At 53.3% G+C, this 57,671-nt stretch carries 49 protein-coding genes and 2 pseudogenes (1 of these 51 running past the window's edge); 20 read left to right on the forward strand and 31 right to left on the reverse strand.

What is annotated here, in order from left to right; genetic code table 11:
* Window positions 1–92 precede the first annotated feature (92 nt).
* Together QC823_RS11605 and QC823_RS11610 are read left to right on the forward strand one after the other, a co-directional pair.
* Window positions 93–1,550, forward strand: a complete 1,458-nt coding sequence (locus tag QC823_RS11605) for a type I restriction-modification system subunit M (RefSeq protein ID WP_309656510.1) — start codon at window positions 93–95, stop codon at window positions 1,548–1,550.
* A complete protein-coding gene (locus tag QC823_RS11610; RefSeq protein WP_309656511.1) occupies window positions 1,547–3,295 on the forward strand; it encodes a restriction endonuclease subunit S in 1,749 nt (582 codons plus the stop codon). The genes QC823_RS11605 and QC823_RS11610 overlap by 4 nt, the downstream gene beginning before the upstream one ends.
* 340 nt (window positions 3,296–3,635) lie before the next feature.
* Here the strand turns inward: QC823_RS11610 and QC823_RS11615 are convergent.
* Window positions 3,636–3,875, reverse strand: a pseudogene (locus tag QC823_RS11615) (macro domain-containing protein); the annotation flags it as partial.
* A gap of 109 nt (window positions 3,876–3,984) precedes the next feature.
* On the opposite strand from QC823_RS11615, the pseudogene QC823_RS11620 reads away from it, so the two are divergent.
* Both QC823_RS11620 and QC823_RS11625 read left to right on the forward strand, forming a co-directional pair.
* Window positions 3,985–4,418: pseudogene (locus tag QC823_RS11620) on the forward strand (integrase core domain-containing protein); the annotation flags it as partial.
* Between the two features lie 221 nt (window positions 4,419–4,639).
* Window positions 4,640–5,956, forward strand: a complete 1,317-nt coding sequence (locus QC823_RS11625) for a hypothetical protein (RefSeq protein ID WP_309656513.1) — start codon at window positions 4,640–4,642, stop codon at window positions 5,954–5,956.
* 65 nt (window positions 5,957–6,021) lie between these two features.
* On the opposite strand, the gene QC823_RS11630 is transcribed toward QC823_RS11625, so the two are convergent.
* Window positions 6,022–6,525: a zinc ribbon-containing protein gene (locus QC823_RS11630; protein ID WP_309656514.1), complete on the reverse strand. Its 504-nt coding sequence runs from the start codon at window positions 6,523–6,525 to the stop codon at window positions 6,022–6,024.
* Between the two features lie 262 nt (window positions 6,526–6,787).
* Between QC823_RS11630 and leuS the strand changes: the two genes are divergently transcribed.
* From leuS to QC823_RS11665, 7 genes are all read left to right on the forward strand, one after another.
* On the forward strand, window positions 6,788–9,373 hold the full coding sequence (gene leuS, locus QC823_RS11635) for a leucine--tRNA ligase (protein ID WP_309656515.1): 2,586 nt from the start codon (window positions 6,788–6,790) through the stop codon (window positions 9,371–9,373).
* Between the two features lie 11 nt (window positions 9,374–9,384).
* Window positions 9,385–9,894 (forward strand): LPS-assembly lipoprotein LptE, encoded by a 510-nt coding sequence (locus QC823_RS11640; RefSeq protein WP_309656516.1) that lies wholly within the window; start codon window positions 9,385–9,387, stop codon window positions 9,892–9,894.
* The gene (gene holA, locus QC823_RS11645) at window positions 9,891–10,949 is read left to right on the forward strand and encodes a DNA polymerase III subunit delta (protein WP_309656517.1); all 1,059 of its coding nucleotides are present in this window, start codon (window positions 9,891–9,893) and stop codon (window positions 10,947–10,949) included. Before QC823_RS11640 ends, holA begins: the two co-directional genes overlap by 4 nt.
* Before the next feature lie 172 nt (window positions 10,950–11,121).
* Window positions 11,122–11,508, forward strand: a complete 387-nt coding sequence (locus tag QC823_RS11650) for a PA2779 family protein (RefSeq protein ID WP_309656518.1) — start codon at window positions 11,122–11,124, stop codon at window positions 11,506–11,508.
* A gap of 4 nt (window positions 11,509–11,512) precedes the next feature.
* Window positions 11,513–12,454: a PA2778 family cysteine peptidase gene (locus QC823_RS11655; RefSeq protein WP_309656575.1), complete on the forward strand. Its 942-nt coding sequence runs from the start codon at window positions 11,513–11,515 to the stop codon at window positions 12,452–12,454.
* A 166-nt stretch (window positions 12,455–12,620) separates the two neighbouring features.
* Window positions 12,621–13,211: a hypothetical protein gene (locus tag QC823_RS11660; RefSeq protein WP_309656519.1), complete on the forward strand. Its 591-nt coding sequence runs from the start codon at window positions 12,621–12,623 to the stop codon at window positions 13,209–13,211.
* Window positions 13,208–14,398 carry a GGDEF domain-containing protein gene (locus QC823_RS11665; RefSeq protein ID WP_309656520.1) on the forward strand — a complete coding sequence of 397 codons (1,191 nt, stop codon included), beginning with the start codon at window positions 13,208–13,210 and terminating at the stop codon, window positions 14,396–14,398. The genes QC823_RS11660 and QC823_RS11665 overlap by 4 nt, the downstream gene beginning before the upstream one ends.
* A 4-nt stretch (window positions 14,399–14,402) precedes the next feature.
* On the opposite strand, the gene sthA is transcribed toward QC823_RS11665, so the two are convergent.
* From sthA to QC823_RS11710, 9 genes are all read right to left on the reverse strand, one after another.
* A complete protein-coding gene (sthA, locus tag QC823_RS11670) occupies window positions 14,403–15,794 on the reverse strand; it encodes a Si-specific NAD(P)(+) transhydrogenase (RefSeq protein ID WP_309656521.1) in 1,392 nt (463 codons plus the stop codon).
* A gap of 55 nt (window positions 15,795–15,849) precedes the next feature.
* The gene (nqrM, locus tag QC823_RS11675) at window positions 15,850–16,110 is read right to left on the reverse strand and encodes a (Na+)-NQR maturation NqrM (RefSeq protein ID WP_309656522.1); all 261 of its coding nucleotides are present in this window, start codon (window positions 16,108–16,110) and stop codon (window positions 15,850–15,852) included.
* A 166-nt stretch (window positions 16,111–16,276) separates the two neighbouring features.
* On the reverse strand, window positions 16,277–17,509 hold the full coding sequence (gene nqrF, locus QC823_RS11680; RefSeq protein WP_309656523.1) for an NADH:ubiquinone reductase (Na(+)-transporting) subunit F: 1,233 nt from the start codon (window positions 17,507–17,509) through the stop codon (window positions 16,277–16,279).
* Window positions 17,510–17,581: 72 nt separating this feature from the next.
* Entirely contained in the window at window positions 17,582–18,199 is a 618-nt protein-coding gene (gene nqrE, locus QC823_RS11685; protein ID WP_309656524.1) for an NADH:ubiquinone reductase (Na(+)-transporting) subunit E, read from the reverse strand.
* Between the two features lies 1 nt (window position 18,200).
* Window positions 18,201–18,869 carry an NADH:ubiquinone reductase (Na(+)-transporting) subunit D gene (locus QC823_RS11690; RefSeq protein ID WP_309656525.1) on the reverse strand — a complete coding sequence of 223 codons (669 nt, stop codon included), beginning with the start codon at window positions 18,867–18,869 and terminating at the stop codon, window positions 18,201–18,203.
* Window positions 18,870–18,871: 2 nt separating this feature from the next.
* Entirely contained in the window at window positions 18,872–19,687 is an 816-nt protein-coding gene (locus tag QC823_RS11695) for a Na(+)-translocating NADH-quinone reductase subunit C (protein WP_309656526.1), read from the reverse strand.
* Entirely contained in the window at window positions 19,687–20,910 is a 1,224-nt protein-coding gene (locus QC823_RS11700; protein ID WP_309656527.1) for an NADH:ubiquinone reductase (Na(+)-transporting) subunit B, read from the reverse strand. Before QC823_RS11700 ends, QC823_RS11695 begins: the two co-directional genes overlap by 1 nt.
* A gap of 2 nt (window positions 20,911–20,912) precedes the next feature.
* Window positions 20,913–22,262, reverse strand: a complete 1,350-nt coding sequence (locus QC823_RS11705; protein ID WP_309656528.1) for a Na(+)-translocating NADH-quinone reductase subunit A — start codon at window positions 22,260–22,262, stop codon at window positions 20,913–20,915.
* Window positions 22,263–22,524: 262 nt separating this feature from the next.
* Window positions 22,525–23,988 (reverse strand): glyceraldehyde-3-phosphate dehydrogenase, encoded by a 1,464-nt coding sequence (locus tag QC823_RS11710; protein WP_309656529.1) that lies wholly within the window; start codon window positions 23,986–23,988, stop codon window positions 22,525–22,527.
* Window positions 23,989–24,297: 309 nt separating this feature from the next.
* Between QC823_RS11710 and mfd the strand changes: the two genes are divergently transcribed.
* The gene (mfd, locus tag QC823_RS11715; RefSeq protein ID WP_309656530.1) at window positions 24,298–27,747 is read left to right on the forward strand and encodes a transcription-repair coupling factor; all 3,450 of its coding nucleotides are present in this window, start codon (window positions 24,298–24,300) and stop codon (window positions 27,745–27,747) included.
* Window positions 27,744–28,874: a L,D-transpeptidase family protein gene (locus QC823_RS11720; RefSeq protein ID WP_309656531.1), complete on the forward strand. Its 1,131-nt coding sequence runs from the start codon at window positions 27,744–27,746 to the stop codon at window positions 28,872–28,874. The genes mfd and QC823_RS11720 overlap by 4 nt, the downstream gene beginning before the upstream one ends.
* 127 nt (window positions 28,875–29,001) lie before the next feature.
* On the opposite strand, the gene QC823_RS11725 is transcribed toward QC823_RS11720, so the two are convergent.
* From QC823_RS11725 to QC823_RS11750, 6 genes are all read right to left on the reverse strand, one after another.
* Window positions 29,002–29,265, reverse strand: a complete 264-nt coding sequence (locus QC823_RS11725) for an Lpp/OprI family alanine-zipper lipoprotein (RefSeq protein WP_075881144.1) — start codon at window positions 29,263–29,265, stop codon at window positions 29,002–29,004.
* Between the two features lie 204 nt (window positions 29,266–29,469).
* Window positions 29,470–30,108 carry a L,D-transpeptidase family protein gene (locus QC823_RS11730; protein WP_309656532.1) on the reverse strand — a complete coding sequence of 213 codons (639 nt, stop codon included), beginning with the start codon at window positions 30,106–30,108 and terminating at the stop codon, window positions 29,470–29,472.
* Window positions 30,109–30,132: 24 nt separating this feature from the next.
* The gene (locus QC823_RS11735) at window positions 30,133–30,597 is read right to left on the reverse strand and encodes a 2-hydroxyacyl-CoA dehydratase (protein ID WP_309656533.1); all 465 of its coding nucleotides are present in this window, start codon (window positions 30,595–30,597) and stop codon (window positions 30,133–30,135) included.
* A 222-nt stretch (window positions 30,598–30,819) separates the two neighbouring features.
* On the reverse strand, window positions 30,820–31,281 hold the full coding sequence (locus tag QC823_RS11740; RefSeq protein WP_309656534.1) for a DUF6586 family protein: 462 nt from the start codon (window positions 31,279–31,281) through the stop codon (window positions 30,820–30,822).
* Entirely contained in the window at window positions 31,278–33,905 is a 2,628-nt protein-coding gene (gene topA / locus QC823_RS11745) for a type I DNA topoisomerase (RefSeq protein ID WP_309656535.1), read from the reverse strand. Before topA ends, QC823_RS11740 begins: the two co-directional genes overlap by 4 nt.
* Before the next feature lie 295 nt (window positions 33,906–34,200).
* Complete coding sequence (locus QC823_RS11750) at window positions 34,201–36,705, reverse strand: DUF3141 domain-containing protein (RefSeq protein WP_309656536.1); 2,505 nt, start codon at window positions 36,703–36,705, stop codon at window positions 34,201–34,203.
* 236 nt (window positions 36,706–36,941) lie between these two features.
* Here QC823_RS11750 and lipA point away from each other — a divergent pair, with 236 nt between their 5' ends.
* Entirely contained in the window at window positions 36,942–37,997 is a 1,056-nt protein-coding gene (gene lipA / locus QC823_RS11755; protein WP_309656537.1) for a lipoyl synthase, read from the forward strand.
* 3 nt (window positions 37,998–38,000) lie between these two features.
* On the opposite strand, the gene lipB is transcribed toward lipA, so the two are convergent.
* The 11 genes from lipB to QC823_RS11810 form a co-directional block, all read right to left on the reverse strand.
* A complete protein-coding gene (gene lipB / locus QC823_RS11760) occupies window positions 38,001–38,651 on the reverse strand; it encodes a lipoyl(octanoyl) transferase LipB (protein ID WP_309656538.1) in 651 nt (216 codons plus the stop codon).
* A 3-nt stretch (window positions 38,652–38,654) separates the two neighbouring features.
* A complete protein-coding gene (locus QC823_RS11765) occupies window positions 38,655–38,972 on the reverse strand; it encodes an HP0495 family protein (protein ID WP_309656539.1) in 318 nt (105 codons plus the stop codon).
* Window positions 38,973–39,053: 81 nt separating this feature from the next.
* The gene (locus QC823_RS11770; protein ID WP_309656576.1) at window positions 39,054–40,211 is read right to left on the reverse strand and encodes a D-alanyl-D-alanine carboxypeptidase family protein; all 1,158 of its coding nucleotides are present in this window, start codon (window positions 40,209–40,211) and stop codon (window positions 39,054–39,056) included.
* A gap of 95 nt (window positions 40,212–40,306) precedes the next feature.
* On the reverse strand, window positions 40,307–41,269 hold the full coding sequence (locus QC823_RS11775; RefSeq protein WP_309656540.1) for a septal ring lytic transglycosylase RlpA family protein: 963 nt from the start codon (window positions 41,267–41,269) through the stop codon (window positions 40,307–40,309).
* A gap of 65 nt (window positions 41,270–41,334) precedes the next feature.
* Window positions 41,335–42,411, reverse strand: coding sequence for a lytic murein transglycosylase B (gene mltB / locus QC823_RS11780; protein ID WP_309656541.1), 1,077 nt, complete (start codon window positions 42,409–42,411; stop codon window positions 41,335–41,337).
* A 40-nt stretch (window positions 42,412–42,451) separates the two neighbouring features.
* On the reverse strand, window positions 42,452–43,612 hold the full coding sequence (gene rodA / locus QC823_RS11785; protein WP_309656542.1) for a rod shape-determining protein RodA: 1,161 nt from the start codon (window positions 43,610–43,612) through the stop codon (window positions 42,452–42,454).
* Window positions 43,613–43,615: 3 nt separating this feature from the next.
* Window positions 43,616–45,541, reverse strand: a complete 1,926-nt coding sequence (mrdA, locus tag QC823_RS11790; RefSeq protein ID WP_309656543.1) for a penicillin-binding protein 2 — start codon at window positions 45,539–45,541, stop codon at window positions 43,616–43,618.
* A gap of 42 nt (window positions 45,542–45,583) precedes the next feature.
* Window positions 45,584–46,051 (reverse strand): 23S rRNA (pseudouridine(1915)-N(3))-methyltransferase RlmH, encoded by a 468-nt coding sequence (rlmH, locus tag QC823_RS11795; RefSeq protein ID WP_309656544.1) that lies wholly within the window; start codon window positions 46,049–46,051, stop codon window positions 45,584–45,586.
* Window positions 46,048–46,437, reverse strand: coding sequence for a ribosome silencing factor (rsfS, locus tag QC823_RS11800; protein ID WP_309656545.1), 390 nt, complete (start codon window positions 46,435–46,437; stop codon window positions 46,048–46,050). Before rsfS ends, rlmH begins: the two co-directional genes overlap by 4 nt.
* Before the next feature lie 111 nt (window positions 46,438–46,548).
* On the reverse strand, window positions 46,549–47,211 hold the full coding sequence (gene nadD, locus QC823_RS11805) for a nicotinate-nucleotide adenylyltransferase (RefSeq protein WP_309656546.1): 663 nt from the start codon (window positions 47,209–47,211) through the stop codon (window positions 46,549–46,551).
* Window positions 47,208–48,509: a glutamate-5-semialdehyde dehydrogenase gene (locus QC823_RS11810; protein ID WP_309656547.1), complete on the reverse strand. Its 1,302-nt coding sequence runs from the start codon at window positions 48,507–48,509 to the stop codon at window positions 47,208–47,210. Before QC823_RS11810 ends, nadD begins: the two co-directional genes overlap by 4 nt.
* Window positions 48,510–48,633: 124 nt before the next feature.
* Here QC823_RS11810 and QC823_RS11815 point away from each other — a divergent pair, with 124 nt between their 5' ends.
* The 3 genes from QC823_RS11815 to QC823_RS11825 are packed head-to-tail and all read left to right on the forward strand — an operon-like array spanning window position 48,634 to window position 51,860.
* Window positions 48,634–49,491 (forward strand): hypothetical protein, encoded by an 858-nt coding sequence (locus QC823_RS11815; protein ID WP_309656548.1) that lies wholly within the window; start codon window positions 48,634–48,636, stop codon window positions 49,489–49,491.
* Window positions 49,488–50,420: a GGDEF domain-containing protein gene (locus QC823_RS11820; protein ID WP_309656549.1), complete on the forward strand. Its 933-nt coding sequence runs from the start codon at window positions 49,488–49,490 to the stop codon at window positions 50,418–50,420. Before QC823_RS11815 ends, QC823_RS11820 begins: the two co-directional genes overlap by 4 nt.
* A gap of 42 nt (window positions 50,421–50,462) precedes the next feature.
* Window positions 50,463–51,860 (forward strand): bifunctional DedA family/phosphatase PAP2 family protein, encoded by a 1,398-nt coding sequence (locus QC823_RS11825; protein ID WP_309656550.1) that lies wholly within the window; start codon window positions 50,463–50,465, stop codon window positions 51,858–51,860.
* A gap of 21 nt (window positions 51,861–51,881) precedes the next feature.
* On the opposite strand, the gene QC823_RS11830 is transcribed toward QC823_RS11825, so the two are convergent.
* From QC823_RS11830 to mpl, 3 genes are read right to left on the reverse strand one after another with little or no spacing between them, the layout of a single operon-like run.
* The gene (locus QC823_RS11830) at window positions 51,882–52,505 is read right to left on the reverse strand and encodes a LysE family translocator (RefSeq protein ID WP_309656551.1); all 624 of its coding nucleotides are present in this window, start codon (window positions 52,503–52,505) and stop codon (window positions 51,882–51,884) included.
* Window positions 52,506–52,518: 13 nt separating this feature from the next.
* Window positions 52,519–53,139, reverse strand: coding sequence for a flavin prenyltransferase UbiX (locus QC823_RS11835; RefSeq protein WP_309656552.1), 621 nt, complete (start codon window positions 53,137–53,139; stop codon window positions 52,519–52,521).
* A 3-nt stretch (window positions 53,140–53,142) separates the two neighbouring features.
* On the reverse strand, window positions 53,143–54,534 hold the full coding sequence (gene mpl, locus QC823_RS11840) for a UDP-N-acetylmuramate:L-alanyl-gamma-D-glutamyl-meso-diaminopimelate ligase (protein ID WP_309656553.1): 1,392 nt from the start codon (window positions 54,532–54,534) through the stop codon (window positions 53,143–53,145).
* Window positions 54,535–54,756: 222 nt separating this feature from the next.
* Here mpl and QC823_RS11845 point away from each other — a divergent pair, with 222 nt between their 5' ends.
* The 3 genes from QC823_RS11845 to QC823_RS11855 all read left to right on the forward strand — a co-directional run.
* Window positions 54,757–55,149 carry a glutaredoxin family protein gene (locus QC823_RS11845; RefSeq protein WP_309656554.1) on the forward strand — a complete coding sequence of 131 codons (393 nt, stop codon included), beginning with the start codon at window positions 54,757–54,759 and terminating at the stop codon, window positions 55,147–55,149.
* A 206-nt stretch (window positions 55,150–55,355) separates the two neighbouring features.
* Complete coding sequence (locus tag QC823_RS11850; protein ID WP_309656555.1) at window positions 55,356–56,957, forward strand: ABC transporter substrate-binding protein; 1,602 nt, start codon at window positions 55,356–55,358, stop codon at window positions 56,955–56,957.
* 98 nt (window positions 56,958–57,055) lie between these two features.
* Window positions 57,056–57,671: the 5' portion of an ABC transporter permease gene (locus QC823_RS11855; RefSeq protein ID WP_309656556.1), read on the forward strand. Its footprint extends 431 nt past the window's final position; only the first 616 of its 1,047 coding nucleotides appear in the window; the start codon lies at window positions 57,056–57,058; its stop codon lies beyond the right edge, outside the window.

The raw sequence follows: 57,671 nt of genomic DNA on the forward strand, positions 1-57,671 counted from the left end.
GAATCGTGTTCTTGGCGGAACGTATTGATTACCTTAGAGATTACCATTCACTATTTTTGTTTTCAGGCCTGCCTCGTGAATAACCCGGGATCATGCGTAAGGACGTGGGCGTCGACGGCGATGCCCAGCGTATTGGCCAGCTCGTCTGGATGCTGTTCCTGAAGATCTTCGATGACCGGGAGCAAGAGTGGGAGATGTTCAGCGACGATTACCGCTCGCCGATTCCAGAGCCCTTACGCTGGCGGAACTGGGCGGCCAATCCGGAGGGCATGACCGGCGATGACCTGAAAGACTTCATCGACAACACCTTGTTTCCCAGCCTGCAAAAGCTGGAGCCGGCCGGTGACGATTACCGAGGCGTGGTTATCCGCAATGTGTTCGAGGATGCCTACAACTACATGAAGTCTGGCCAGCTCATGCGTCAGGTCATCAACAAGCTGCAGGACGGCGTCGACTTCAACAAATCGGCCGAGCGCCACGAACTCGGCGACATGTACGAGCAAATCCTCAAAGACCTGCAGAGCGCCGGCAATGCCGGTGAGTTCTACACGCCACGGGCGGTGACCGAATTCATGGTCAACCGGGTAGACCCAAAGCTTAGCGAAAAAGTGATGGACCCGGCCTGCGGCACCGGCGGCTTCCTCACCTGCACCATCGAGCACAAACGCCGAAATTATGTGGAAACGCCGAAGGACGAACAAACCCTGCAGAAGAGCATTCACGGCGTTGAGAAAAAGCCCCTGCCGCACTTGCTGGCCACCACCAACTTGATTTTGCACGGCATCGAAGTGCCGGACCAGGTGAAGCACGACAACACCCTGGCCCGCCCGCTCATCAGCTGGAGTCCAAAAGAACGGGTAGACGTTATCGTGGCCAACCCGCCCTTCGGCGGCATGGAAGAAGATGGCATTGAAACCAACTTCCCCAGCGCCTTTCGCACCCGGGAAACGGCCGACCTGTTCATGACGCTGTTCATTCACCTGCTGCGGGACGGTGGCCGCGCCGCCGTGGTGCTGCCAGACGGCTTCCTGTTCGGCGAAGGCATGAAAACCCGCCTCAAGGAAAAGCTGCTGGAAGAGTGCAACCTGCACACCATCGTGCGCCTGCCCAACGGCGTGTTTAACCCCTACACCGGCATCAAGACCAACCTGCTGTTCTTCACCAAAGGCAAGCCCACGGAAACCGTTTGGTATTACGAACATCCCTATCCGGAAGGTTACAAGAACTACAGCAAAACCAAGCCCATGAAGTTCGCTGAGTTCCAGACCGAAATCGACTGGTGGGGCAGCGAGGCCGACGGCTTTGCCAGCCGCGAGGAAACCGAGCAGGCCTGGAAAGTGTCCATCGACGACATCAAGGCCCGCCACTACAACCTGGACATCAAGAACCCCTGGCAAGGCGAAGAGGTCAACCACGACCCGGATGAACTGCTGGCCAAATACGAACAGCAACAGGCCGAAATTCAGGGAATCCGCCACCAGCTGCGGGACATCCTGGCCGATGCGCTCTCCCACAACACCGATGAGAATACCGGTGGAGGTGCGGCATGAGTTCACAGGAGCTGATTACTGAACATCTGGATTTGTGGACTGGGGCGGTGACCAAGAAGTCCAGCAGTGGCCGGGGAACTAACGGCAAGGTTGAGCTGACTGGGGTTAAGAAGCTGAGGGAGTTGATTCTGGAGTTGGCTGTTCGAGGGAAGCTTGTCGAGCAAAATTCAACAGATGAGCCAGCTAGTATGCTGCTGGAAAAAATCGCTGATGAGAAGGCTCAGCTAGCCAAGGAAGGGAAGATTAAGAAGTCAAAGATGCTTCCGGAGGTTGACGAAGAAGAAAAACCTTTTGACCTGCCTGATGGCTGGCAATGGGCGCGCATGGAAGCCATCAGTGAATATATTCAGCGGGGTAAAGGCCCAAAATATGCGGACTCAGGGAAAGTAAGAGTTGTTTCCCAAAAATGTATTCAATGGTCTAGGTTCGATCTAAAATCTGCTCGCTTCGTCGATGACAATAGTTTGAGTGGTTATCAGGACGAACGGTATATTCGAGAAAACGACATTCTCTGGAATTCAACAGGCACGGGAACTGTTGGACGTGCAATTGTGGTTAAAAGGCAACAGTGCTCCATCGTTGCCGATTCACATGTGACGATAATTCGCCCCTTAGTCTCTGAACCACGACATATCCTTAATTACATTTTATCTCCGAGCGTTCAGCAGCGAATTGAGCCTGACCATGAGAACTCGTTGGTATCAGGCACCACGAAGCAAGTCGAGCTTAATTCCACATCAGTAAAGATGCTTGCTGTTCCGCTACCCCCACTCAATGAGCAACACCGCATCGTCCAAAAAGTCGATGAGCTCATGGCTCTCTGCGACCGACTGGAACAGCAAACCAGTGACCAACTCGAAGCCCACGAAACCCTCGTGGATACCCTGCTCGGCACCCTCACCCAATCCGAAAACACCACCGAACTGGCCGACAACTGGGCGCGAATCAAAGACCACTTCGACACCTTGTTCACCACCGAACAGAGCATCGGCAAGCTCAAGCAGACCATCCTGCAACTGGCGGTGATGGGGCGGTTGGTGGAGCAGGATGCGGGGGATGAGCCTGCATATGAGCTGCTCAAACGTATCGCCGAGGAAAAAGTGCGACTGGTGGCCGTCCGGAAGCTCAAGAAGCAAAAGCCTTTGGCGGAAATTGTTGAGGAGGAGAAACCGTTCGAGTTACCAAGTGGATGGCACTGGGCCCGATTTGGTGATGTCTGCTCAATAAAGGGAGAGCTGGTTCGTCCAGAGAATTTTCCGGATCTACGTCAAGTTGCACCTGACTGCATTGAGAAAGGCACGGGGCTGATTACCGAAAACCGAACAGTTAAAGAGTCAGGCGTCAAAGGGCCAAATAGCCGATTCTTTGCCGGGCAAATCGTGTATTCGAAAATACGTCCGTCACTGTCAAAGGCTGCTTTGGTCGATTTTGATGGCCTTTGTAGTGCAGATATGTACCCAATTGATGCATTTATTGACGCCAGATTCCTGTTGACGGAAATCCTATCAGAGGTATTCCTTCAGCAAGTAAGGATCGCGGAAAACCGAATTAAAATGCCAAAGCTCAATCAAGAGAGCCTGACAGGCTTCGTGTTACCAATTCCCCCTCTAGCCGAGCAGCATCGCATCGTCCAAAAAGTCGATGAACTCATGGCTCTCTGCGACCAACTCCAGGAACGCCTGAATCAGGCCAGCGACACCCGATACCAACTGGCGGGGGCGGTGGTGGAAGGAGCCCTGAACTAATGGTTTACAACAGGCCATGAAGCATCTCCCTAAGCCGAGTGAACTGCTGGGTGATAGGCGTCTAGGTGCCTCCTACATTGCACAAAAATGACCTGGCCGTCAGGCTTAGGCGGTCATGTTACAAGTACCATGCGGATGTGAGTTCTATATCACCACGGGGTAAGGTTGTTATACCGTGGGACCACTATGGAAAGAGAAAATCGTGTTCGTCGGCTGCTGAAAGACCGGCTCTATTACTCAGTTTGGACACTTAAAAAAGCCAAAAACTGTTACATAGCCTTTTTAATAATATAATCAATAGGTTAATCTTTTATAACATGATACATGATGCGGTAATATCGTGAATCACCCAACAGTTAGGCAGGTTATGGCCGCCAGTGAGTACCTCTTGGCCCGGGGCGATAGGCGCCATAGGCTGACCCTCTTCCGCTAAGCCTGGCCCGGCAGCGCGATGAAGCGCCCCGGCGACGCCACCGCCGGTTCTCAATTGCGCATTGGCAGCATTGACCACGGCATCTATATCGGGCTGTTGGGCAATATCGCCCACCACGCACTGCACGCTGATGCGGTTGTCGCTCATAGGCTCCTCCGTCTGTTGTCACGAATCACGCAGACCCTGCTGATGCAGAGTCTTAGTGACTGCGGCAAATACTGAAAGTGTAGACTGAAAAAGCGCTTTAGTTCATTAGATGCCCGACGAGCATCAGAAGCGCTACCTGTACGTGGCCATTGACCGGGCAACCAGACGGTGCTGACCGATAACGGCAAATCCTTCACCGATCGCTTCATACGGGCCGGTGAGCGCAAGCCCAGCGGGCAACATCCGTTTGATCAGGAATGCCAGGGCCATGGCATCGAGCACCGCCTCATCAAGCCTGGACGGCCGCAGACCAATGGCATGGTGGAGCGCTTCAACGGCCGCATCAGCGACGTGCTGGCCACTCGGCGCTATGCATCAAGCGAGGACCTGGAACAAACGCTCAAACGCTACAATTGGCTGTATAATCACCACATTCCGCAAAAGGCGCTGCACCATCAATCACCGATTGCGATAATGAAGGAATGGCAGACCAAGTGTCCTGAGTTATTTACCCAAAAGCTGGTCAATCACACGGGACCCGACACCTATCGGCTAGCGGGTGGTCGTGTACCGGTAACTTTACCTCATGCGCTGGATCGTAAGTACCCAAACGCGGGCATTTCCCTCCCCAAGTTCATGGCGGGGTTTTAGCCTGATCATCGCCCAACAAGCCCGACTCCCCGACCTGTCTTACAGATCGGTTTGGCACTGGCCTTCCGTTGCAAATCCGATTAGCCTGCTAACTCAACCAGTAAGGGATTGAGATGCAAGAGACAACTCCTCGACAGCGCTTAGCAGGCGTTCTGATTTTGCTTGGTTTGATGGCGCAAATCGTTGGTTTTACCGGCTGGCGAGAGACAACTCACGCGGTAAGCTACTTGTTGTGGGCGGCGGCTTTTTTGTTGTGGCGTGATATTCCTAGGCGCTCACGCCTTCAGGCAGAGGTATTGATTACGCTCGGGACAGGCATGTTGTTAGTAGCCCGATTTGTGTATAGCGCTGAGGTCAATTGGCCTGCCATGCTTCAAAATAATACCTTTGTGGTGGCGATGCTGGTGGGCGTTAGTTTTATCTCGCTCATCGGTAAACAAGGTAATAAAGGCGCGGCTGGCGAACGTGTGACCGGTGCGGGCGGCGTGCTGCGGACTTGGTTGGGCGTGCATTTTTTGGGAACGATTTTAAACCTTTCCACCGTGTTTATGGTCGGCGATAAACTTTCCCGTCGCGGGCCACTCACGTCGCCGCAGCTGTTAGCGTTGAACCGTGGGCTTTCTAGCGCGGCATTGTGGTCGCCGTTTTTTGCCTCAATGGGCGTAGTCCTCTCGCTGGCGCCCGACGTGCAGTACACGCAAATTGCCATGATCGGCTTTCCGCTGGCGATGCTCTCGGGACTTTTCACCACACTAGAACTGCGGCGACGATTTGATTTAAGCGAAGTAGAGGGGTTTTCGTTGGCCCCTCACAGCTTGTTGATGCCGGTCGGCATGGCGGCGTTGGTCATGTTATTTCATTTTTGGCTGACGCCTTCGCTAACCATTGTCAGCATCATTACGTTTCTGCTGCCTGGCGTTGCGGTGCTGAGCAACCTGCATGAGGGGCCACGTTTTACCCTCCGGCGTGTGCGTCAGCATACGCTCACTCGATTACCCGCCATGCGTGGCGAAATCTCGTTGTTTTTAGCGGCAGGGTTATTAACACTGGGGCTTTCTACCCTGGTGTCGGCAGCAGCCGGTAGCGATTGGACCTTATTTGCCCACTTCGGCATGCCTCAAGCGATGATTAGCTTCGCTGCTATTGCGTTAAGCGCGCTGGTCGGATTGCACCCAATTATTGGCGTGTCGGTATTGGCCTCCGTGCTAAACCTACAGGGAGGCGAACAAACCTTATTCGCCTTTGTCGCATTGAGTTCTTGGGCAGTGGGTACAAGCGTTGGGCCACTGTCGGGTATCAATCTTTCTTTGCAGGGACGCTACGGCGTAAGCGGTTACCGCATGATGTGCCACAACCTGCTTTACGCCGCCGTGATGAGCGTGCTAATTCTCGTCGCCATTGCCCTGCTGACAACGTGGATGAACGCCTAGTGGCTAGCAATTCATCGCTATCTTTAACAACTCGGTGTTTAACACCCCACTAGCCGTTACACGACTCAAGCGTTGACGCGATAAAAATACCGGTGCCCGCACTGATGGCACGGCTCGATGCGCGCCACACTGTCTAAAACCACCGGGGCATCGCAGTGAACGCAGGCCATCTTGCCGGGGGCGGCTATTTCGCCTTCGCAGTAGTCGGCGCGAGCGGCTTCTAGGTCTTCGTCAAAGCGTTCACGCTCAACCACACTGCGGTCCGCGATAGACAGTAGTGACTCCGCCACGCGGCGCGAAAGGTGGCTGATATCGATGTCTAGCCACTGCGCGACCTGCTTGCCGGTATCCGCCATAAAATAACGCATATCCTTCAAATCGCGCTCAACCCATGCGCGCAAAAGCGACAGTTCGTCTTTGGTGAACTCTTCTAGCTCGCTCTCGAACTCAACGGCTTCATCTAGGTCTTTTTGCAGGTTTTCCCAAGTGAGCTCTTGAGCGCCATCTTGCAGACGTTCGAGCAGACGCTCGTAACCTTCGCGTAGGCGGTGGTCGTTATGCTCTGCCATTACCGTTCTCCTGTGTTTCCTGAATTCAGGTTTTAACAACTGCTTCCAATACTGATTCTAAAAACAGTTAAATCCAATGCAATACACGTCAGTGCGCTTTTCTTGCTCGCACTTTTTCACTTTGCTGGGTAGCGCGATAACGCGTTGGCGTTCAAGGTTATCCCTTCATAGGATACAATCGCACAGATCAACTAACATTCGTTTTTTATCATTCACCGCGCCCGATGTTTCGGGCGAGCACCCCAAGGCATGAAATAAACCGATGGACGCACATTACAGCCCTCGTGATATCGAACGTGACGCGCAGCAGTATTGGGACAAGCATCAGTGCTTTAAAGCCGTAGAAGATGCTAACCGCGAGAAATTCTACTGCCTCTCAATGTTCCCCTACCCTAGCGGCAAGCTGCACATGGGTCACGTGCGCAACTACACCATCGGCGATGTTGTCTCGCGCTTTCAGCGCATGCAGGGAAAAAACGTGATGCAGCCAATGGGCTGGGATGCGTTCGGCATGCCGGCGGAAAACGCCGCGATTCAAAACCAGGTGCCGCCCGCCAAGTGGACGTACCAAAACATCGACTACATGCGCAACCAGCTAAAAGCGCTGGGGTTTGCCTACGATTGGAGCCGTGAATTCGCCACCTGTGATGTCAGCTACTACCGCTGGGAGCAGTGGTTCTTCACCAAACTGGTGGATAAGGGTCTGGTCTACAAGAAGATGTCGACGGTCAACTGGGACCCAGTCGACCAAACCGTGCTCGCCAACGAGCAGGTCATCGAAGGCCGCGGCTGGCGCTCCGGCGCTTTGGTTGAGCGCAAGGAAATCCCGCTGTGGTTTTTGAAAATCACCGATTACGCCGATGAACTGCTGGCGGACCTCGACAACGTCGAATGGCCCGAGCAAGTCAAAACCATGCAGCGCAACTGGATCGGCAAGTCTCAAGGCGTTGAGATGACATTCGGCATCAAAAATGCCGATGGTAGCGACTGTGAGGCGCTGTCGGTCTACACCACCCGGCCGGATACGCTGATGGGCGTGACCTACGTTGCCGTCGCAGCGGATCACCCCCTCGCCAAGCAAGCGGCAGAAGGTAACGCTGAACTTGCAGCCTTTCGTGAAGAGTGCGCCCAGGGCGGCACCTCGGAAGCCGAAATGGCGACCAAAGAGAAGAAAGGCATGCTCACCGAGCATCATGCCGTCCACCCGCTTACGGGTAACACCGTGCCGGTGTTTGTCGCCAACTTTGTGCTGATGGAGTTTGGCACCGGGGCAGTCATGGCCGTCCCCGCCCACGACCAGCGCGACTGGGAGTTTGCCACCAAGTATGGCATCGAAATCACGCCGGTCATCGCCGATGAAAACGGTCACGCGCCCGATCTGTCGGAAGGCGCTTTTGTTGATTACGGCACACTGATCAACTCCGGTGAATTCGACGGACTTGGCTTTGAGGCCGGGTTTGATGCGATCGCCGCCAAGCTTGCCGAGCTGGGCCGCGGCGAGGTGAAAACCAACTTCCGCCTACGCGATTGGGGGGTTGCCCGCCAGCGCTACTGGGGCGCGCCAATTCCGGTCAAGTACGGCCCGGAAGGCCAGACCGTGCCGCTCACCGATGATGAACTGCCGGTTGAGCTACCGATGGAAGTGACCGTTGACGCCTCTGGGTCGCCGCTGAAAAAAATGCCCGAATTTTCTGAACTCGGCGACGGTTGGGTGCGTGAAACCGATACCTTTGACACCTTCATGGAATCTTCGTGGTATTACGCGCGTTTCTGCTGTGCGGATAACCCCGATGCCATGCTCGACGAACGCGCCAACTACTGGTTACCCGTCGATCTTTATATCGGCGGTATCGAGCACGCGATTTTGCACCTGCTTTATGCCCGCTTCTTCCACAAATTGATGCGCGATTTTGGCCTGGTGGAGTCTGATGAGCCGTTCCAGCAGTTGCTGACGCAAGGCATGGTGATCGCTGAAACCTACTACCGCGATACCGCCAACGGCGGCAAGCAGTGGTTCAACCCCGCCGATGTTGAGGTCAAGCGCGATGAGAAAGGCCGCCCGATCAGCGCAATACTGCTCGAAGATGGCCAACCCGTTGAGACCGGCGGTATCGAGAAAATGTCGAAATCCAAGAATAACGGCGTCGACCCGCAGTCGATGATCGATAAGTTTGGTGCCGATACCGTGCGCTTGTTCATGATGTTCGCCGCCCCGCCCGAGCAATCGCTTGAGTGGTCGGACTCCGGCGTGGAAGGCGCCCACCGTTTCTTGAAGCGCCTATGGCGTCAGGTGCATGAGCACGTGGAAGCCGGTTCGTTGGGAGATTTGGATGTCGCTGCACTAAACGACGACCAAAAAGCGCTGCGCCGCAAAACTCACGAAACCATCAAGAAAGCCAGCGACGATATTGGCCGCCGAACAACCTTCAACACCGCGATTGCCGCCGTGATGGAGCTTTCCAACACGTTGGCGCGCTTTGATGATGACTCGGCACCGGGGCGTGCGGTGACGCGTGAGGCGCTGGAAGCCTGCGTATTGCTGCTGGCGCCCATCACACCGCATGCTTGCCATGCTCTCTGGCAGCGTTTAGGGCATACAGAGCCTGCCATCGATGCGCCCTGGCCCGCGCTTGACGAGCAGGCGCTAACGCGCGACAGCATTGAGCTAGTGGTGCAAGTGAACGGCAAACTGCGTGCACGCTTGCAGGCACCTGCCAATGCCGATAAAGCCGCGGTAGAAGCGATGGCGATGGAAGATGACAACGTCCAGCGACACCTAGACGGCAAAACCGTGCGCAAAGTGATCGTTGTCCCCGGTAAGCTCGTCAACATTGTGGTCAGCGGATGAGTCCTCGCTCTATGAACCGACGCGCATTTCTTGCCAAAAGTGCCTTCACAGCCAGCATCGCCGCCTCAATGGCGGTGCTGGGTGGTTGTGGCTTTAGGTTGCGTGGTTCCGATAGCCTCCCCGACCTGCCGACCGTCACCCTAGAAGGCGATACGCGAAGCGATGTGGCTCTGTCACTGCAAACCCAGCTAGAAGCTACCGGCGCGGGCGTGCGCAAAGACGCACCGTGGCGAGTCACCCTGGGCTCACCGGAACTTTCTGAGCGCCGCTTAGGTGCTGAAGGACGCGGTAGCCGCGAACATGAGTTCACACTGAGCATTCCAATATCGCTGCAGCAACGGTCCAACAATGCGTATGCACTCAATCACGAGCAAGTGAGCATATCAACGCGTCAACGCGTCAATGACGATGACCTGCTCAACCGCGATATCTTGGTCAGCGAGGTACGCCGAGAACTTTCCCAGCAGCTAGCTCAGCGTATTATCGAGCGCTTAGCCACGCTTGAGGTGTTAGGCGTGTGAAAGTCTTTGCCGACCAATTACCTGCCGCGCTGGACAAACAGCTCCCCAAGGTCGTGATAGTGGCGGGCGAAGAGCCGCTTCAACACCGCGACGCTTGTGATGCCGTACGCCAAGCAGCGCGGCAAGCCGGTATTGAAGAGCGTGAAGTCGTGGATGTGGAGCCCAACTTTGCTTGGGGGAAGCTTCTCGAAGTCGCGAACAATCTCTCGCTTTTTTCCACACGCAAACTTATTGAAGTGCGTCTTGGCAGCCATAAGCTCGGCCAAGAAGGCACTAAAACCCTGGCGCAATACGGCGAGCAATTAGCGAAAAGCGAGGATGTGCTACTGATCAGCATGGGCAAACTAGACGCCAGGCAGCAGAAAAGCGCTTGGTTCAAAACGCTGGATAAACACGGCCTCTTCGTGCCGGTATGGCCAGTTGATGCGTCCCGCTTGGGCTTCTGGCTACGCGATCGCGCCGGGCGACATGGCTTGCAACTGGATCTTGACGCCGCGCGGCTACTCGGTGAGCGCACCGAGGGCAATTTGCTCGCCGCCGACCAAGAGCTACAAAAACTGGCACTTATGCTGCCACCCAATGCCCGCGTTGGGGTTGAAAGTATTACGCAAGGTGTGGATGACAGCACGCGTTTTGATGTTTTCACTCTCGCCGACGCGTGCCTGAAGGGTGAAACGAGCCGGGTCTCCCGAATCGTATATGGCTTACGTAGCGAAGGCGTGGAAGCACCCATTGTGCTGTGGGCGCTGAGCCGCGAGCTACGCACTTTGCTCTCGATTCATCAGCACCTTGATCAAGGCCAAAGCTTTGAGCACGCCTGCAAAGCACAAAAACCCATGATTTTTGATAAGCGCCGCCCAGCCTACCAAAAAGCGATTGCGCGTTTACCTATGAAACGTCTACATAAATTGTTATTGATGGCACAACGCCTGGATTTGTCGGTAAAAGGCGCTTCTCCTGTGCCCTTATGGCCGGGCTTGCACGATTTGGCGTTTACCCTCGCGGGGGGCCGTGGCATTCTGGCTGAGTCCGCTTGGACGTATCGCTTACACTAAATGATTAAAAACGAAGTGGTTAAAAACGACGTGGATAAAAACGACAAATCGCAGCAGAACCACGATGCAACTCAACCCTTTATAGTTTTAAATTATAGCTCTAAACTTTTTTAGCAAGACTTGTAATGAAAACGTCTTTCTCAACGTACTTCACCGTAAAAAGGAAAACACCATGGCTACACTGCGTCGTTATATTTCCGTCTTATTAATCGCACTCTTGGCACTCGGTAGTTTCCCTGTCGCGGCGGCACAAACCACCGGGCTGGTATCGACACAAGCCGCTCTTGAAGCCGATAACGCCAGCGAGGAGCGCGAACGTATTCACGATATTCTGGCCCGCGCAGATGTACAGGAGCAACTGCTCGCGCAAGGTGTTAGTCCAGATGAGGTAAAAGCCCGGGTCGCCGCCCTAAGCGATAGTGAGGCGAAGCAGATGGCAGAGCAGCTTGAAGCGATGCCCGCCGGTGCTGGCGTCATTGGTGCGCTGTTTGCCGTTTTCGTTATTTTGCTTGTCACTGATATTCTCGGTTTGACCGATGTTTACCCGTTTACCCGCTAAGCAAATGCGCCCTACCCGCCTTAAAAACGCCCGCTCTGCGGGCGTTTTGCTGTGTTTTATTGTCAGTATTTTGCTTAGTGGATGCGCAAGCCGCCCTACGCTGCTTGAAAGCACATATCAAACGCTACCATCGCACGTGGAGCTTAATGACGTGCCCTTCCACCCTCAGGTGGAATACCAATGCGGCCCAGCGGCACTCGCGATGGTACTTAACCATCAAGAAGTCGACACCAAGGTCGAAGACTTAATCCCGCAAGTGTTCATTCCCGAGCGCAGCGGCAGTGTCCAACCCGAAATGTTAGCCACCGCCAGACGCTATGAACGCATTGCGTTTCCCATCCGAGGAACTCTCGATAGCTTGCTAACACACTTGGCCAATGGTACACCCGTCGTGGTGATGCAGAATTTGTCTCTCCCCGCTTGGCCGATGTGGCATTACGCCGTGGCGATTGGTTACGACCTTCCCAAAGAGACATTAATCCTGCGAAGTGGTGAGATCGAGCGCCACACACTTTCTTTTCGTCGTTTCGATGCCACATGGGCACGCACTGAACGCTGGGGGTTTGTCATAGCTTCGCCCGGTGAGGTACCGGTAGGCATTGCACCAGAGCAGGCTGTTAATGCCATCAGTGCATATGAAGCACTTCACGGTTCTGATGCGGCCCTTCCTAGTTGGAAAGCGCTGGTGCAGCGTCAACCCGATAATGCGATGGGCTTTTTTGCCTTAAGTAATGCTTATTATGAACAAAACCAAACAGATAATGCGCAGGAAGCGCTGATACAAGCAACCCACATTGACCCAGAGCTTGGCGTCGCGTGGTTAAATCTAGGGCTACTGTATCTAGCTCAAGGGCAAACAGCCAAAGCGCAACAGGCGCTTAATAAAGCGGCTCAGCTTCCGGGCCCGTGGCAAGATCGCGCAGTTTTAGCACTTAAAACACTATAACCATATAAGTCTTTGATCATAATGATAATAAGGTTTAATAATGATGAACGCTTAATTATGACAATAAAATAGTTAAATTTAATGATGGAATATTAAGTATATTTTTGCTTAAGTTAGAGATGTTTGTTATGAAAAAACAATCAGTGTAATGCACATGGAGTCCATCATGTCAGCTTGGTCCCTGACCCTTGCGTTAGCGTTGGCGTTAGCTAAAATTTTGAAAAGAGCGCAATCCTTCACTCACCGACGTCGCGATTGGTGGTTGCGCTTTTTTTTCATAGTGCTAATGGGAGGCTTAGCAACCAACGCTTATTCGGCAACCCCCGTCCCAAGCCAAGAAACACCCAGTCAAGATCACTCACTAATTTTACAAATTACCCACCACCAACATCAGCAGTGGCTTTCATTGGCTGATATCGAAACGCTCCCGCTTTATGACGTTGAACTCAAACACCCTGAAGGGCTTGAAGGAAGGTTTACTGGGGTTTGGCTCAATGTTTTCACTGCTCAGCAAGGCATTCCAGAAGATACCCGCATCCGCTTAATTGCCCATGATAACTACACCATTTTTCTAAGCCATGCGGAACGTAAAGAGCGGCGCTACTTTATGGTGACACGCTTTAATGGGCTGCCCATTGAGCGCCAACAGATGGGGCCTTTACTTCTCATCGTTCCCGCTGATGCTGAAGGCGTTCTCGAAGGTACGTTACCCCTTACGCGCTGGATCTGGGCGATTCGGGAGATACGTTACCAATGAACATTCCACTTGAGGCACTTTCCGCTAAATCATGGAGGATTGCCATCCTCACAGCCATCGTCGCGATAGGCATAGCGCTCCTGGTGAGCTATTACGTACACAGTGCGCGTCAACATCTGGGGGCAGATTATACGGCTCTCGTGGGTAACATTGTGCGGGCGCAACAAACAACACCCCAACTGGATCATGCCTTGGAAAGCTTTATTGATGAGCCTATTGGCCTACATTTACGTCAAATTCGGCATACACTGTGGCTTTCTAGCAATTATTTAGATCAAGTCAGTCATGGTTTAAGTCAACATTCCCAGTTATATCGCGATACCGCTTATCTTGGGGACGATTTCACGCGCCTTCGTGGGCAGATTATCACGCTCGAAGAGCAAGCCGAGGCAGCGCTGGTAGACCGTTCTCTTTTACCCGAGCTTCAACGGTTATCCATGGATATTGAAGCCACCATGGCGTGGACATATAGTGAGCTTAATGCTGCCGTACATAGCGCTGCGGGACGACAACGTTTCATTATGCAACGTTTATCTTGGGCTGTAACAGCACTTGTCGTGGCGGTAATGCTAGTCGCACTCGCGCTATTGGCCGCCGTATTGCGCCTGCAACGCCAGCGAAATACGTTAAAAATGCTAATGCTAACCGACGAGCTCACCGGGCTTTATAATCGCCGCCATTTAGTAGACGCTGCGTCAAGAGAACTGAACGATGCTCAACGTCATCAGCAACCGCTTAGCTTACTGCTGCTTGATTTGGACTACTTTAAGCACGTTAACGATACTTACGGTCACCCAGCTGGCGATGATGTACTGCGAAAGGTGAGCCAACAACTGCGCAACATTAGTCGAGCGACAGATATCGTGGCGCGAATTGGCGGCGAAGAATTTTGTGTATTAATGCCCAATACCACGGTAGATGACGCGGAAAGCGTCGCCGAACGTATTCGCCATGCCATTGCGCTCGAACCACTTACCCACTTAGGGGCAAATTTGCAGCAAACGGTAAGCATTGGTGTCACAACATCGCTTGATGGTTCACACAGCTTTGAAAAGCTCTACTCGCTAGCCGACCAGGCGCTCTATCAAGCTAAAGAACTCGGAAGAAATAGAGTAGAGTGCGTGCTTCCGCCTCATTCTTCTTCTGAACGTCAAGCGATCCTCACCAACAGTCAGCTAGACATCTAACTGCCTAGAAAACACGGTTAAGCCCATTTTGCGCCGCAACGCGATACGCTTCAGCCATGGTGGGGTAGTTAAATGTGGTATTAACGAAATACTCCAGCGTATTCGCGCTGCCTGCTTGCTGCATAATGGCTTGACCGATATGCACAATTTCAGAGGCTTGGTCGCCAAAGCAGTGAATACCTAATATCTCCAAGGTATCCTGGTGAAACAGAATTTTCAGCATGCCCACCGTATCGCCCGTTATTTGCGCTCTTGCAGTATTTTTAAAGAAAGCTTGCGCTACCTCATAAGGAATTTTGTCTTGCGTTAACTCTTGCTCAGTAGGACCAAATGAGCTGATTTCAGGAATCGTATAGATACCCGTCGGCACGTCAGAAACAAAGCGATACTCTTTATTCAAAAGCTCATTGCATGAGTTAAGCCCCTGATCGTAAGCAGCACTGGCAAGGCTCGGCCAGCCGATCACGTCCCCGGCGGCGTAAATATGCGCAAGTGTCGTACGATAATGCTCATCAACGCTGAGCTGCCCACGTCCATTCGCTTCAAGGCCAATGTTTTCTAAACCTAGGCTATCGGTATTACCCGTTCTGCCATTTGCCCACAAGAAGGCATCAGCGCGCATCTTCTTGCCTGATTTAAGGTGAACCACAACGCCCGATTCATCCCCTTCGACACTGGCATAGTCTTCATTTTGGCGAATAAGCACACCGTGCTTGCGCAAATGATACGAAAGCGCATCGCTTATTTCATCATCCAAAAACGACAACAAGCTATCGCGATTATTGATTAAATCAACTTTGACGCCTAAGCCAGAAAAAATTGACGCATATTCACAGCCGATGACGCCAGCGCCAAAGATTATCAACGTGCGAGGTGTATGCGATAGACTTAAAATCGTATCCGAACAGTAGATGCGCGGATGGCGGAAGTTTATGTCGGCTGGGCGATATGGCCGAGAACCAGTTGCGATCACGATTTTTTTCGCGACTAACTCTTCAACACCTTCTTGACGGTCGCGAACCACCACCGTGTGCTCATCTTTAAACCGCGCCAATCCGTGAAAGAGATCAATACGGTTGCGCGCATAAAACGTCGTACGCATCTCTACTTGTTGATCAATCGTGCTACGAGAGCGCTCCATGACCTTAGGAAAAGAAAACCAACGGGGCTCACCGATGTCGCGGAACATGCGGTTGGTATTGAACGCCATGATCTGCTTGACTTGATGCCGCAGTGCTTTTGAAGGAATGGTTCCCCAGTGAGTGCAGTTACCGCCTACTTGAGCTTGCTTTTCCACCACGGCAACCCGCATACCATGCTTTGCCGCATTAATCGCGGCACTTTCACCGGCAGGTCCGGTGCCAATCACCACGACATCATAGTTGTGAACCGCCATACTTTTTACATCTCCTATTGTGTATTACGGCGATGAAGCGCTGGTGCCGGCCAAATTAGCGGCGCGTAGCATCGTAACCTAAATCAGCTCCGCGGCTCTCATCGCTACGCCGACGAGTGCTCACACCACGGCGCTTGCGATTCTCTTCTTCGCACACTTCATCTTTACCACCACAAATGTCGCAGCCATCCTTCATGCCAATTTGATTCAGCCCACCGCAGGAGCCCGCAATGGGCTTGCGTCCCATGATGACGCCCACGGCCATCGCGGCCATCACCAAAAGCATAAACCCAAATACCAGTAGCCATATCGTCATGATGAGCACCTCACTAAAGTTGCTGTATTACGCTTTGAATTCAAAGCAATCATCACCTGCACTCATGACAGTTACAGTGACGTTAAGTGCCATTATCGTTAAGCATGAGGTAAATAACAAACGGGGCTAGCCAATGGCTAGCCCCGTCATTGCCTATTGAGCAATTTTACCCGCCGAAGTCATCCAAGAGGATATTTTCCGGCTCGACCCCTAAATCAAGCAGCAGCTTAATCGTTGAGGCATTCATCATAGGCGGTCCACACATGTAGTACTCACAATCTTCCGGGGCCGGATGGTCCTTGAGATAGTTTTCATACAACACATTGTGGATAAAGCCTGTCGGACCTTCCCAGTTATCTTCAGGCTGCGGATCCGACAGCGCCAGATGCCATTCAAAGTTCGGGAACTCTTCGGCCAGCTTATCGAAATCTTCGTTATAGAAAGTCTCACGCCATGAGCGCGCACCGTACCAAAACGTGATTTTACGATCTGTCTGCAGACGCTTGAGCTGATCGAAGAGATGGCTACGCATCGGTGCCATACCCGCACCACCACCAATGAAGACCATTTCAGCGTCGGTGTCTTTAGCAAAGAACTCACCGAACGGTCCCATTACCGTCACTTTGTCACCCGGTTTTAGGCTGAATACATAAGTCGACATTAAGCCTGGCGGATGACTTGTACCGGGAGGAGGCGTGGCAATACGGATATTAAACTTGAGGATACCCTTTTCTCCCGGGTAGTTCGCCATCGAATAAGCCCGGATGACTTCCTCATCGTTTTTGTGGGAAATATCAAATAAACCAAACTTTTCCCAGTCACCACGGTACTCTTCATCAATATCAAAGTCAGAGAACTTGATGTCGTAGGGGGGTGCGACAAGCTGAACATAACCACCAGCACGAAAATCAACTTCTTCGCCTTCTGGCAGTTTTAAATTCAGCTCTTTAATGAAAGTGGCGACGTTGGGGTTATCAATAACCTCACATTCCCACTTTTTCACCCCGAAGACCTCTTCCGGCACTTCGATTTTCATGTCTTGCTTCACCGGCACTTGGCAAGAAAGACGCCAGCCTTCCTTTTTCTCGCGCATGGTGAAATGCGACTCTTCCGTGGGCAGGATAGAACCACCACCCTCTTCTACACGGCACTTACACTGGGCACAAGAACCGCCACCGCCACAGGCAGAAGACAAGAAAATGCCGTTTGCCGCCAACGTATTCAAAAGCTTGCCGCCGGCTTGAGTGCTCAAGGTGTGTTCCGGATCACCATTGACTTCAATAGTGACGTCACCGCTACTCACTAGTTTGCTACGCGCTGTCAGGATGATCGCCGTTAAGCTAATAACGATGATCGTAAACATAACAACACCGAGCAAGATGACAGATATATCAACCATATCGGTTTCCTATTGCTGGAGGTTTTCTTCCCCCCGGTGACATCCATGCAAGCCACCGGGAAAACCGTTCCGTTAAAGCTGAATGCCCGAGAAAGACATGAAACCCAAAGACATCAAGCCTACGGTGATGAATGTGATGCCAAGACCCTGAAGGCCCGCCGGCACATCGCTGTACTTCAGCTTTTCACGAATACCTGCGAGGGCAGTAATCGCTAGTGCCCAACCAACGCCAGAGCCAAAACCATAGACGACGGACTCGCCGAAATTATAGTTACGCTCAACCATGAAGAGTACGCCACCTAAAATGGCACAGTTCACGGTAATCAGTGGCAGGAATACGCCCAAGGCGTTATAGAGCGTAGGTACATATTTATCGAGGAACATTTCCAAGATTTGCACCAGCGCAGCGATAACGCCGATATAGCTGAGAAGTCCTAAAAACGACAGGTCAATGTTTTCAGCGCCGTTGATACCGGTCCACGTAAGCGCACCTTCTGCCAACAGTAAACCGTAAACCAAGTTATTCACTGGCACAGAGATAGTTAGCACGACAATAACAGCGATACCAAGGCCAAAGGCAGAAGAGACCTTTTTGGATACCGCCAAGAAAGTACACATGCCTAAGAAGAAGGCAAGCGCCAGGTTTTCAACGAAAACCGAAGCAACGAAAAGGCTTAAATAGTGTTCCATGTTACACGGCCTCCTTCGGCTTGGTATTTCCCTTCATCTTGAATTCGTTCTCTTCGACCTGATCTGTGTCGATAGAGCGCATCACCCAAATCATTAGGCCGATAATAAAGAACGCAGACGGTGGGAGCAGCAGCAAACCGTTAGCTACGTACCAGCCACCATCTTGAACGGTCTGAAGCACAGTAAAGCCAAACACGCTACCAGAACCGAACAGTTCACGGACAAAGCCAACGACCATCAGCACAAAGCCATAACCAAGGCCGTTACCAATACCATCTAGAAAGGAAAGTCCCGGCGTGTTAGACATCGCGAAACCTTCCGCACGTCCCATCACGATACAGTTGGTAATAATCAGACCGACGAATACTGAAAGCTGCTTCGACATTTCATAAGCAAATGCTTTCAGAATCTGGTCAACCACGATCACCAAAGATGCAATGATCGTCATCTGCACGATGATACGAATCGACGACGGAATATGATTTCGAATCGATGAGACGAACAGGTTAGAGAGTGACGAAACGAAGATAACGGCCAAAGCCATTACCAGCGATACGCTCAAACTCGTCGTTACAGCAAGAGCAGAACAAATCCCCAAAATCTGCAACGCAATGGGGTTATTGTGAAAAATTGGTGCCGTTAAGACACTTTTAGGCGTGACGTCTGCCATGGTTAGGCTCCTTCGGATTCGAGTTCGACGTCGGCTTCCTGAGCTTCTTCTTGGCTAATACCGCTGCGGAATTTCGCCAAGTACTCACCGAAACCTTCCGGGCTCAACCAGAACTGAAGCATGTTAGTTACGCCATTGCTGGTCAAGGTAGCGCCAGAAAGTGCGTCCACTTCATATTCACCAGAGGCACTCTTAGACAACTGAATCTCCGGCATCAGGTCACCCTCTTCGTCGTAGATTTTCTTGCCTTCCCACTTCGCTTGCCAACGCGGGTTGTTAACTTCGGCACCCAAGCCCGGCGTTTCGCTGTGCTCATAGTAGGTGATACTAATAAGCGTATTGCCATCGCCCTCTACCGAAATGAAACCGCGCATTAGCCCCCACAGGCCTTGGCCACGAATTGGCAAGACAATCTGATCTGGGTTATTAGAATCACCGACGAGATATACCGTTGAGTAGTTTTCTACCCGAGAGAGGCCAGCAATATCCCGATCGCCTGACAGCGTACGACCTGTCGCGGGGTCGCTCGCAGCTTCAAAATGATTGAATTTATCGGGATCGAACTGATCGGTATACTCGCCCGTGCGCATGTCGACAACGCGCGCGGTAATCTCATTGCGGAATGCCTCTTCGACATTCACGCCAGGCTCATACAGCTTGGCCACATTGAGAATATTAGTTTTACGATCGAGTTCCTGATTGAATTGCTGCATAGGGCGCAGCGCCACAGCAGCTGTTGAAACAATCACAGAGCACACAATACAAAGTGCAAATGCGACGATCAGAATCTTTTTGATCGAATTATTACCTTGAGCCATTAGGCAATCTCCTCGGCCGGCACGCCTACGCGCTTTTGGCGACGCTTAATATTAGCCTGGACAAAGAAGTGGTCAATCAGCGGTGCAAACAAGTTAGCAAATAAGATTGCCAGCATGATGCCTTCCGGAAAGGCCGGGTTTACCACGCGGATTAGAACGGTCATGACACCAATAAGTGCGCCAAAAACTAAACGACCTTGGTGTGTCATTGCGGCGGATACCGGGTCTGTCGCCATAAACACCATACCAAATGCAAAGCCACCAATAACCAGGTGCCAATACCAAGGCATAGCGAACATCGGATTCGATGCGGAGCCGATCAAGTTGAACAGCGTGCTGGTTACCACCATACCCAAAAGCACACCTAGCATGATCCGCCAAGAAGCAATTCCTGTCCAAAGCAGTACCGCCGCCCCTATAAGAATGGCCAATGTCGAGGTTTCACCAATGGAACCCGGCACAAAGCCAAGGAAAGCATCCCACCAGCTAAAGGCAGAAGTCAGCGATGCCATGCCATCTTGGAATGCCATTGAAAGCGCAGTAGCACCCGTATACCCATCAGCGGCGACCCAAACAGCATCCCCTGAAATTTGCGCAGGATATGCGAAGTACAAAAAGGCACGACCCGTTAGTGCCGGGTTAAGGAAGTTTTTACCCGTACCACCGAATATCTCTTTGCCGATAACGATGCCAAAGGTAATGCCCAGCGCCACCTGCCATAGCGGAATGGTTGCTGGAAGGATAAGCGCAAAGAGCACAGAGGTAACAAAGAAGCCCTCGTTAACTTCATGGCCGCGCTTAATGGCAAATAGCACTTCCCAAAAGCCGCCGACAATAAATGTCACCAAATAAATCGGCAGAAAATAGGTAGCGCCAAGAACAAAGTTAGCCCAGAGGCTACTGGGATCATGCCCACCCGCCAGGGTCATCATGATGGCTTCACGCCAACCGCCCATAGACGCATAGCCAGCATCAATTGCGGTATTGGCTTGCCAGCCAGCATTCCACATACCGAAAAGCATGGCTGGGAAAGTACACATCCAGACAGTGATCATGATGCGTTTAAGATCCACACCATCACGCACATGCGCTGTTGTCTTCGCGACCGTCGGTGGCGCGTAGAAGATAGTGTCTACCGCTTCATAGAGAGGATAAAACTTTTCGAATTTACCGCCCTTATGAAAGTTCGGTTCGAGATTATCGAGTGTTTGTCGAATACCCATTATCAGGCCTCTTTCTCGATCAAGGTGAGATTATCACGCAGGATGGGGCCGTACTCGTACTTGCCGGGGCAAACATAGGTACAAAGCGCCAGATCCTCTTCGTCCAGCTCCAGACACCCGAGCTGCATGCCAACTTCTATGTCGCCTACAATCAATGTGCGCAGCAACTGAGTTGGCATAACATCCAGCGGCATAATGCGCTCATAATTGCCTACCGGTACCATGGCGCGTTCTGAGCCATTGGTAGAGGTTGTTGGCGCGTAATTACTCAATCCTTTGATTTTGGAAATATAAATTCCCATAACGGAGTGGCGATTGGCACCTGGAGACAACCACCCCATGAAAGCGCGCTTATTGCCCTCTTCGAGCAGGCTGATCTGGTTATGGAAACGTCCTAGGTAAGTCAAGCTACCTTCGGCAGACGCCCCAGAAAAAACCGACCCTGAGATAACTCGAGTATCATCAGGTTTGATAATCTCGCCCTTAAGAAGTTCCTCAGTACTCGCGCCAACGCGCGTACGTACAAGGCGCGGATTTTCAGCCCGCGGCCCACCGACTGCCACCACGCGATTGACATCAAGCTTGCCTTCGGTGAAGAGCTTGCCGAAGGTAATCACATCCTGATAGCCAATATGCCACACTTTTTTGTGAAGCCCGACAGGCGAGAGGTAGTGAATATGCGTGCCAACCAAGCCTGCCGGATGCGGCCCGGCAAACGACTCTTCTTGAACCCCTGCGACATTACCACCGGGAACACTGCTATCCGAACCGGTGCACAGATAAACCTTACCTTCGGTCAGTCGCGTCAGCACCTTTAGGCCATCTTCAAACGCTTGAGCATTCTCATTAATGATCAAGGCTGGATTCGGGCTTAACGGGTGTGTATCAACAGCAGTGACGAAGATATCGACCGGCGTGCTGTCGATAGCGGGTGTGCGCGAAAAGGGCCGTGTGCGCAAGGCCGTCCAGAGGCCGGATTCCACCAGCTGATCGACCACCGTTTGGCGTTCTAAACCCTCAATTGCAGAGCGGTCATGTGCAGTGAAAGAGACAGCTTCTTCACTCTCATCCACCTTGATTACCACAGACAGCAGACGACGCTTTTCGCCACGATTAATAGCGACCACCTCACCGGCAGCCGGAGCGGTGAAGCGAACGCCCGCGATTTTCTTGTCAGTGAAGAGTAGTTGGCCCAATTTGACCTTATCCCCTTCCTGCACTTCCATGGTTGGTTTCATGCCAACGTAGTCAGTACCCAGGACCGCCACGTGGCGCACAGGCTGCGCATCTTCGATACGCTGCTCGGGCGCTCCCGTGATGGGGAGATCCAGGCCTTTTTTGACTTCGATCATAGTCTCGCCCAGTTGATGGATCGGATATACGAAGATAAGGGGGTCGAATGGATTCGAATTCTTGTTTTTCTCTCAGATTATTACCAGTCCGGCTCAAGCGCATGCTCGAACCACCCCAAAAATCTACCGCATTATAAAGATAAGCGCGGCTAAAAACCACATCTCAAGCCCTCGCCAAAAGTGCTATAGACTTGCCCAACTAAGATATTGAAACGATAAACGCCACCCGAAGGTGGCGTTAAACACAATAAAGATTGGCAAATTAGCCCTCTGCGCGAGGTAGCTTTAAAAAGCTCACGTTAGACATTTGTTGCAGGATCCGCACGACCTGACAGCTGTAACCAAATTCGTTGTCGTACCAGACGTAAACAACGGCATGGTTATTATTGGCAATGGTGGCTTTGGCATCGACAATTCCAGCATGACGATTACCCACAAAATCAGAGGACACCACTTCTGGCGAATCCACATAATCAATCTGCTTTTGATAAGCCGAGTTGATCGACATGAGGCGAAGGTACTCGTTGAGCGAGTCAGCGTCCGTTCCTTTCTCCAAGGTGAGATTGAGAATTGCCATTGAAACGTTAGGTGTCGGGACGCGAATGGCATTCCCGGTCAGCTTGCCATCCAGCTCTGGCAGCGCTTTTGCCACCGCTTTTGCCGCGCCCGTTTCCGTCAGTACCATATTAAGCGCCGCGCTACGGCCGCGACGATCACCTTTGTGGTAATTATCGATCAAGTTCTGATCGTTCGTGTAAGCGTGAACGGTCTCAACGTGGCCGGTTACAACGCCATACTCGTCATTGAGCACCTTTAATACCGGCACAATCGCATTGGTGGTACAAGAAGCTGCCGACAGGATCGTGTCGCTTTCGATGACATCGTCATGATTGATGCCGTAAACAATGTTTTTGATGCTGCCTTTACCCGGTGCGGTTAAGAGCGTTTTAGAAACCCCTTTGCACTGCAAGTGCTGACCAAGGCCCGCTTCATCACGCCAGATACCCGTGTTATCCACGACAACGGCATTCTCGATATCGTATTGGGTGTAATCCACGTCAGCGGGAGAATCCGCATAAATCACCTGAACCACATTCCCGTTAACATTCAGCGTACGTGCCTCAGCATCCACGCTTATCGTACCTTCAAACGGCCCATGAACCGAGTCGCGGCGCAGAAGGCTGGCCCGCTTTTCCAGGTCTTTCGCCACATCGCCCCGGCCGCGCACCACAATAGCACGTAGGCGCAAAAGACTACCGCCACCCGCTTTCTCGACCAAGACGCGGGCTAAGAGACGACCAATACGGCCAAAACCATAAAGCACCACATCTTTGGGTTCTCCGGTGCTGGCGCCCGGCTGGTAACCATCTACAATTTCATGCAGCTCTTTACGCAAAAAAGCTTCAACGTCACCCCCGCCCTGCTTTTGCAGCATGACAGCAAGCTTACCTACATCAACATGTGCTGGGCCCAAATTCAGCTCGCACATGGTCTTAATGATAGAAAACGTTTCTTGCACGGAAAGCTCCGTGCCCTCAATTTTGCGCACAAAGCGGTGATCTTTGAGAATACGGATGACCGACCGCCTAATCAGCGAACGTCCGAACATGGTTGCAACGACATTATTTTGGCGATACAGACGCCCCACCAAAGGGATTATCTGCTCCGCCAGCGCTTCGTTGCTTTGCCATTCTTGAAAAACGTTTTCGAGCGATTGCTGACTCACGTGCGACCTCTTTAGGTAATGAAGAAATAGTTAATGTAGAAAATAGAGAGTGGAGAAATCGGATGAAGATAAAGGTGTAAAAAAATCATAAGCATTATCCCGTTCGGCATCATACCGTGCAATCACTGGATAGTCGCAGCCGATGTAAGCAGATTACATAAATACGCCACCGACTACATAACCACGCCACATCAGAAGCTTCACCTACCAAGCGTAAGTATACGCATTGATCAATGTTATGGATCCATCGTCTGAGGGATGGATCGTGTATCATTAGCGCTTTGCCTCTGCACAACCGATGCCTATATTATGCCAACTTTTTCGCTACTAGATCCGCCCAAGCCCCAAGGCACTCGCGATACGCTCTACTGGGTTTCGCCACCGGGCAGTGCTGATGCCCTCGCCCTCGCCCAAGTCGCGACCACCACGCCCTTGCTAGTGATTACGCCAAGTACGGCAAGCGCCCAATCTCTTGAGCAAGCACTGGCATTTTATAGCGATATTCCCGTACTCCCTTTCCCAGATTGGGAAACCCTGCCTTACGATAGCTTTTCACCGCACCAAGATATCGTGTCGGCGAGACTACGGACGCTTCGTGAGCTTCAAGATGGGGTTCACGGCATCGTGCTTGTGCCGATCAATACACTGATGCAACGCTTGCCGCCGACCGACTACATCGCAGGTCGCGTATTGACGCTCAAAACCGGCGATACACTCGACCGAGAAACCTTACGCGAATCGCTCTCTCGCGCCGGTTATCGCGCGGTAGAAACGGTCTATGAACCTGGCGAGTACGCCATGCGCGGGGCTTTAATCGATTTATACGCCATGGGCATGGAGGCCCCTATTCGCATTGACCTTTTCGACGACGAAATTGACACCCTGCGCTACTTTGACCCCGGCTCACAGCGTTCCACCGATAAAGTCGATGCTATTGAGCTTCTACCCGCACACGAATACTCACTTAGTCGAAGTGCCATTGCCTGTTTTCGCGAGCAATTTGAAACTCTTTTCGACGTCGATCCGCGCCAATGCCCGCTCTATAACGACGCTATCAAAGGCATTCCCTCGCCAGGGCTTGAGCAATATCTACCGCTTTTTTTTGAACAAACCGCCTCACTGTTTGAACACCTTACCGATGCCACCCAAGTGGCACTGATGCCAGGCGTATTTGAAGCAGGAGAGCACCACTGGGAAGCCATTGAAGCACGCTATGCGAATTTGGGTGTTGATCCCACGCGCCCTTTACTACCGCCCCATCGAGCGTTTTTCCCGGTTAATGAGATATTTGCCGCTATTAAGCAGCGCCCGCGCATTGAACTGACCAATAACCCCGAGCAGCGCCATGCGCATGAGTTTGCCGCCAAAGCATTGCCTGATGTCACTATCAACGCGCGCAGCAAAAAGCCCTTGGCCGCGCTAAACACCTTTTTACAAGACAGTCCCGATACCCGCGTGCTCTTTATCGCTGAATCGCGTGGACGCAGTGAAGCGCTAGAAGACACACTCGCACCCCTTTCTCTCTCGCTACCCCATGTGGATCGCTTCTCTGAATTTACCCAGAGCGAGTTGCAGTTTGCTATCGCGGAAGGTCAGGTCGATGAGGGGCTGTGGCTGGAGACTCCCGATCTCGCGGTGATTACTGAAACCGAGCTATTTGGCGATGTCGTCCGCCAAAGCCGCCGGCGCGAGAAGGCCACTGACGAGAACGAGTTCGCCGTACGCCACCTTTCAGAGCTTAAAAAAGGAGCGCCTGTGGTACATCAGGCGCACGGCGTCGGTCGCTACTTAGGGCTCGAAACACTGGAAGCGGGAGGTATGGCTAACGAATTTCTCGCACTGGAATACGCTGGTGGGGCCAAGCTTTACGTCCCTGTAGACAGCCTGCATCTTATCTCACGCTACAGTGGCGCTGACGATGAGTTGGCCCCTCTGCATAAACTTGGCTCTGACCAGTGGGAAAAAGCGCGTAAAAAAGCCGCGGAAAAAATTCGCGACACGGCCGCTGAGCTACTGGACATCTACGCCCGCCGTGAAGCCCAAGAAGGCGTGGTTTATACGTCACCGGACGAAGAATACGACCGCTTCGCCGCCAGTTTCCCGTTTGAGGAAACCCCCGATCAAGAGGCCGCTATCAATGCGGTCATTGAGGATATGACCTCGCCACAACCCATGGATCGCGTTGTGTGTGGCGACGTTGGCTTTGGCAAAACCGAAGTCGCGATGCGCGCCGCTTTTTTAGCCGTGCAGTCCGGCCGCCAGGTAGTGGTTCTGGTCCCCACTACCCTGCTGGCACGCCAGCACTTTGAAAACTTTCGCGACCGCTTCGCCGATACCGCCGTCAATATCAGCCTTGTTTCACGTTTCACTCAAGGCAAGGCCATGAAAGAAACGTTAGACCACATCAAAAGCGGTCAAACGGACATTGTCATTGGTACCCATAAACTCCTTTCGAAAAGTGTCGAACTCCCCAAGATGGGGCTGCTGATTATCGACGAAGAGCATCGCTTTGGCGTTTCCCAAAAAGAGAAACTTAAGACCTTGCGTGCTGAAATCGATATTCTCACGCTCACGGCTACCCCCATTCCCCGAACACTCAACATGGCGATGAGCGGAATTCGCGATCTGTCTATTATTGCGACTCCCCCAGCGCGGCGGTTATCAGTCAAAACCTTTGTTCAGCAGCGCGCTGATGGCGTAATAAAGGAGGCGTTACTGCGTGAAATTCTGCGCGGCGGTCAAGTTTACTTCTTACACAACGAAGTGAAGACCATCGAAATCGCGGCAGAAAAGGTCCGTGAGCTAGTACCCGATGCGCGTGTCGCCGTCGCCCATGGTCAACTCCCGGAACGCAGCCTAGAACGCGTCATGTCGGATTTTTACCACCGGCGTTTCAATGTCCTGGTGTGCTCTACCATCATCGAAACCGGCATCGATGTGCCCAGCGCCAACACGGTCATCATTGAGCGTGCCGACAAGTTCGGCCTAGCCCAGCTGCACCAACTGCGTGGCCGCGTCGGCCGTAGCCATCACCAAGCCTACGCCTACCTGCTTACCCCACCGCCAAAAGCGATGACCCGTGATGCGGTTAAGCGCCTTGAAGCCATCAGTGCCTCTGATGATTTAGGCGCCGGTTTCACCCTTGCCAGCCATGACATGGAAATCCGCGGTGCAGGTGAGCTCTTAGGTGATGAACAGAGTGGGCAAATGGAAACCATTGGCTATACACTTTATATGGAAATGCTTGACCGCGCCGTTAAAGCCATCCGTGCGGGCAAAACGCCAAATATCGACGCACCGTTTAATTCCGGCGTAGAGATTAGCTTAAACCTACCTGCACTTATTCCCGATGACTACATTCACGACGTCCAGCAGCGCCTAGTGATGTACAAACGCATTGCCAACACGCAAAGCAGCGCAGAGTTAAAGGAGCTGCAAGTGGAGTTAATCGACCGTTTTGGCCTCCTGCCTGGCCCGGTGAAAAACCTAATCCGCCAAACACAACTGCGCCAACGAGCAGAGTCATTAGGCATAAGCCGCTTAGAAGCCGGTGAAACACGGGGTAAAATCTTATTCGATGCCCAAACACAGGTCGACCCGATGATATTGGTATCGTTGATTCAGAAATCACCACAGCATTACCGCCTGGAAGGCGCCGACACCTTGCGCTTCGAGCTACCCATGACAAAAGCAGAAGAGCGTTTTTACCAGCTAGAAACCCTCCTTAGTCAACTTAACCAAAAGGAAACTGCCGCATGACGAAAACTCTCTGCCGGCTCCCCACGGCACTTTCTATTCTGTTTGCGGCCACGTTAGCGTCTTCTCTGCACGCGGATTCGCCTAGTGCAGACGCACGTCACGGCACCATTACCGACACCGCCCTAGAAGCCGCTAGGGTCGTGGCTGACGAAGCCATCAGCGAGCGTCCCAATGCGCTCCCTCGTGGGCAATTTCATCTACCGGAAACAGGAGATGTGATTGGCGAGCGCTATACCGTCACGGTGAAAAATCATGAAGAAACGCTGATCGATATCGCCCGACGTCACAACATTGGTTTTGAAGAAATCCGCATGGCCAACCCTGAAGTCAGCCTTTGGGTGCCTGGCGAAGGAACAGAGGTTGTCATTCCCAGCCGCTACCTTTTGCCTTCTGTTCCGCGCGAAGGAGTGGTCATCAATCTTTCCGAGCTACGCCTTTACTACTACCCCGCTGACAACCCTGGCATTGTCGAAACCTACCCCGTAAGCGTAGGACGAGAAGAGTTTGCCACACCGGTCGGCGTTACGCGTACCACTATCAAGGTCAAGGACCCTGCCTGGGCACCGCCTGCCTCGATGCGTCGTGAAGCCGCTGAGCGGGGCGACCCGCCTCCTGCCATAGTTCCTCCTGGGCCGGATAACCCATTAGGTGAGCACGCTATATTACTGGATATGCCCAGCTACTTAATTCATGGCACCAACCGCCCTGATGGCGTTGGCATGCGAGTCAGTCGCGGCTGCATCCGCATGTACCCAGAAGATATCGAATCGCTCTATGAGCGACTACCCAGTGGCACAAAAGTTAACTTGATCGACGCCCCTTTCAAAGCGGGATGGGCGGAAGATGGCACCCTCTTTGCGCAGTCGTTTCCACAGCTTGAAGAAAACATGGATAGCTTTGAGCCCTTACTTAACGCGCTCAAACAAATATCGGAAAAAACCGAAGGCGACAACATTACGGTAGACTATGCTCAGATTAAACATGCCATTGAGCAACCGGATGGGCATATGATTGCGCTTTACGGCCCGCAAGCCCCCAAAAAAGAGCCCGCTCCGCTTAAATGGGACGGCGACCTCCTTGATGCTCTTAAGCTTGAGTCAACGGCAAAGCTGGAAAGTGACTCGTAATGCTTCTCGACAAAAATATTTGTAGCAACAAAAAACCCTGCCGAAGCAGGGTTTTTTGCGTCACATCACTTAATAAGCGATGCGACTCCGCATAAGGCCTAAACCTTAAAGCGCTAACCAAGCAAAATTACTTCTGCATGGAACGCTCAAACATACGGTTCATTTCTTCACGGTTCTGCTCAGACATCTGCATTGCAGCTCGTGCATCACGCTGCGCTTGGTTTGCAGTGTTCATTGCCTGAGAAGCCATGCTGCGAGCTTCTGCAGCATCTGCTTGTGCAGATTCAGCCGTCATGCGAACTTCTTCCAGCGCACTGGTAGAAGCACAACCTGCCAGAATTGCCAGAGAAGCGGCAGCGGCAGACATCTTCAGAGTAGTCTTCAGAGTCATAATGTTCTCCTTGAGTCTTCCTTGGTGCTACGTTAAGGGTGACAACGTTAAGCTTAGAAACGTTAACCTTGTCTACCTGCGGTGCAGGTTCATTGCAGCCACATGTGCCGTTAAGCACAAGCGTCAAACGCAGTTTTATTATAGTACACAACGTTTGTCTATAGCTGCGTATTTAATGCCTGAACTTCCTTCAACAACATTAGCTTAGCGGATCACAACCCGCGTGCCAACGTCGACCAATCTCACCATACGCTCAATTTGCGTATTTGTTAACGCCACGCACCCTTGCGTCCAGTGATACTTAGCATGAACATCAGGGTCCGCACTACCCAAGCCATGCACTCCAATCGCCCCGCCTAACACCGTATCTTGCGGAGGAGCGCCGTAACGACGGTAATAGGCGAAGTAATCATCGTAATCCTGTTGCGAATACACACCGTTTTTCAGGGCCATGCGGGCATGCGCAGGGGTGGGATAATCGATACCAGCAAAGATATGCCACTGACTCGCATAGTTAAACCGATTGATACGAAATTCCCCCAGCGGAGTAACATTGCTGCCACGCAAACGCTGAGTTTTCGCTCCCGAGCGACCAAGTGATACTGGGGCAAATCGCTCAAGCCGAGCATTGCCACGATAAATGCTAAGCGATGCCTCTTTATCATCTATTAAGACCCACACCTCATCGCTGTGTCGCGGCACATGCGCTCGCGAGACCAGCGTTTCAATCAAATCAGGCTCGACGGATCCGTCGTCTGAAAGGTTCGCCTGAGCGCCAGACATATAGGCCGATATTGGCAACCCTAGCGCGTAGGTGAGAAATTGGCGTCGGTTCACCGGCATTTTATCACTCTCAAAATATCAGCGTTAAAGGTCGGTAAACTCTTCAAGACTCATAACGATACGCCTGACCTCAGCTTCATGCCCCTCAGCAAGCGACGTAAAAAACTCTTCTTCTGGTTCTATCACCGCTTTTTCAGCACGGTGTTCATATAGAGCCTGAAGCGTTTTGTGCGCCTCAGTCGCTGTTTTCATCGCAACGTCAACACTGTCATAACCGGCGCTTTCGGCCAGCTTTTCGAGCTTTGGCGGATGGGGAAAATCCGTGGGATCATCAAACCAGGTGTTTAACACATCGCGATGATCGGAACCGTCGGAGAAAATATCTTCCAAACCCGTTTTCATGCGCAACTCTCGATTAGCGAGGTAAGTCAGCGCCATCTTTAATCTCTCAGCGTCTGCGTTCTCTGCCGCGTCGCTAAACTGCTTAGCCATACGGGCATGGAAATCAGCGGCCCAAACGACCAGATCTTTTACCTGGTTGTAGCGCATGCGCTTCTCCTTGGTTATCTGTAATGTTTTAGTTAACTATGATGTTTCGTTTTTTGGCAATACGTTAATTTTACCAATGACGGCTAAAAGGCTTCACAGCAACAAATTTTGGCGTGCTAGCGTAGAGGAAAACACATTATCTGACTATTTCGCTATTGGCATAGAGTATTAAGACAAGGCTCAACACTTTGATAGCCCTCTTGCTGCTTTTTTAGGCTATCGTTACCATTCTTCACTTGTTTCCCGCAGCGCAGCTATCTCATTCTTAGCGCTATTGATACACGCCAGCATTTCATCGGCAAAGGCGGCCTGGCTGCCTAACGCAATCATTGAAGGATTATGAGTCGGTCGTTTCGACGCTCCTTCGCTGCTATGTAAACGTTCCAGTTGAAAAATCAGCCAACCGAGCCAAGAATCCACGTCAGCAGCAAGATCTCGAAGTCGCTGGAGCTCTGCAACGGCAGGCCCATCAGCCGCCAGCAAAAGCGGCCAACGATACTCGACAAGCCGTGCGTGCTCGGTCACCTCTTTGAGATGTGACTCAAGCGCCAGCTCCATGAGCGCGAGGGCACTCTCTTCAAGTGCCATTTTGCGCGAAGTAGCGTCCTCATCGTCTGCTACTGTCGTAGTGATCAAAAGCTCCGCTTGATAGAGCAGCTGGTTCGTCCGAGCGCGAGGTGTCACTTTCGCTTGTCCTCCACATGCCATTTACCGTTCTCAAAAGTCGCTTTCCAACCGGTGGCCTTACCATTTTCGTCGGTCATGACGTACTGCGCTTTGTTTTTGCGCGAAAACCGAATTTGCGCTGGACGACCATCCGGATCCTCGCTGGGCGCATCGAGAATGAAATGATACTTTTCCGGTAGCTCATCAGCGTGGGCCTTAAGCTCTTTCACCAGAGGGGGACGCGTTTCACGATTTTTGGGGAATTTACTCGCCGCAAGGAAGAGGCCGCTAGCCCCATCGCGCAACACATAGTGATCATCCACCTTCTGGCACTCCAGCTCAGGCATCGGGATCGGATCCATCTTCGGCGGCGCCACTTCCCCACTTTTCAGCAACTTGCGTGTGTTCTTGCACTCGCTGTTGGTGCAGCCGAAATATTTGCCAAAGCGGCCTGACTTAAGCTGCATTTCGCTGCCACACTTGTCGCATTCGATAACCGGGCCATCATAGCCTTTGATCTTGAACTTACCGCTTTCGATTTCGTAGCCGTCGCAATCTGGGCTATTACCACAGATATGCAGCTTACGGGTTTCATCAATCAAATAGCTATCCATCGCCGTACCACATTTAGGGCAACGGCGCTTGGCTCGCAGCGCTTCCGTTTCGGCTTCTTCGCCCGCGTCGGAGGCCACTGCTTCTTCTCCAGGAATTAAGTCAATCGTGGTTTTGCAACGCTCTTTCGGCGGCAGGTTGTATCCACTGCAGCCTAAAAACACCCCGGTAGAAGCCGTACGAATCTGCATTTTACGGCCACAGCTCGGGCAGTCGATATCCGTTGGCACCGGCTGATTGGGGCGCATACCGTCTTCGCTTTCAGCTTGTGCCAGCTCTTCGCGGAACTCTTGGTAGAACTCATCAAGCAGCGCTTTCCAATTACGCTCCCCTTCGGCAACTTCATCTAGGCTATCTTCCATACGCGCCGTGAACGAGTAATCCATCAAATCGGGGAAAGACTCCTTCAATCGCTCGGTCACGATATCGCCCAATTTTTCGGCATAAAAACGGCGACTTTCCAGCTTCACATAACCACGATCTTGAATGGTGGAGATGATCGACGCATACGTTGAGGGCCGACCAATGCCTTGCTTTTCCAATTCTTTTACCAGCGCCGCCTCAGAGTAACGCGCCGGGGGCTTGGTGAAATGCTGCTGGGGATCGAGGGTTTCCAGCGTCATGGGCGTCCCTTGCGGCAGATCAGGCAGGCTCTGGTCTTCGTTCTTTCCTGCTGGTTTCATCACGCGTGTGAAACCATCAAACTTAAGCACACGACCTTTAGCACGCAGTTCATAGCCATCGACTTCCACACTCAACGTCGTGGATAAGTACTCAGCCGGGGTCATCTGGCAGGCGACAAACTGACGCCAAATAAGCTCGTATAACCGTTCTGCATCGCGCTCCATCCCGACTAACTCAGTCGTTTTTCGCTCAACACTGGACGGGCGAATGGCTTCGTGGGCTTCTTGCGCGCTCTCTTTACTGCTATAGCGGATGGGGGCTTCAGGAAGGTAGCGATCGCCGTATGCCTCACCAATAAACGCACGCGCGTTTTCTACCGCCTCTTTAGAGAGATTGGTGGAATCCGTACGCATATAAGTGATGTAACCCGCTTCGTATAAGCGTTGCGCCATGGTCATGGTTTTCTTGACAGAAAACCCTAGGCGACTGCTCGCTGCCTGCTGCAACGTTGAGGTAATAAAAGGGGCATTAGGCTTTGTGCGGGTTGGCTTGTCCTCGCGCGAGGTGATCTCAAGTTCCGCTTTCCTTAGCGCGGCAATGCGATCAAGCGTCTCTTTTTCTGACGTAGGCCGAAACGCTTTGCCATCTTGGCGTGCCAACGCAAAACGCACAAGCTCGCCATCGGATGTAGCAAGGTCGGCATGGACATCCCAGAATTCCTCAGGGATGAATGCGCGAATTTCGCGCTCGCGCTCGACTATTAAACGCACTGCCACCGACTGCACACGGCCCGCAGAAAGGCCTCTAGCAATTTTCGCCCACAGCAGCGGCGAGAGCATGAAACCCACTACCCGATCGAGAAAGCGCCGGGCTTGCTGTGCTTCCACACGAGGAATATTCAGCGCCCCCGGCGCCTTAAACGCATCTTGAATGGCGTTTTGGGTAATCTCGTTAAATACCACGCGCTTGTAACGTTCGTTATCCCCACCAATGGTTTCGCGCAGGTGCCAGGCAATCGCCTCCCCTTCACGGTCCAAATCCGTCGCCAGATAGACAGCATCGGCCTTTTCCGCCAGTTTTTTTAGTTCCGCGACGACTTTCTCTTTACCGGGCAAAATCTCGTAGTGCGCTTCCCAGCCATTAGCAGGATCAATCCCCATGCGCCGAATCAACTGGTCGTGGGCTTTGTGTTTTTTATAGACGGCTTTCTCATCCGCTGACATTTTGCGCGTGAGTGCGGCTTGACGAGCGCGCTCTTTAGGGTCGGAGGCTGCCTTACCCGAGCCGCTGGTCGGAAGATCACGAATGTGACCCACGCTCGACTTCACGATGAAATCGTTGCCGAGATATTTATTGATCGTCTTCGCTTTGGCGGGCGACTCGACGATGACCAGTGACTTGCCCATAGTACTCCACTTAAATGATATGCCGGCTAAAACAGGCGGCGTTTTGAATAAAACGGTTCAACAATTAACACACAGGTAAGTCGCAATGGAACGTCGGTTAGCCTGTACGTGAAAAAATGCGCCTACCCTACCCCACGCCTCAGCGAAGCGCTAGCCCTAGTGATTTATGTGGTAAATCAGCGGCTGACGATAGAATCTATGCTAGACACTAGACTGCCCGACACGAAACGGCAACCTCTCTCCCCACGCAAAAACGCCCCGGCGATCAAGCCAGGGCGTTGTGAGACATCAGCATTTAACGCTTGCGCGTTGTGCGTTTTCGTGTCGACGCGTTAGGCGCTGACTTATTCGGCGCCGCTGATGACTGAGTCGTTGTCGCGTTACTTTCCGAGGACGTCGCTGCTGACGTTTTGTCCGCTGGTGCAGGTGAATCAGGTTGTGGTGCTTCCGGCTTTGGCGCTTCCTGCTTCGGCGCTTCCGGCTTTGGCGCTTCCGGCTTTGGCGCTTCCTGCTTCGGCGCTTCCGGCTTTGGCGCTTCCGGCTTTGGCGCTTCCGGCTTTGGCGCTTCCAGCTTTGGCTCAACCGGCTTTTCCGGGCGCGCCTGGTCAAACAGCGCTTTCACTTGATCAAAGCGTGCCGCGGCGTGCTCCGATAATTCCCCGCTAGCGGCAAACACATGCTCTAAGTGTGCAATATGCCCATCAATTTGCTCGTTAGTCTGACCTTTTAGCAACTGCGGTAAGGTCTCCAGCGCTTTCTCTCGATCGTGCTTAAGAGTAAAGAACTGATCACGCACCAGCTTTTTAAAGTCACACAGCGTTCTGCTTGGCTCTAGCTCGGCACGCGAGGCCCGCAAACGCTTAAAATTACGCTCATCGGTGGCGGGCGCACCACCCAACACATAGATCAAAGCACGCATTACGGCTTCGTGCTCACCGCCATCGGCCATACTCTTACGAATTTCTTCTTTGCGCTGCTCGATAAAGTGGCGATGCTCTAGTTCGGCGCCCGGACGACGGCGATGGATATTAGCATCACCAAACAGGCCCACCGCCGCTTGCAATAAGGGCTGGCCGTAAATATCCAAGAACATTCGCTCAATGCTGCTATCACGCCAATCGCGCACAGCGTTCAGGCTCGACACAATCTGATCAGAGACCATCCCTTCAAGCGTTTTAAAGAGGTTATCTTCCGCCACTGGGTGACGATTTTGGCGGACCATTTCCGCCATCACCGGCAGCGGCACGGTAAAGGGGTTACGGTCGGACATCAAACGGTAGCGCATACGAATGGGGTGCATGAGACGCCCCATGCGCGCGGTCTCAGGTGTAGTGATCGCTTGCAGCAAAGGTTGTACCGCCAGACGGTAAAAACCCAAATTGATCTCAGATAACCGTGCCACGGTAGCAAAACGGCGATCATCTTCTGGGCTGTGTTTAACGTCTTTGTCCAGCTCGTCGAAGTTACGCGTCTCGAATTCCAGCAAATAATCGCGCTCGATAAGCTCGGCGTCTGGACGCTCATCTGCTTGGGTAATCTTGGCTTCAAACAACCCTGGCGGCATCACGTCAATGTAGTCCATGTTAGCCGTGAATTCTGAGTGTTCTTTGCGCGAAACGCTGCCCGAAACAAAGATCCCCAGATGGCCGGTGGTATCGTGTTTACAGTAAACGATGGTTTGTTCGTTGGCGATGATATCGTCTGTACCTTCGTACAAATCACGAATCCAGCCTAGCGCCTGCGGAGGTGGCGTAATGTCATCCCCACGCGAGCAAAATACAACCACTGGTGAGCGCACGTTGCGTAGATCGATACGACGCCCATCACTCGTTAGCAACTGCGCGGTCGAAAGGCGATTGCCAATAAAAAGATTATTGACAATGTACTGAATTTCTTCACCGCCAAGCAGCACATGGCCGCCCCACCAGCGCTCAAATTCAAGATAACGCTGCGCTTCGGTATCGATGCTATCAAAAAGGTTGTACTGTTTTTTCCAATACGTGTTGGCAGGGTTTAAGCGCTCAAAATTCTGCACCAGCCAGGCACCGTCAAAAAGACCGTGACCCAGATCGTTGGTGAGCTCCGTGATCCAGCTGCCGCCTGTCATGCCGCCAGTGTAACGCATTGGCGCTTTACCGCGCTCGCCCGCCCAATAGGAAAGCGGCGCACCGGCAATCAGGATCGGGCCAAACAGATCCGGTTCTAACGCGGCTGCCATCATGACTTGCCAACCGGCTTGGCAGTTACCCACCACCATCGGCTTTTCTGTAATATCGGCGTGTAATTCGCCTATATAGCGCAAAAAGGCAATTTCTGACTCAACGACATCTTCTACCGTCTGCCCCGGCTCGGGGTACGGCAGAAATCCCACGAAATAGCAGGGATGTCCTGCACGCAGTGCTACGCCAAGTTCACTATCGGGCTTAAACCCCCCAATACCGGGACCATGGCCGGCACGTGGATCTACCACCACAAAGGGCCGTTTTTGCGCGTCAATCTCTACGCCTTCAGGGGGCAACACACGCAACAACTCGTAGTTGGTGGGGCGCGGCAATTGCCGTCCATCCATCAACACTTCGGTTTCAAACCCAAGCACACTAGGCTTTGTCTTTTGCATGTGCTCAAGATACTGATTGCCACGCTGACGCATGACATCCCAATAAAGCACGCTGCGCTCAAACCCATCGCGCCAGTAATCTACAGCAGCACGACCAAAGCCAAAGGGGTCAAATACCGTCGAAAGCAAAGATGCGCCAGGGTAGTTCTCAGCGATTTCGGTAGGATTGGCGAGAAAGTTCATAGATTCTCCCTTGGGTCATGAAAACAGTGGACCCGATAACTATTATGCTGCAACGCAATATAGTGTAAGCCACGCGACCCACAACGTCGATGAAGAATCGCAATTTATCGCGGGGTTTGTTTTTTCATCGTGACCTGCTTAAGCACGCTGTGTCTCGTTTTTACCCAACTATGTTACATTACCCATTATAGACCTCTGTCGTCACCGACTCGTATCCACAGTAGAGGCTCTCCTTTATGAGCGACAACACCTCTCAGCGCGTGTCCAGCGGTACAAAATTCCGCAATGAGCACGGCATGGCCGTTATTAAAGATGGCATCAAGCAGGGCAAAACCCAAGACGATGCACCATCACTTGAACGCAAACCTAAATGGCTGCGAGCCCAAATTCCCGGGGGCGAGCGTTTTGAAGCGGTGAAAAAAAACGTCGCGACCCATCGTTTAAGCACCGTCTGCGCCGAATCGCATTGCCCCAACATGGGCGAGTGTTGGAGTAATGGTACTGCCACGATTATGCTGATGGGTTCGGTTTGCACCCGCGCCTGCCGCTTCTGCGCTGTTGACACCGGCAACCCCAAAGGCTGGCTCGACGCTGAAGAGCCGGAGAACACGGCCAAATCGGTCAAGCTCATGGGGCTGCGCTATATTGTTCTGACCTCGGTGGACCGCGATGACTTGGATGACGGTGGCGCCTCCCACTACGCCGACTGCATTCGTGCCATTAAAACGCACACGCCCGAGGTCGTCGTTGAAGCATTGACGCCCGATTTCGACGCTGAACCCGCCGCCATAGAGCGCGTGGTAGATTCAGGGCTTGAGGTGTTTGCGCAAAACGTGGAAACCGTTGAGCGGTTAACCAGCCGCGTTCGCGACCCGCGTGCGGGTTACCGTAAAACCCTCGATGTACTCGCCCACGCGAAAAAGCACCGCCCGGACGTCCTCACCAAAACGAGCTTGATGCTGGGGCTTGGCGAGACCGAAAACGAAATTCTGCAAACTTTTGATGAATTACGTGAAATCGGCGTCGATATCGTTACCCTAGGCCAGTATTTACGCCCGACAAAAAACCACTTGCCCGTTGAGCGCTACGTAACGCCTGAAGAGTTCGAACGCTATCGCGTCTTAGGGTTAGAAAAGGGTTTTATGGAAGTTGCCTCTGGGCCACTGGTACGGTCTAGCTACCGCGCTGATCGCGTCTTTGAGAAGAACAACCTCGGTCTCGCGTCTCCGGCTGCGGTTCCCGGCCAGCAAAACAAAGACGAAAATCGCATTCCTGCTCAACAGATGGGCTAACTTTTAGCGTGTCAGTCGGCGCTCGATGCGCACCGCGAGCGCTTGTGCGAGTTGCTCTCCCACGGTTTCACAACTAACCGGCTGGTCAGTTAAGTCTGCCAGCCGCGTCATTTTCATACCGGCGTAACCACAGGGATTGATGCGCGCAAACGGCGACAAATCGCTATCCACATTGAGCGCCACACCGTGAAAACTGCCGCCTCGGCGTATGCGAAGTCCCAAAGACGCGACTTTTGCTTCGCCTGTCGCCGTCTCAACATAGACACCGGGTGCGTCAGACCGCGCGCGCGCCACAACGCTGTATCTTGCCAGCACATCAATCACAGCCCCTTCAAGTGCCGTGACCAAGTCGCGCACGCCCATCTTGGCGCGCCTAACGTCCAGTAACGGGTATAGCACCACCTGGCCTGGGCAGTGATAGGTAACCTGACCGCCACGGTCAGTCTGTACCACGGGAATATCGCCTGGCATCAACACGTGCTCAGGTTTTCCTGCTTGCCCCTGAGTAAATACCGGCTCGTGCTCCACCAGCCAAAATTGATCCGGCGTTTCGTCACCCCGTGTGTCGGTCAGCTCACGCATGGCCTCCCACACCGGCTGATAAGGGCGTCTTCCCAAGCAGTGCAGCTCAATGGGCGGCAAATCGATGCTCATTGCTTACACGACCATGTGAACACGGCCGGTCGCTTTTAAATCAAGGAACAGCTGATTAAGCTGCTTCTCGCCGGTGGCGCGAATCGTCACTCTCACCGATTGAAAGCGACCGTTGCGACTATCGATCACCTGCATTGAGGCTTCGTCGAAGTCTGGCGCATGGCGAACCAGTACTTGGCACACCGTCGCGGGAAAGTCATCCGCCGCGTCACCCACGACTTTAATCGGGTAGTCGCACGGAAAAGTGATTTTTGCCGATTTTTGCTGCGTCGCCGCCGAAGGGCGCATATCTCGAAAACCTTGTTTGCCATTCGGAGTCATTCTTTCACCTGCTAATCGATGGATGGGCGCTGAGTGATATATCATAAAGTTTCATCAGAACGCCGCTAACCAAAAGCGCGTTTAATCAAAAAAGTTGCTCAAAAGGCCGCTAAAAAAACGGCGCACTTGGTCGATCAGGCGCTTGAAAAGCCCTCCTTCCTCGACACTTTCCAGCGCGACGAGATCTCGCTCACCGACTACCTCGTCGCCCATCACCACTTCTAGCGTGCCGACGTTATCGCCCATGGATATGGGTGCATTGAGATCGTTATTCATATTCAGCCGAGCTCGTAGCTCTTCGTTACGGTTACGCGGCAGCGTCATATACACCTCTTTGTCGACGCCAATGCGAACTTCATTTCGCTCTCCGCCCCAAAGACGCGGCGTGGCCAACACAGCCCCACGTTCGTAAAGATTCATGGTTTCATAAAAGCGAAAACCATAACTCAAAAGCTTCTGTGTTTCTTGCGCACGACCCTCTTCTGAATTGGCCCCCATGACAACGGAAATCAGGCGCATACCATCACGTTCAGCAGAAGCGACGAGCCCATACCCGGCTTCAGAGGTCCAGCCTGTTTTCAGGCCATCAACACTCGGGTCGCGCCACAAAAGACGGTTACGATTCGGCTGATCAATACCGCCGAAGGAGAATGTCCGCTCGGCATAGGTCGCATAGTGTTCGGGGTAGTCATTAATAATATGCTGAGCGAGAAGCGCCATATCCCGTGCACTGGAGTAGTGATTTTCACCCGGCAGGCCAGTCGCATTTTCAAAATTGGTATTATTCATGCCCAGGCGTGCAGCATGTTGATTCATCAAATCCGCAAAAGGCCCTTCACCACCTGCTAGATGTTCCGCCATTGCCACACTGGCATCATTTCCTGAGACGATGATAATGCCGTGCAATAAGTCTTCAACAGAAACCTGCGTGCCGACTTCGATAAACATTTTTGAGCCGCCAGTGCGCCATGCTTTTTCACTGACGCTCACCATGTCATCAAAATCAATGGTGCCACGGTCAAGCTCTCGCTCGACCAAGAACGCCGTCATTAGTTTGGTTAGGCTCGCCGGCGGCAATCGCTGATCGGCGTTATGTTCTGCCAGTACATGCCCACTATTGGCATCCATCAATATCCACGATTTAGCTGCCAGCTGAGGCGAGGCGGGAATAATGGTTTGTGGCTGGGGAATTACCTGGGCGGAAACCGGTAATGCGGCCGTCATCACCACAACGGCCATCAACAGCGCGAGTAAGCCAAAGCCAAAACGACAACAAAAACGGCGCAAAATAAAATCGTTCATCACAGATATTTTCTCACTTGGGTAAAAAGTCATTATTTCACAATAAAGGCTTGAGGAAAGCCTGCCTGGCGAAGCGATTCGCGCAGTGACTGTTCATCTTGTTGACGCCTAATCGGCCCGACCTGTACGCGATACACATCGGCTTCGCTAGTAATGCGCACATTGTGATCTAATTCGCTTTGCAGCTGCTGTTTGAGCCGGTCGGCACTTTCTGCACTGCCCAAGGCAGCAATTTGCAGATACATAGGCATCGCTTCATTTGCCGGCTCAGACGTTGACTCAGCTGCCGTGGATGCTGGTGTTAGAGTGTCGCGCTGAGCAGGGCGCGAAATCTGCGTAGGTACTTCTATCTGCGCCGGCACTTCGACCTGCCTTGCCGTTTCGCGTTTCGTTTGAATTTCACGCTGAGACGTATCTGCTTGCCAACGCTTAGGATCGATGGCCTCGACGCTTACACGCCCCGTACCCTCATCGATAAATCCAAGGCGTGACGCTGCAGCGTAGGAGAGATCAATCTCTCGCTCGCTATGGAATGGGCCACGATCGTTAACACGCACAATGACCGAGTTACCGTTATCTAAACTCGTCACGCGTGCAAAGGTCGGTAACGGCAAAGAACGATGCGCTGCGGTCATTTTGTACATATCGTAAATTTCACCATTGGAGGTAGCATAACCGTGAAATTTCTCTCCATACCAAGAAGCAACTCCTTCACGCGAATACCCCGTCGAATCTGGCAATACGCGGTATGTTTTACCCCAAACCGTATAGCTTGAGCGATTACCGGCTCGCGAAAGCGGCTCGTCTTTAGGCTCGGCATTAGGGACACGAGAAACATCGGGCGGGTCAAGCGGGTAGGCATCTCCACTCATGGCATAACGCTCACCACTGCTGCTAGAGGCTGATTGCTGGGTTTGTTGCAGGCCCGCATCGCTTGAATTCTCAGTACGTTGGGTATCACGGCTTGCACAGCCGCTCAAAAATAAGGCTGCCATAAGCACCGTCAATAACACTGACGTAACCGCCCTGGATCTCGTAACACCGACATCAGGCTGCCTCTTCATCGTTCGCCCTCTTGCTGCGTTTTATGCGCTTGCGCAATAGCCTCAGCAAGTTCAGCAACCGCCATTGCATATAAATGACTGTGGTTATAGCGCGTTATTACGTAAAAGTTAAAGCCCCCAAGATAATAGGCTTGGCTACCATCCTCCAATGTCAATCGTAACGGCACAATAGGCATATCTTGGAGGGATGAAATGGCTTTTGCGTTCTCGCCCACGGGAATAAGCCCTGCGCGCTGAGCTTGCGCTAACGTGTATGAAGGGGCCGAGGTTTGATTGAACATGGTCGACATTTGGTCGTTATCCCCTTTGGGCGACATGTCAGCACGCTGATAAATCGGCGCCCCTGCCTGCCAGCCATGCTCGGCAAAGTAGTTAGCCACGCTGCCAATGGCATCCACAGGGTTGTTCCATAAGTCTCGTTGCCCATCCTCATCAAAATCGACCGCGTAAGCTTGGTAACTGGTCGGAATGAACTGCGGGAACCCCATCGCACCGGCGTAAGAGCCGGTTAACTCAGCCGGATCAACATCCTGTTCATGGGCAATGCGCAAAAAAGCCGCAAGCTCACCGCGAAAAAAGGCTCCCCGCTGCGGGTGATGAAACGCTAACGTCGCCAGCGAATCCAACACCCGATGGCGACCTTTGTAGCGGCCATAATACGTTTCCACTCCAATGATAGCGGTGATGACCTCAGGTGGCACGCCGTACTCAGCCTCTGCACGCGCTAGCGTTTTTTGATGCTGACGCATAAACGCAACCCCTTCCTCAATACGCTGCGCAGTGAGAAAGATGTCACGATACTCGTGCCATTCCAATCGCCGCTCGGCCGCACCGGCCATGGCGTCGAGCACTTCTTGGCGCAACGTTGCCCGCTCAAGTGTCTGAGTTAACCATTCGGCAGGCAACCCTTGCTCCACAAGCTCCTCGACTAACGCTTCGGTATCGGCATTCACACGGGGGTCAAAACCTTGTGCTACTGCCATATTAGTGGCTGCACTCACCCCTACCACCCATCCTGCTATCGTCATGCTTACCACAAAGCGCTTTGCTCGCTGCTTACTGGCCGTTTTCATTGTTGACTCCCAAAGCCTTACCGCTTGCCAAGCTGGACGCTTAGCGGGACAAAAGCCGACGGTGCGCATGTATCGACATCAAGACCCCAAACCCTGCCAACAGCGTCACGCTAGATGTGCCACCATAGCTAATCAATGGCAGCGGCACACCCACCACGGGCAAAATGCCGCTCACCATCCCAACGTTAACAAAAACATAGATAAAAAAGGTGAGAATAATACTGCCCGCTACCAAACGGCCAAAGGTATCTTGTGACGCCCCTGAAAGCCATAACCCACGACAGACAATCATAAAATAGAGCAAAAGCACCGACAGCATTCCGATTAGGCCAAACTCCTCGCCCAACACAGCAGAAATAAAATCGGTGTGACGCTCGGGCAAAAACTCTAGCTGTGATTGTGTGCCTTTAAGCCATCCCTTTCCCCAAAGACCGCCACTACCAATGGCTGTGGTCGATTGAATAATATTCCAGCCCGAACCAAGCGGGTCACTATCGGGATTCAAAAAGGTGAGCACACGCTGACGCTGATAGTTGTGTAGGTTCATCCACAGAAGTGGCAATGCAGAGGCCGCCAACACAGTCGCCAAGCCTATCAGCCGCCAGGATAACCCGGCCAAAAGCACTACAATAATGGCGGCACTGGCAACCAACAGGGAAGTCCCCAAATCTGGCTGAGAGGCAATCAATGCGACCGGCAGGCCGATTAATACAGCACATACGGCAATATCGCGCAGTTTTGGGGGTAATTCACAGCGGTTTAAGTAGGCAGCCACCATTAACGGAACCGCCAGCTTCATCATTTCCGACGGCTGAAAACGCACCACACCGGGAATCACCAACCAGCGTTTGGCACCCATTCCCATATCGCCGAAAAACTCGACCGCCAGTAGCATTAAAACCCCAACCCCATACGCTACGGGTGACCAACGCAAAAAGGTTCGCGGAGAAAACTGGGCAATAATGACCATCACAACCAACCCAACACCGAAGCGGATACTTTGCGCATACACGGCTTCAATACGCTGACCTGAGGCACTGTATAAAACAATGAGGCCTAATCCCATTAACACCAGCAGCAAGCCACTTAGCCACGGGTCAATGTGTATGCGCTCCCAAAGGCTTTTGCGCCGCGCCATGCCGCTATCAGGCGGACGTACCGGATAGCGACGTAACCCTCGTGTTAACGTCAACCACGCCATACGCTAATGCCCCTCACTATTGGCGGTGATGTTTTCCAATGTATCGCGAACATCCTCAACGGCGGGCGCCTCATCTTCTAAAAGCCAAGCATCCGTCATCGCGCGGGCTAAGTGAGCGGCGTGCGTACTTCCCCCTCCGGCATTCTCGACAATCACCGAGACAGCAATCTGGGGGTCTTCCAGCGGGGCAAACGCCATAAACAAGGCGTGATCTCGTAGACGCTCTTCCAACTCATCGGCGTTGTAACGCTGATCTTGCCCGAGCGAAAACACCTGTGCGGTGCCCGATTTCCCCCCCATCCGGTAATCTAAGCCCACGCCTGTACGACGTGCTGTGCCTTCATGCCCGGTCAACACTTTTTCCATACCGCTGAACACGCTGTCCCACCAACTGTCTTGCGTAAGTTCAATATTGTCTGGTGTATTGGGCAATGCTTTCGGAATGGGCTCAGCATCTAACTCACTGGCCAAGCGTGGTTTGACCCAATCACCACGGTTCGCAAGCGTCGCCGTGGCAGTTGCCAGTTGTAGCGGCGTCACCTGCCAGTAGCCTTGGCCGATACCGACTGATAGCGTCTCACCAGGGTACCAGGGCTGGTTATAGCGCTCGCGCTTCCACTCCCGAGAGGGCATCAAACCGTCACTCTCACCTTGTACGTCATGCGCTACGCGCTGACCAAACCCGAACGCTGTCATTTGTTTATGCAGCCTATCGATACCTAAATCATGGGCTAACGAATAGTAATACGTATTATTGGAAACGGCGATCGAGCGCTCAAGATCTACCCGACCATGCCCCCAGCGCAACCAGTTACGGTAGCGGCGTGTGTCATTGGGCAGTTGAAAATACCCTGGGTCATTGATGGTCGTGTCCGGTGTCAGCGTGCCTTCCCGCAGCGCCGCCAAAGCCAAAAATGGCTTAATCGTCGAGCCTGGGGGGTAATGCCCCCGTATCGCCCGATTAAACAGGGGTAAATCAAGGTTTTGTTGAAGCTCGCGATACGAGGCGACATCAATACCGGTGACGAACTGATTGCTATCAAAACCTGGCGCCGAGACCATCGCGAGAATATCGCCGCTTTGCGGCTCAATCGCAACAATCGAGCCCCTGCGGCCAGCGAGCAAGTCGTACGCCAGCATTTGCAGTTCTTTATCTAGGGTTAGTGTGAGGTTTTTGCCGGGCGTTGGGTCGGTTCTCCCAAGCTCGCTCAACACGCGGCCACGGGCATTGGTTTCCACTTTTCGCAGGCCCGCTTCACCATGAAGCTCGGATTCATAAAACTTTTCCACGCCGGTTTTGCCGATAAAGTGCGTGCCGGCGTAGCTTCCTGAATCCAGCGTTTTGAGTTCTTGTTCATTGATGCGGCCGACGTAGCCAAGCGCATGCGCCATCACCTCGGCATCAGGGTAATAACGCAACAGCTGTGCCTCCACTTCAACCCCCGGCAAACGATGGCGATTGACCGCCAGCCGGGCAATTTGCACCTCACTCAAATCGCTTATTAACAATGCAGGCTGGAAGGGACGCTGGCGCTGACGGGAGCGAAGATGAAACGCTTCTACGTCTTCTTCCGGTAAGTTGAGAAGTTCGATCAAAAGCGCGAGGGTTTTATCCAAATCCTCGACCCGCTCACGCACAATCGTCAAATTGTAGGTTGGGCGGTTCTCCGCTAACAACACACCATTACGATCGTAGATAAGCCCGCGCGTGGGGGGTAGCGGCTCAACCCGCACGCGATTGTTTTCCGAGCGTGTACTGTATAGGTCGTGTTGCACGACTTGTAGGTAAGCCAGCCGCCCCATCAGAAGTGCCATCAGCGCGGTTACAAACAGAAGCGCAAGCAAGGCGCGAACACGAAAAATACGCAGCTCATACTCACTGTTTTTTAATCTGTCAAAGCGCTGAGGCTTAGGGCGGCTAGGTCTCACAACACTCCTAAAGCGCCCGCCAGTGGGGCGCTGTCAACGGCTCTAGCGATGATAAGGATGACCGACTAACAGGGTCCAAGCACGATAGAGCTGCTCGGCCAGCATGATGCGCACCAGCGGGTGAGGTAGCGTTAATGGCGATAGCGACCAGGCTTTATCCGCTTTTGCGGAAAGCGAAGGATCTAACCCATCAGGGCCACCAACAAGCAGCACAATGTCTTTTCCTAGCATTCGCCACTGATCAGCTTCTTGAGCCAATGCCTGTGTTGACCAAGCTTTCCCCTTCACTTCTAGCGCCACTAGGTATTCATCGCCTTTCAGTTTTTGACGAATACGTTCAGCTTCTTGCGCGCGCGCCTTGGCGACATCGGCGTTTTTACCGCGCTGCCCCAAGGGGATTTCTTCTATCTCAAAACTGAAATCGCGCGGCAACCGCTTACGATAGGTATCAACACCCTCTTCTACCCACGCAGGCATTTTGGTGCCCACCGCGAGTAAGCGGATTTTCATGAGGTTGAGACCTGATCTTCCATCCGTTCGCGCACAATCTCGTGCGCTGTCGCGCTATCGGCAGGCAAATCTGCCCATAAACGCTCAAGATCGTAGAGTGCACGTGCTTCCGGGAGCATGATGTGTACGATGATGTCGCCGAGATCGACAAGCACCCAATCAGCATTGTTCCCGCCTTCAACGCCGCGAGGCTGCATCCCTTCGGCTTTTGCCTTTTCCACAAGATTTTGTGCCAACGCCGAGACATGGCGTGTCGAGGTGCCGCTGGCAATGATCATAAGATCCGTGACATCCGTGAGCTTTGCCACGTCAAGTTGGGTGATGTCGCGGGCTTTAAGTTCTTCTAGCGCGTCAATCGCTAGCTTTTTCAGTGTATCGATGTGCATGACTCCTAAGTGCCAACCTCTTGGGGTGGATATAAAGCCGGCCATTGTAACCGCTTATGTTGTGACTGCCAGTGCTTATTAAAGCGCACGTATTTACGCTTATTTGCCGCGTTACGACAATCGATAAAGACATTGATGTTCAATTTCGCGTTCTACCGCCTCAGGTAGCAAATAGCGCACGCTATCTCTGTTAGCTAAACGGCGCCGAATTTCAGTCGCCGAGATTCCCATTGGCGATGGCAGCGTCACCGACAACACGCGCCCATGCGGCAATGCCATTAACGCTGGCACAGTATTGACTTCACGCCCGGCAAGCAGTTCCAACAGCGCCGACGAACGCTCTGGCGAATAGCCCGGACGCGCCATGACCACGATATGCGCTAATTCAAACAAATGTTCAGGCTGATGCCAGTCAGCCAGCTTTAAAAAGGCATCCTGCCCTAGGGCCATGATTAAGCGCGCCTTATTGCCGTAGTCACCGCGTAACGCCTCAAGCGTAAGCAGGCTGTAAGACGGGCCATCGCGGCGAAGTTCGCGATCATCCGCTATCAAACCTGGTGTATCGCCAATTCCCGCTTTTAGGAGCGCTAGACGCTGCTCGGGAGAAACCTGAGGACGATCACGCAGTGGTGGTTGGGGCGCCGGTATCATGTGCAATCGATCAAGCCCGAGCGCTTCACATAACTCTACGCCGCTACGCAAGTGACCGAGGTGCACCGGGTCGAATGTGCCGCCAAACATCCCTATGCGTGGAGGGCGAGCAAGTGCTGTCATTGACGCACCTGACCGTCACCCAGCACCACGTATTTCTGCGTTGTTAGCCCTTCTAGACCCACAGGGCCGCGCGCGTGCAACTTGTCGGTGGAAATACCGATCTCGGCACCCAAGCCATACTCAAAGCCGTCGGCAAACCGCGTAGAGGCATTCACCACCACTGAGCTTGAGTCGACCTCGGCCATAAACTGACGCGCCAAGGTGTAGCTTTCTGTCACGATGGCATCGGTGTGGTGCGAACCGTAGCGTTCAATATGGGCGATAGCGTCTTCAATGCCATCGACGATTTTAATCGCCAGCACAGGGGCTAAGTACTCTTCACCCCAATCCTCCTCACTGGCAGGCACTGCCTCTGGCACAAGCGCTTGCGTGCGCTCACAGCCGCGCAGTTCAACGCTATGCTCGGCAAAGGCACGCGCTAATTCAGGGAGCCACGTTTCAGCCACCTTTGCATCCACCAGTAAGGTTTCCATGGTATTGCAGGTACCATAGCGGTGCGTTTTGGCGTTAAGGGCAATCGCGCGCGCCTTATCCAGATCCGCCGTGGCATCAACATAAACATGGCACACGCCATCCAAGTGCTTAATAACCGGCACCCGCGCCTCGCGGGAGATACGTGCGATCAGCGACTTTCCCCCGCGCGGAATAATCACATCGACGAACTCAGGCATGCTGATGAGCTCGCCCACCGCGGCGCGGTCGGTCGTGGCGATTACCTGAACGCTACCTGCCGGCAAGCCCGCCTCGGCAAGCCCCGCTTGGATGCATGTGCTCAGCGCCGCATTCGATGATGCCGCTTCTGAGCCGCCGCGCAGAATACAAGCATTACCTGATTTTAAGCACAAACTTGCCGCCTCCATCGTGACGTTGGGGCGTGATTCGTAAATAATGCCAATGACGCCGAGCGGTACGCGCATTTTTCCCACTTGAATGCCGCTTGGGCGTGCACGCAGGCCATCAATTTCACCCACCGGGTCGGGCAACGCAGCCACCTGGTTAAGCCCTTCGATCATTGCATCGATACGTGCATCGTCAAGCGCTAGGCGATCAAGCAGGGCCGGGTCTAAGCCATTATCACGGCCGCGCTGCATATCGCATGCGTTGGCTTTGAGCACGTCTTCACGGGCGGCATTAAGATGCTCAGCCATCGCGGCTAAAGCGCGGTTTTTGCACCCGGTGTCAGCGCGGCGCAGTTGATGCGCGGCATCGCGGGAAGCACTCCCAACGGCACGCATATACGCCGGAATATCGGCGGTTAACTCAACTGCTGGATTAGATAATGGGGTAGAAACGCTCATGCCCTCTCCGTGTATTATGATGATGAAGCTAAAGTTAGTTTAGGCAGCGTGCTTTGAAGTGAGTATGATGCGGGTAAACATGGCATCGCGCTCCATACAACGCGGAAATCAATCATAAGGCACCATGCAAAGTAAATACAAAATTCGACTTCTGCGCGGCAACCTGCTTGCGGTGGCAATCGTATTAGCCCTATGGACACCGGCAGCCCCGCCGAAAGCGGCACTACTCCTTTGGCTTTCCGTCGGCTGGCTGGTGATGACCGCTATACTGCTGGATTTCAGCCATCGTCGCCCGCGGGGGGTGCCTTGGCAACTGCTCCCGGGCGCACTGTTAGTCGGACTGATTGCCGTCGCACCGGAACGCCACAGCCTATTAATTTGGGCATGGGCGGCGTTATTTATGCTGCCGCAAATGCGCTGGGTCGCGGCCTTTAACGTGAGCGGCATGGCGTTAAGTTTGGTATTAATAGCGCCACAGCTATCGCCTCCCAGCTGGTGGCTAATGGCGCTCTCGCTCGGCGTGTTAAGCCTTTTAGCGCTTTCCCGCGCGCGGCAATTGACCAACATGAACGGCACTATCCGTCAGCGCTTGCGGCTCATCCCGGGGTTTAACCTATGGGCGCGCGAGCAGTTGCTACGTGATCTTCCCACAGAACAGACACGTTGCGAGCGCGAGGGCATTCATGGTGAGCTGTTAATCCTACAAGTAAAGCGGCAAAAACTCTGGCACGTAGCCCGCCAGCTGTGTGAGCAAACGTACTACTTCGAGAACGTCTACCGCCTTAACGGCACGACACTGGCGACGGTACTGCTGTCCCGTTCACCTAAAGAAGCAAAAGGACGTCGCGAACGCTTACTCGCTGAACTCCCCGACATCTTGGGCCACCGGTCGGTTGAGCTGATTGAGATCGAAACTGACCCGTTCGACTTAAGCAACCTTACCCGTTCTGAGCCCGCCACCAGCGTTCACGAGGCGATATGATTGAGCGCATTCCAAGGCACCTGATGACGCTCGCTTACAGCGCCAGTTTAGTGCTCATGGCAAGCTACACCACGTGGCTATATGCCATAGGTGCTTATCATAATTTGGTCATCCCAAGCTTCACCGTGATGTTGCTCTCAACGGCCCTTTTGATGCATATCAGCAATGGCATCAGACCTTGGGTTCCTCGCCTGATCTTGCTCATCAGCACATATATTGTGGTCGCTGCAGCCCTTTCCCAGCATCCCGGAACATCATTATTATGGCTTGGGCTACCCCTCACCGCCGCGTTCATTCTTTTGCCCTTGTGGGCAGCGCTGAGCCTCAACGCGGCGCTGATCCTTACGGCGTGGTGGCTAACCCCGTTATATTACACTGCCTCAAATGAATTATTGGTCGGGCTTTTCGTTGTCATGCTTTTGCTCGCCTTACCGCGCTGGGAACATGGTCGGCGTCAAGCGCTGTTACGCGCCACCGATCCAAATGATGATGAGTGTAACGCTTTCCATCGAGATACTTTACATACGCGTTTGTACAGCGAGTATCAGCGCGCTGGCGTACTTAATCGGCGTTTAGCGGTGTTGGTGGTCCATTTGCCGCAGTTTGATATGGCGGGCGAGCAATTTGGCCATCGCGCGCAGCTAGCGTTATTGGACGCACTATGCCACGAAGTCAATATCCACTGCCGCGACCACGATATTCTAGGCCGCGCTGACAGCGCTTCCTTTTGGATCGTCCTGCCCGATACCAGCGAAAGCGGCGCACTCCTTGTGCGTGAGCGGATTCAACGTGCCATTTCACGCTGTGTACTGGTCGAAACGGGCCAAGTCGAAATCAATATTGCCGCCTGTTTGCCTCGCGCTCAGGAATCGTTTGAGCACTTTACCCAACGCCTTGAAGCCCGTGGCGCTTCTCTCTCCAACGCTTAGCCTACCTTTTCTGGATCTACTGACTCTCCGCAGGAGGCGTCTGTGACGCTTGTCGATACACTCTACACATTAACGCTTAACCCCCCCTTGTTGCTTTGCCTAGTGCTGGCGATTTCATTAGTAGAATCGCTTGCCTTGGTGGGCTTGCTGGTACCGGGAGTCGTGTTAATCACTGCCGCTGCTTCCCTGGCAGGACACCAGGATATCGCCTTGGCGTGGTTAATTGGCGCTGCCTTTATCGGCGCTATTTTAGGTGACGGCATCAGCTTTGCACTGGGTTTCAAACATCGTGAGCAAGTCACGCAGCGCTGGCCACTGTCGCAGCATCCGGAATGGTTAGCTCATGGAACGCGCTTTTTTAAGCGCTATGGTGTGTGGTCGGTTTTTATTGGCCGCTTTGTGGGACCGGTGCGACCAATTATTCCGTTGGTCGCCGGCATGATGCTGATGCCGACGCGCACTTTTCTCTGGGCCAATCTCTCTTCTGCGGCACTATGGGCGCCCGCTTATGTGCTACCCGGCTATTTACTGGGCCGAGCCTGGCAGCAGCACTTAAACCTTCCGCCCGGCCTAGAAACGGCTTTACTCATCCTTGGCGCTATTACCATCGTTCTCGCGGTGATTTTTTCCTGGGGTCGACATCAAGCCTCACGACACGGCAAGCTTTATCAGGCGATTGTCGTTAGCGTTCGTCGCTTGCCACCGTTACGCCGACCTTGGCTCGCCATGAGCCAATCCGGCGACGTTCCGCTGGCGTCACTGCTACTGCTGGTAATCGCAGTGGGTAGCCTCTCCGGCTGGACTTTGCTGGTGATTGGCCATGATACCCCTCTGGAAATGGATCTATTTGTTCAACACCTAGCAACCCAGTTGCAGAGCGATATTTCTGACACCGTCGGTAATCTTTTGGCGCGTATCGGCGATACGTTGGGCATCATTGTCTTAATGCTGCCGTGGGCTTTATGGATGCTGATAAGCCAAAGATGGGATGCGCTATTACACTGGTGTGGCGCACTGGGTGGCGTGGCCCTGCTTAATACCTTGGGCAAAGCATTGTTTGAGCGCGCCCGTCCAGACACCCCGGATTACTTGATGAGTTCATACTCGTATCCTAGCGCCCACACATCGACAGCCGTGGTACTGTTTGGCCTGACGGCGGCTTTCGTTGCGGCCGAAATGCCTCGCCAGAAGCGTTTTTGGGCTTACTGGGTAGCCCTCGCGCTTGCGTTACCCATGGCATTATCGCGGCTGGTGATTGGCGTACACTGGTTTAGTGATTTGGTGGGAGGTGCGCTACTGGGGTTAGTCGTCTGTGCGCTCACGCGGCTTTATTGGCAGCAGCATCCCCGTCGCTCTCTATGCCCCTGCCCGTGGCGGTTGCTCAGCATGGCATCGCTGATACTCATTAGCGCCCGCGTCGGCCTGCTGCCGCCAGTTTAGGCGTCAATAGGGGCCTTTCCACTAGCCTAGTGCCAGCCATATGCCCACGCCGATCATCAACGTCCCGGCAATGCGGTTGAGCAGGCGCACATTGCCGCTTTTCCCCAGCAGGCGCCGTAGCGTTTTGCCTCCTGTCGCGTAAGTCAGCATGCTCGCCAGCTCAATGGTTAAAATCACCGCGATTAGCGCGCTAAGCTGCAGCGCCAACGGTTTTGAGCCATCCAGAAACGGCGGCAATAACACCATAAAAAATGCCCAGCCTTTAGGGTTCGCCACCGCCGTAACGAAGCCCTGCATCGCCAGTTGCCAGCGCCCTGCCGGCGGACCGGCTTGCATGTCGGTGGGTATGGCCATGCGCCCGCGAGAGCGCCACATCATCACACCCAAGTAGGCGAGATACGCCCCACCCACCCATTTGAAAATCGCAAAAACCTCAGGGTGTTTGAGCATTAGCGCGGCGACACCCGCGCCGGCGGCGGCGGCCACCAACCCCACGCCTATTAGCTCGCCAATCATCATCCACAGGGTGCGTTTAACGCCTTGGGTCATCCCCAGCACCATCGCCAACGTCATGCACATCCCCGGCGTTAACGACACCAGTAAAAAAGTCGGCACAAAAACCGACAGCATGGTCCATGACAACATGATCAAGTTCCCTCTATGGTTTTTCCTCACCCCAGCGCGGTACCAAGGCGTGTGCAATACCCAGCTGGTTGAGAATTCGCGCCACGATGAAATCAATCAAATCATCAATACAGGTGGGCTGGTGGTAAAACCCTGGTGCCGCGGGCAGCACCACAACACCCAAGCGGCTAAGTGTCAGCATGTGTTCTAGATGAATCGGCGAAAACGGCGTTTCGCGTGGCACCATGACCAAGGTGCGGCGCTCTTTTATGGCGACATCTGCTGCGCGCTCGATCAAGTTGTTGCTCGCCCCGGTCGCCACGGCAGAAAGCGTACCGGTCGAGCATGGGCAGATCACCATGGCAGACGGCGCCCCCGAACCCGAGGCGACGGGTGCCATCCAATCTTCGCGGCCAAAACAGCGGATTTGCCCGTCAGCACCGCCGCTTCGCTCAAGTAGCGCTTTAGTCAGGCGCTGCGGCTGGGCAGGCAGGGAAATGTCCATCTCGGTCGCAATCACCATATGCGCGGCTTTTGAGATCATCACCCACACCTCGTGCTGCGCCTTAACGAGCACATCGATCAATCGCAACCCGTACTGCGCGCCAGAAGCACCGGTTAACGCCACCGTCACCGGCGGTTTGAAGGCTGCCATTTGTTACTCCTTATCCTGCTTTTCTCGCGCGGCAAGCGCCGTTAATAGACGCTCGTGAACGCCGCCGAAACTGCCGTTGGACATCACCACGATACGATCCAAGGGTGACGCCTGCGTGACCACTGCCTGTACAAGCGAATCGATGTCACCGTATCCGCTTGCTTTATCCCCCTGCGGCGCGATTAGCGCAGCGATAGACCAATCAAGCTCCGCGGGTTGATACCAGAACGCATGATCCGCCGCCGCCACGCTGTCATTCAGCTGGGTTTTCATCGCCCCTAAGCGCATGGTGTTAGAGCGCGGCTCGATTACCGCCAACAGTCGCCCTTTCGGGGTCGCGGCACGCAAGCCGTTTAGGGTTGCGGCAATCGCCGTCGGGTGATGGGCAAAGTCATCGATCACCTGAATGCCGTTAATTTCCCCGCGTACCTCTTGACGCCGCTTGGGGTTTTCAAACCGCGAGAGCGCCGCACAGCTGCGGGCAAGATCAGCCCCGCAGGCAGAAGCAGCGGCTAGCGCTCCCAACGCGTTTCGGGCGTTATACTCACCGGTGAGCGCCCAATCCACCACGGCATCTTCTTCGCCGTAGTCGTGGCGCCGGATTACCTGAAAGCGGCTTGCGTCCTCACGCTCTAACACCAGCTGCCACGCACTATCGGGCGCGCTGCCAAAATGCGCAACTGGCGTCCACACCCCTTGTGTCAGCACCCGCTCAAGCGCGGGTTGATTGTCTGCCACTAATATCTGACCTTGGCTTGGCACGGTGCGCACAAGGTGGTGAAACTGACGTTCAATCGCGGTTAAATCGGGAAAAATATCGGCGTGATCAAACTCCAAGTTATTTAACACCGCGATCTGCGGGCGGTAATGCACGAACTTGGAGCGCTTATCGAAAAACGCCGTGTCATATTCATCCGCTTCCACCACAAAGGGCGAATGGCTGTCGCCAAGGCGGGCAGAAACACCAAAATTGCGCGGCACGCCGCCGATCAAAAACCCGGGGTTTAATCCTGCGCTTTCCAAAAGCCACGCTAACAGGCTCGCCGTGGTGGTTTTGCCATGCGTACCCGCCACCGCGATAACCTTGCGTCCCGGCAGCACGTGCTCGGCGAGCCACTGCGCGCCGGAGGTATAAGGCAAGCCGCTGTTTAAAAGCGCTTCGACCTCCGCATTGCCACGCGACAGCGCATTGCCTACCACGACCGCATCCGGCGCTGGCGTTAAGTTCTCGGCACGGTAGCCTTCTTGCAGGGTGATGCCGGCCTCTTCTAGCTGCGTGCTCATTGGTGGGTAAACATTCGCGTCCGAGCCACTGACGTGATAGCCAAGCTCGCGGGCAAGAAGTGCCAGGCTACCCATAAAAGTGCCGCAAACCCCGATAATATGCAGATGCATGGCCGTCCCGCCTTTTTAAGTCTCTCATTACGCACGCTAAAACCCGCCCGTGCTCTTTGATTCCAACAGCGCCAAAGCCTAGCACGGAGGCCGCAGTGACTCACCTAACACGTTACCGATGTGACAAAATCGGCCAGTTAATGCAGGATGCTCACACCGTTTTCACTATCTCCGCCTCTATCTCAATAATCCGCCCCCGTTTTTTCTCGTTAGGAGCTCACAATGCGTATTTTGATTCGCTACTTTTTCCGCGGTGTTCGACTGATTCTCGCGCCGGTAATGTTAATTAGCGAAAAGCTGTCCACCCCCAAATCCGTTGAGCGCACCCCCGAAGAACAGGCCGACGTGGATAAAGCATGCGAAAATTTAGCGCTTTATCAATTTCGCACCTGCCCGTTTTGCATCAAAGTGCGCAAAGAAATGGCGCGCCTAGGGCTTAATATTGAACTTCGCGATGCTCAGCTCGACCCAGCGCATAAAAAAGCGCTGCAAGAAGGCGGCGGCCGCGTCAAAGTGCCGTGCCTGAAAATTACCCACGACGATGGGCATGACGAGTGGCTGTATGAGTCCGATGAGATCAATGCCTATTTGCATCGTCAGTTTGGGAAGTCCTGAACTAAAGCGGCAAACATAAAGGAGTCGCCCGCAAAACCTAACCTTTAGTCTAACCCGCGCCAATTAAAAGCCCCCGTTGCCGCGGGTCATAGAGCAGATGGATAGAGCCTGTCATTATTTCGATTGTGGCCTTTAAGCAGTGGTATTTATGTTGTTGATGACAAATTTAAGAAAGTCACTGCATCAAAACCACAACAGGAAAGACTATGGCTCAGCATACTTCGCGTACTTCCACGCTTAAAAAAACGCTCATTGCTTCTGCAGTAGCGGCAACATTCGTCAGCACAGCACTCGTGTCGACTGCGGCACAGGCTGAAAACACGCTGCGTATGGCGTATGACGCCGACCCGGTATCGTTGGATATTCACGAGCAGCTCTCTGGCGGCATCCTGCAGCTTTCGCACATGACCCACGACCCGCTAGTGCGCTGGAATGATTCGCTTGAGTTTGAACCGCGCTTAGCCACCGGCTGGGAGCAAGTCGACGACACCACCATGCGTATGTCGCTGCGCGAAGGGGTTGAGTTTCACAGCGGCAACGCATTCTCTGCCGACGATGTCGTTTGGACCATCGAACGCCTCAAGCGCAGCCCAGACTTCAAGGCCATTTTTGATCCCATTGAAAGCGTCACCGCCGTTGACGATTACACGGTAGAGATTACGACCAAAAAGCCCTACCCCTTGCTGCTGAATTTGGCCACCTACGTCTTCCCGATGGATAGCGCTTTCTATTCAGGGGACGCCGAAGACGGCGACCCGAAAGACGAAATCGTCAAAAACGGCAACTCCTTCGCCTCGCGCAACGTGTCGGGTACGGGCCCTTATACCGTCGCTAATCGCCAGCAGGGCGTGCGTACTGAGTTCGAGCGCAACCCTAACTATTGGGACACTGAATCGCCGGGTAACGTCGACAACATTATCCTCACGCCCATCAGCGAGAATGCTACCCGCGTTGCGGCGCTGCTTTCCGGCGACGTTGATTTTATCGCCCCGGTACCGCCCAATGATTTGGAACGCGTGCGCGAAAGTGAGGACGCTAAGCTCGTTACGATGTCGGGCACACGTATCATCTTCTTCCACATGAACCAAAATCGCGTCGAAGCCTTCCAAGACCCGCGTGTGCGTCAAGCGTTTGCCTATGCTGTTAATCAGGAAGGCATTGCCGACCGGTTGATGAAAGGCTTTGCCACACCGGCAGCGCAGTTTTCACCGGAAGGCTACGCTGGCCATGTCGAAGATCTTGAGCCGCGCTACGACCTAGAACGTGCTCAGACTCTAATGGCAGAAGCAGGTTACGCCGATGGTTTTGACATCACCATGATGGCGCCCAACAACCGCTACGTGAACGATGCCCAAATTGCCCAGGCCGTTGCCGCGATGCTGGCCCGTATCAACGTTAATGTCGATCTAAGCACCCTGCCGAAAGCGCAGTATTGGGGTGAGTACGATAATCGTGCCGCGGACATGATGTTGATTGGCTGGCACGCCGACACCGAAGACAGCGCCAACTTCCACGAGTACCTGACCGCCTGCGTTGATCTGGATACCGGTGCCGGCCAGTACAACGCGGGTAACTACTGCAACCCGGAGCTTGATGCGCTGGTGGCCGAGGCCAATGTGGAAGTGGATCTCGCCAAACGTGCCGCTATGCTACAGGAAGTTGAGCAAACGCTTTATGACGAAGCCGCGATCCTGCCGCTGCACTGGCAAGACCTGGCTTGGGCGTCTGCCAATCACGTCAACATCAAGCCGGTGCTCAACGTGATGAACTTCCCCTACCTGGGTGACTTGGTCATGGACGCCGAATAACGCCTCCAGTTCATTAACCCAGTATCATCCGACTGGCTCGCCCCGAGGCTATACGCCTTGGGGCGAGTCCTCCCTGTTTTATTAACGGAACCGTTCTAATGATCGCCTTTTTGGTTAAGCGCCTCTTTCATGCGCTGCTGGTGATGTTTGTCATCAGCATCATTGCTTTTGCTATACAAGATAACCTGGGCGACCCGATTCAGCAGATGGTCGGCCAGTCGGTGCCGGAGAGCGAACGCGCTGAACTGCGTGAGGAGCTTGGGCTCAACGACCCATTCCTGGTGCAGTACGCGCGCTTTGCGATCAATGCGGCACAGTTTGATTTCGGCTATTCGTACGTTTTCAATGAACCGACCACCAAGGTTGTCGCGCGCCACCTGCCGGCAACGCTAGAACTGGTGGCCGCCGCCACTTTTTTGATTATAGTGCTCTCGGTGCCGATTGGTGTTTATAGCGCCATCAAGCCCCGCGCGTGGATTTCCCGCTTTTTTATGGGCATATCGATTGTCGGCATCTCAATCCCAGTGTTTCTCACCGCGATCATGTTGATTCAGCTATTTGCTATCGGCGTTAGCTGGACGCCTTTTCCCGTCGATACCGGCTGGGGCAATTGGCTCAACGACGTAATCTCCACCGAGGGGGGGATGCCCGCCTACGGCCGCGGCGACCCAGTGGCGGTGTTTGGCACCTGGGAGACCAACTTTGCCAGCCTTG

Source organism: Vreelandella vilamensis (assembly GCF_031451755.1).
Lineage (GTDB): Bacteria > Pseudomonadota > Gammaproteobacteria > Pseudomonadales > Halomonadaceae > Vreelandella > Vreelandella vilamensis.

Bases quoted from the DNA above. Each gene is read 5' to 3' on its own strand.
- QC823_RS11810 (WP_309656547.1), bottom strand. From the start codon at position 48,509: ATGAGCGTTTCTACCCCATTATCTAATCCAGCAGTTGAGTTAACCGCC.
- QC823_RS11850 (WP_309656555.1), top strand. From the start codon at position 55,356: ATGGCTCAGCATACTTCGCGTACTTCCACGCTTAAAAAAACGCTCATT.
- QC823_RS11750 (WP_309656536.1), bottom strand. From the start codon at position 36,705: ATGAACTTTCTCGCCAATCCTACCGAAATCGCTGAGAACTACCCTGGC.
- QC823_RS11765 (WP_309656539.1), bottom strand. From the start codon at position 38,972: ATGACTCCGAATGGCAAACAAGGTTTTCGAGATATGCGCCCTTCGGCG.
- leuS (WP_309656515.1), top strand. From the start codon at position 6,788: ATGGACGCACATTACAGCCCTCGTGATATCGAACGTGACGCGCAGCAG.
- lipA (WP_309656537.1), top strand. From the start codon at position 36,942: ATGAGCGACAACACCTCTCAGCGCGTGTCCAGCGGTACAAAATTCCGC.
- nqrE (WP_309656524.1), bottom strand. From the start codon at position 18,199: ATGGAACACTATTTAAGCCTTTTCGTTGCTTCGGTTTTCGTTGAAAAC.
- QC823_RS11705 (WP_309656528.1), bottom strand. From the start codon at position 22,262: ATGATCGAAGTCAAAAAAGGCCTGGATCTCCCCATCACGGGAGCGCCC.
- QC823_RS11775 (WP_309656540.1), bottom strand. From the start codon at position 41,269: ATGGCAGCCTTATTTTTGAGCGGCTGTGCAAGCCGTGATACCCAACGT.
- mpl (WP_309656553.1), bottom strand. From the start codon at position 54,534: ATGCATCTGCATATTATCGGGGTTTGCGGCACTTTTATGGGTAGCCTG.
- QC823_RS11625 (WP_309656513.1), top strand. From the start codon at position 4,640: ATGCAAGAGACAACTCCTCGACAGCGCTTAGCAGGCGTTCTGATTTTG.
- rlmH (WP_309656544.1), bottom strand. From the start codon at position 46,051: ATGAAAATCCGCTTACTCGCGGTGGGCACCAAAATGCCTGCGTGGGTA.
- QC823_RS11695 (WP_309656526.1), bottom strand. From the start codon at position 19,687: ATGGCTCAAGGTAATAATTCGATCAAAAAGATTCTGATCGTCGCATTT.
- QC823_RS11835 (WP_309656552.1), bottom strand. From the start codon at position 53,139: ATGGCAGCCTTCAAACCGCCGGTGACGGTGGCGTTAACCGGTGCTTCT.
- QC823_RS11690 (WP_309656525.1), bottom strand. From the start codon at position 18,869: ATGGCAGACGTCACGCCTAAAAGTGTCTTAACGGCACCAATTTTTCAC.
- QC823_RS11655 (WP_309656575.1), top strand. From the start codon at position 11,513: ATGCGCCCTACCCGCCTTAAAAACGCCCGCTCTGCGGGCGTTTTGCTG.
- QC823_RS11610 (WP_309656511.1), top strand. From the start codon at position 1,547: ATGAGTTCACAGGAGCTGATTACTGAACATCTGGATTTGTGGACTGGG.
- QC823_RS11735 (WP_309656533.1), bottom strand. From the start codon at position 30,597: ATGCGCTACAACCAGGTAAAAGATCTGGTCGTTTGGGCCGCTGATTTC.
- nqrM (WP_309656522.1), bottom strand. From the start codon at position 16,110: ATGACGATATGGCTACTGGTATTTGGGTTTATGCTTTTGGTGATGGCC.
- rodA (WP_309656542.1), bottom strand. From the start codon at position 43,612: ATGGCGTGGTTGACGTTAACACGAGGGTTACGTCGCTATCCGGTACGT.
- QC823_RS11830 (WP_309656551.1), bottom strand. From the start codon at position 52,505: ATGTTGTCATGGACCATGCTGTCGGTTTTTGTGCCGACTTTTTTACTG.
- QC823_RS11630 (WP_309656514.1), bottom strand. From the start codon at position 6,525: ATGGCAGAGCATAACGACCACCGCCTACGCGAAGGTTACGAGCGTCTG.
- QC823_RS11820 (WP_309656549.1), top strand. From the start codon at position 49,488: ATGATTGAGCGCATTCCAAGGCACCTGATGACGCTCGCTTACAGCGCC.
- QC823_RS11730 (WP_309656532.1), bottom strand. From the start codon at position 30,108: ATGCCGGTGAACCGACGCCAATTTCTCACCTACGCGCTAGGGTTGCCA.
- topA (WP_309656535.1), bottom strand. From the start codon at position 33,905: ATGGGCAAGTCACTGGTCATCGTCGAGTCGCCCGCCAAAGCGAAGACG.
- QC823_RS11725 (WP_075881144.1), bottom strand. From the start codon at position 29,265: ATGACTCTGAAGACTACTCTGAAGATGTCTGCCGCTGCCGCTTCTCTG.
- sthA (WP_309656521.1), bottom strand. From the start codon at position 15,794: ATGGCGGTTCACAACTATGATGTCGTGGTGATTGGCACCGGACCTGCC.
- nqrF (WP_309656523.1), bottom strand. From the start codon at position 17,509: ATGGTTGATATATCTGTCATCTTGCTCGGTGTTGTTATGTTTACGATC.
- nadD (WP_309656546.1), bottom strand. From the start codon at position 47,211: ATGACAGCACTTGCTCGCCCTCCACGCATAGGGATGTTTGGCGGCACA.
- lipB (WP_309656538.1), bottom strand. From the start codon at position 38,651: ATGAGCATCGATTTGCCGCCCATTGAGCTGCACTGCTTGGGAAGACGC.
- QC823_RS11650 (WP_309656518.1), top strand. From the start codon at position 11,122: ATGGCTACACTGCGTCGTTATATTTCCGTCTTATTAATCGCACTCTTG.
- QC823_RS11640 (WP_309656516.1), top strand. From the start codon at position 9,385: ATGAACCGACGCGCATTTCTTGCCAAAAGTGCCTTCACAGCCAGCATC.
- rsfS (WP_309656545.1), bottom strand. From the start codon at position 46,437: ATGCACATCGATACACTGAAAAAGCTAGCGATTGACGCGCTAGAAGAA.
- QC823_RS11660 (WP_309656519.1), top strand. From the start codon at position 12,621: ATGTCAGCTTGGTCCCTGACCCTTGCGTTAGCGTTGGCGTTAGCTAAA.
- QC823_RS11815 (WP_309656548.1), top strand. From the start codon at position 48,634: ATGCAAAGTAAATACAAAATTCGACTTCTGCGCGGCAACCTGCTTGCG.
- QC823_RS11665 (WP_309656520.1), top strand. From the start codon at position 13,208: ATGAACATTCCACTTGAGGCACTTTCCGCTAAATCATGGAGGATTGCC.
- QC823_RS11845 (WP_309656554.1), top strand. From the start codon at position 54,757: ATGCGTATTTTGATTCGCTACTTTTTCCGCGGTGTTCGACTGATTCTC.
- QC823_RS11605 (WP_309656510.1), top strand. From the start codon at position 93: ATGCGTAAGGACGTGGGCGTCGACGGCGATGCCCAGCGTATTGGCCAG.
- mltB (WP_309656541.1), bottom strand. From the start codon at position 42,411: ATGAAAACGGCCAGTAAGCAGCGAGCAAAGCGCTTTGTGGTAAGCATG.
- QC823_RS11770 (WP_309656576.1), bottom strand. From the start codon at position 40,211: ATGGCCGTTGTGGTGATGACGGCCGCATTACCGGTTTCCGCCCAGGTA.
- QC823_RS11720 (WP_309656531.1), top strand. From the start codon at position 27,744: ATGACGAAAACTCTCTGCCGGCTCCCCACGGCACTTTCTATTCTGTTT.
- mfd (WP_309656530.1), top strand. From the start codon at position 24,298: ATGCCAACTTTTTCGCTACTAGATCCGCCCAAGCCCCAAGGCACTCGC.
- QC823_RS11700 (WP_309656527.1), bottom strand. From the start codon at position 20,910: ATGGGTATTCGACAAACACTCGATAATCTCGAACCGAACTTTCATAAG.